Raw genomic sequence first — 57,671 nt, 5'->3', positions numbered from 1 at the left:
GCGGCTGGAAGCTTTCTGCCAGCGCGATGCCGGCCGCGCCATCGTAGGCGGTGCGCATGTCGTAGCCGAGGATATCGAGCGCCAGGGCCAGGCTTTCGGCGGCGTCGGCGCTGTCGTCGATCACCAGTACCTTGCCGTCGCGCGAACCGGCCTGCAGCTGGCGGCTCGTAGCGGCTGGCGCGGGGGCCGGCAGCGGCGTAGCTGGCAAGGGCAGGCGCAAGGTAAACGTGCTGCCCTGCCCCACGCCGTCGCTGTGCGCGCTGACGCTGCCGCCGTGCAATTCGGCCAGACCGCGCACCAGCGACAAGCCGATGCCCAGGCCGCCCTGGGAGCGCGACAGGGCTGGCTCCAGCTGCGAAAACATGTCGAATACGCGGGCCAGGTGTTCGGGCGCGATGCCGATGCCCGAGTCGCGCACGGTAATGAGCACATCGTTGCCGGAGCGGCCCACTGTCAACCAGATGGCGCCCTGGGACGGCGTGTATTTGGCGGCGTTGGTCAGCAGGTTGGCGATCATCTGGCCCAGGCGCGTGGCGTCGGCGTCTAGCCAGATGGCGCTCGGCCATTGTTCCACATGCAGGCGGTGGCCCGATTCGGCCACCAGGGTGGCCACGCTATGCAGCGCCGCTTCGACCACGGGCGCCAGTTCCACGCTGTGGCGGCGCAATTCCAGCCGTCCCCGCGTGATGCGCGACACTTCCATCAAGTCATCGACCAGATGCGTCATATGGCATAGCTGGCGCCCCAGCACGTCGCGCGCCCAGCTCAGCTTCGGGTCTTCCAGCTGCGCCAGTTTCAGCACTTCCAGCACGTTGCGCATGGGCGCCAAAGGATTGCGCAGCTCGTGCGCCAGGGTGGCCAGAAATTCATCCTTGCGCCGGTCCGCCACCGCCAGTTCTTCATTGAGCGCATGGGCCTTGCTGCGCGCCAGCTGCAACTGCTGCTCATATTTGCGCCGGTCGGTGGCGACAAACACGGCAATCTCGTCGTAGAACACGCCACCGTGCTCACGCCGCACGGCATTGAACAGCATAGGCACCGATTGCCCCTGGCGCTGCCGCATATCGAGCAAGACTTCCGAAGCCATGCCCTGCACCTGCATCAGCGGCGTCCAGTGGGTCTGGTGGAAGATGCGCCCGCCGATGGTCAGCAATTCCTGCAACTTCTTTTTACCCAGCAAGTCGATGGCGGTGTAGCCCAGCCAGCCGCAAAACGTGGCGTTGACCTTCAGGATGGTGCCATCCGTGGCGCACAGCAGCAAGCCGCACGCAGCGTGCTGGAACAGGCTGTCAGCATTGGGCAAGGATGGCATGGCGTCACGCATCATAGGCCCAGGCCGTCCAGGAAGGTGCGGATGGCACGGTAGCTGGTCTCGGGTGCGCTCATGTGCGGGCAATGCCCGGCATTCTCGATCACTTGCAAATGGCTGTGCGGCAACATCTCGCGCAGATAGCTGCCCACGGTCAGCGGCGCGATAAAGTCGTCATCGCATTGCACGATCAGCGCCGGCGTGACGTTGTGTGGCAAGTCAGCGCGGTGGTCGGCCAAAAAGGTGGTTTGCGCGAAATGGCGCGCGATATCGGGATCGGTGCGGCAAAAGCTGTTCGCCAGGTCTTGCCCCAGCCCGGGCCGCTCGGCCACGCCCATGATGGCCGGCCCCATGGTGGCTGCCCAGCCCAGGTAATTGCTGTCCATGGTGTTGAGCAAGTCATCGATGTCTTCGCGGCTGAAACCGCCCTTGTAGCCGGTGGAAGGGTCGTCGATATAGCAGGGCGACGGCGCCAGCATGACTTGCGCGCTGAACAGTTTCGGCTCGGCCAGGGTTGCCAGCAAGGTGCTCATGGCGCTGACGGAATGGCTGACGCAAATCACTGGGCCGTCGGCCACGGCTTTGACGATCTGGCGCAGGTCGCGCGCATACGCGTCGAGGCTGGCGTAGCTATCGAAGTCATAGGCACTGAGGTCCGATGCCCCGCTGCCGACCAGGTCAAACAGCACCGTGCGGTAGCGCACACGGAACAAAGGCTCCAGATAAGACCACATGGTCTGGTCGCAGCCGAAGCCATGCACAAATACGATCGTGGCTACAGCGCCCTGCTGCTGCGGGGTGGCGGGTGGCGCGGCCACCCGGACGTTGTTGCGGTCTTCAATACGCATGCTTGTTCCGCCTTGATTGTTTCCATGTGGAATCTACATTGGCATCTTAACATGCGCTATTTGCACTATGCCAGCCTCATCGCAATGTGGGATAAGCGACTGCCTGCGCCTCGCATTCCAGTTCCAGGATGCGGCAGTAATCCAGGTGCGGCCGGTGCTCGAAAGCACGAATGTGCAAGGCGCGCATCAGCTGGGCCAGGACCAGGTCCGGCTGCAGCAAAATCGTCCGCAATTGCGCCAGCAGTTCCGCCGGAACCTGCTGGCCGGCGATCATCGGCAAACCCGGCGACGACGCCGAATACTGCAAAACGGACAACCCTTCCAGCCAGGCCGGGTTTTCTTGCTGCAAGTAGGCGAAGGTGACGCAATCGACGGCGGCGATATCGGCCGCGCCCTCGCGCACCAGGCCCAGGCTGGCATAGTGGCTGCCTGACCAGATCACCTCGTCAAAGTAGCGCCCATCGACGGCCAGCGGGGCGACGGCGTGGCGCAAGACATTCATGCCGCTGTTGGAATGGCGGTCGTTGGCGGCGGCGGTCAAGCCGCGTGCGTCCTCCAGGCCGCGGATGGCCCCATTGCTGCGCACCACGATGGCGCTCGAGTAATCGCTGCCGTGGCAGCCAGGCATGGCGTAGCTGGGTGTGGCGATCAATTGCACCTGGCCTTGCAACTGCGTCATATACGGATAGCCGCACGTCTGGCCGAACAGCAGATCAGGCTGCTTCCAAAGATCAGGCAAGGCAGGATCACGCACCAGCTCGACCTGCCCACGCCAGCCGCCGCTGCGCAACGCATCGATCACGGCGTCGAGCAAGGCTTCATACGCCTCCCGCACAGACGGCGAGACGTTATACATGGGCAAGGCTACTTTCCAGTTCATCAGGCTACTCCGGCTCAGGCATATGCGGGTGGACAGGCGCGTCGATGGGGCTAAAGCCAAAACGGCGCATCAGCTCGCCATAACCGTTCACATGAAAACCGCCGCTGCGTGCAATATAGGCCGCGCGCCGGGCCTGATACACGCGTGGAATCAGATACCAGGGCAGCGAGGGGAAATCATGGTGCACCAGGTGCAGATTATTATTCAAAAACAGCAAGCGGAACACGGGCCCCGCTTCATTGATGACGATGCGCTGCTTGTGCTCTTCAGCCGGCCGGTGTTCATAATACGAGCGTATCTTGGCGATCGACTGGGCCGGATAGGAAATGGCCAGCAGATAATACAGTGGCGATACGCCAAAATAGCTGTCGATAGCCCACAGCATGGCGGCCAGCATGGCAAAGTGGATCAGCCACATCGGCACATAATGCCAGTTGCCCTTCAAGGGTTGGCGCACGACCTGGCTCCAGGCGCCGCTGATCGACAGCAACGGCCCGACCAGCATGCGGCCCCAGAAAGTCTTGTTGAGCCAGTGCAGCTTTTGCATGGGTTTACTCATGCCTGCCCACACGGCGGGCGACACATAATAGCTTTCCGTGTCCAGCGCCGGCATGGTCAGATGAAAATCCACGTGATGGCGCAAATGGCTGTCGCGGTACAGCTTGTACGGATACCAGACGGCCAGCGGCGCATAAGCGAACAGGCGGTTGAACCAGGGCCAGGGCGTGGGATGGCCGTGGATCAGCTCATGCTGCAGCGACATATACCAGGCGCACCACCAGATCATCAGCAAGGTGGCCGGCAGCGTGCCGAGCTGGCGCCAGAAAAACAGCGTGCCCAGCCAGCCCGCATGGATGGTCACAATCAATAGCCAGGTCGGCCATTCGGCCAGCCACAACCGGCGGCCCCGTTCGCTGGAAATATGCAGATGCTGCTCTTCGTCTATATATTCAGAGCCGGCCGCGTGTTGATAGGTTTGCAATGCCATGGTTTTTCCCGTGATGCCTTACAGCCTGATATCGAGTAGCGCTTCGATGCGGTGGATGCCGTCGTCGCCCTGTATGAGTTTGGTCGCCGCCTCGATATCGGGCGCCAGCATGCGGTCTTGCGTATAGGGAGCGACGTGTTCGCGCAGCAAGGCCAGCGCAGCCCGCGTGCCCGGCGCCAGGGATGCCAAGGGATAAAACTGCAAGGCTTGTCCAGCCGCCAGCAATTCCAGCGCCAGCACCCGTTCCACATTCGCGATCACCTGCAAGGTTTTCAGCGCCGATGGGGTGGCCAGACTCAGATGGTCTTCCTGCAAGGCCGAAGTCACATAGTTGTCCACCACCATGGGCTGCGACAGCACCTTGTTTTCGGCCACCAGCGAAGCGGCCACGTATTGCACGATCATCAGGCCGGAATTGACGCCGCTGTTTTCCACCAGGAATGCCGGCAAGCCGCTGACCAGGGGATTGACCAGGCGGTCGATGCGGCGTTCGGCCACGCCGCCCAGTTCGGCCAAGGCGATCCGCAATAAATCGGCGGCAAACGCCATCGACTGGCCATGCGGATGGGCTTGCGACACGACCCGGTAATCATCGGGCGTGCCCAGCACCAGTGGATTGTCGGTGGTCGAGGCCAGTTCGATATTAACCTGGCTAGAGACATGTTCGACCTGGTCGCGCGTGGCGCCATGGATGTGCGGCACGGCGCGCAAGCTGAGCGCATCCTGCGTGCGCACTCCTTGTGCTTTAGCCAGCACTTCGCTGCCGGCCAGCAAGGCACGCAGGTTGCGGCCCACGCGCTGCGACCCCGGATGCGGCTTTAACGCCAGCACTTCTGCATCAAACGCGGCCATCTGGCCGCGCAGCGCTTCAAAACTCATGGCGGCGACAATATCGGCCCACTTCTGCAGGCGCTCGGCATGAAACAAGGCCATGCTCAGCAAGCCCGTCACGCACGGCGTGCCATTGACCAGGCTCAAGCCATCCTTGGCTCCCGGCGTCAAAACTTGCAAGCCAGCGTCAGCCAGCGCCTGTTTCGCATCGACCACCTTGCCAGCCACGCGCACTTGCGACAAGCCCGCCAGCGGCAAGCCGATATGCGCCATATGCGTCAGGTAGCCGACAGAACCGCGCGCCGGCACCAGCGGCGTCAAGTGCAAATTGAGCAAGGCCAGCAAGCCATCGACCAGTTCCGGGCTGATGCCGGACTTGCCATGGCTGTAGTTGCTGATCTGGGCGCACATGATGGCGCGCACCAGCTCGTCCGGCATGGGTTCGCCCACGCCGCAGGCATGGCTTTTCAGGGTATTCAAGGATAAAGTCGCCAGCGAGGCCGGTTCCAGCACCTGTTCGCACAAGGCGCCCAGGCCCGTATTGATGCCGTAGGCGCGCACGCCATCGGCCACGATGCGCTCGACGATGCGCCGCGCATTATGCAAACGCTCATGCACCACCGGGCTCAAGGCCAGCGGCGCGCCGAGCGCCACACGCGCCACGGCGCGCCAGTCCAGCGCGGTTTCGTCCAACAAGACCATCGGGTTTTCCATTTTCATTGTGTTGATCCTTGACGCCAGGGCGTCAGACAGCGTTCCAGCACGCGCATCGAGTAATCGCAGGCGATCGCCAGCAAGGCCACGGCCAGCGCGCCTTCCATCACTTGCGTGGCATTGTTGACGGCCAGGCCAGAGACAATCGGCGTGCCCAGGCTGACGCCGCCCGCCATCGGCGCCAGCGACGCGGTGGCCACCGACAACACCAGGCTGGTGCGCACACCGGCCAGTATCGCCGGCAAGGCCAGCGGCAATTCCACGGTCCACAGCTGGCGCCAGGCGCCCATGCCTATGCCTTGCGCTGCTCGCTTGATATCGCCATCGACTTGCTGCAAGCCCGTCAGGGCGCCCTGCACCGTCGGCATCAAGCCATAGGCAAACAGGGCAAACATGATGGCTTGCGGGCCGAAGCCGAAGATGGGCGTAGCCAGGAACAGCACGGCCACGGGCGGCAAGGTCTGGCCGATGGTGGCGCCATTGGCGATGAGCGGAAGGAAAGTCTTGCCGGCGCTGCGCGTGGCCCAGATCGCCAGCGGCAAACCCAGCAGCAGCACGCCGGCCATGGCGACCGCCACGATCAGCACATGGCTTTGCGCCGCTTCCAGCAAGCTGATGCGTTCATACAGCACCGGCTGGCCAGGCTCGCCCAAAGGCGCCAGCAAAGCCTGCCACCAGCTTTCATGGCTGTACACCAGCCACAGCAAAGGCCAGCACAGCAAACCCAGTGCTTGACGGTTGAAGAAAGATTGACTCATGCCAGCGCCGCAAAGTCAGATAAGGACACATGGCCGACCGCCGCGCCGCTGGCGTCGACCACCACCAGCGCCGCCTGGCCGCCCAGCAACTTGCTGAGCGCACTGCGGGCGCTGCTCGCCTGCCCTACCCGCTCGGCGCCAGCCAGGCTGTGCTCTGGCGTGCCTGGGCGCATGAAGTCGCCCACGCTGTGGCGGCCCAGCCGTTTCAGTTCAGCTTCCTGGCCGATGAATTGCGCTGTGAAGGCGTCGGCCGGATGGCGCAGCATGGTGTCGGGATCGGCGTATTGCACTACCGCTCCATCGCGCATCAGACAAATCTTGTCGCCCAGGCGTATCGCTTCATCGATATCGTGCGTGACAAACACGATGGTCTTGCGCACGTCGCGCTGGATGCGCAGCAACTCTTCCTGCAATTGCTCGCGGGTGATCGGATCGACCGCACTGAACGGTTCATCCATCAGCAATACTGCCGGGTCGGCCGCCAGGGCGCGGGCGATGCCCACCCTTTGCTGCTGGCCGCCCGACAATTCTTTCGGGTAGCGCTTGCCGAATTTATGCGGATCGAGTTGCACCAGCGCCAGCATCTCGTCGGCGCGGCGCAAGCGCTTGGCCTTATCCCAACCGAGCAGATGGGGCACGACGGCCACGTTTTCACGTATCGTCAGGTGCGGGAACAGGCCCGCGCTCTGGATCACATAACCGATAGAGCGGCGCAGCAGCACGGGATCGATGTCCAGCGCGTCCTTGCCATCGATCAAGATCTGGCCGCCGCTCGGTTCTATCATGCGGTTGACCACGCGCAACAAGGTCGACTTGCCGCAACCTGACGGGCCGATCAGCACCACCAGCTTGCCGTGTTCGATTTCCAGGTTGACGCGGTTGAGCGCCACCACCTGCTCGTAATGTTTGTCGATCTGATTCAAACGTATCATGCTCGCCCTCCCCGTGGCGTCAAGGCCCAGGCCAGCGAGCGTGTGATGGCGTCGGCGGCAAACGCCAGCGTGACGACGGGCAAGGAACCCAGCAAGACCAGATCGGACACCGATTGTTCCGTGCCACGCAACAGGAAAAAGCCCAGGCCGCCCGCATTGACCAGCACCGCGACGGTAGAGAGGCCAATCAGCATCAGCAAGGCGCCGCGCAGCCCCTGCACCAGGAACGGTGCGGCAAGCGGCAATTCCACCCGCCAGAAAATTTGCCGCGCACTCATGCCCATGCCGCGCGCCGCTTCCAGGATGGCGGCCGGCACGCTGGTCAAACCCGTATGCGTTTGAATCACGATGGGCCAGATGCCGTACAGCACCAGCGCCACGATGGCAGGCGCCGCACCCAGGCCACGCAAACCCAGGTCAGCCAGAGTGGCCGACAAGTGCAGGCTGGCAATGAATTCGCCGCCATTGGCCAGCAGTTGATACACGGAGATGGCGAATACGGGCAACAGGATGAGCAGGCCCAGCGCAATGGTGAGACCATAGACCGTCAGCAATAAGGGATGATTCCAGCGTTTCAGCAGCAGCCAGCCCGCGCCCGCAAATACCAGCAACGCCAGGGCAAACAACAGCGCGCCGGCCAGCGTCACATGCCGTCCATAGGCAGACAGCAAGGGCAGCATCAAGCCGAACAAGGCAATCGAGGGCACGGTTTGCAAGAAACTCGTAACACTCAGCAACACGCCTTCCGCCGCCGGCTTGCGCACGGCCAGCAAGCCTATCGCTGCGCCCGCCAAAATGGCCAGCGGCAAGGTCGCGGCCACCAGCAACAGATGGCGTATGAATTCTTGCTGAAACACATCGGACACGGCCTGGTATTCCAGCACAATGCCCAGGTGCTGATAAGGCGCGGTGACTGCCAGCGCAGCCAGCACCAGCAAGGGCGCAGCCAGCCACCAGGGTGATTCTGACTGCAGCGCAAACAGGGCGATATAGATCGCGGCCAGGCTGCTCCAGGCGCCAGCAGCGATGCTGACGCGGGCAAATTCATTGTCCAAAGTTAAGTGTTGTGCGCCCCAGGTCAGGGCGGCAAGGCTGGCGCCGGCTGCCAGGCTCAGGCTGAAAGCCAGCGCCGCCTTGCGCAGCTTGCCCGGGACCAGCAAGGCGCTGAGCGCAAACAGCAGCCAGCCCCCTGCCACCACCCCACCCAAGGTTGCGTTGAGCGCCAGCAAGGAATAATCATCGCCCAGCGGCATTACGCGGTTCTGGCGCAGCACCACGAATGACCATTGCAGGGACAACAAGCCCAGCAGCGCTGCCAGCAAGGCAATGCTGCTGGGCCGCTTCGACAAGCCCGGCCAGCTGAGGCCGGACTTGCCAATCAAAGGCAAGCGAGGCAAGCGGATGGCCGTCGTCATTTCAGGAAACCCTTCTGCTTCAGATACTGTTCCGCCACCTTGGCGCCGGACTGGCCGCCGACCACGATCTTCGCGTTCAGGCGCGACAAGGTTGCTACGTCGAGCGTGGCAAAGATGGGATCGATGATGGCGGGGATGCGCGGATATTTCTTCAGGGCCGCACTGCGTATCGTCAACAAGGGTTGCGACACATCGACGGCGCCCGCGTTATCGGCCAGTGCCACCAATCCCAGCGCGGGCAACTGCCCATCGGTGGTGTAAGCCATGGCCGCATTGGCGCCGCTGGTGCCTTGCGCCGCCGCCGTTTCCGTCTGGGCCGTATTGCCGCCCGGCAGGATGATCAATTGCGCCGGCTTCAATTTGAAGCCATAGACTTTTTCAAACGCCTTCAAGCCATCGTCGCGGTCGACGAATTCCTGGCTGACCACCACCTTGAAAATCTTGCCGGCATTGATGTAGCGCGCCAGGTCAGCCAGGGTGGCCAGGTTTTCCGCCTTGGCCAGCTTTTGCGGGATGGCCAGGCCATAGCTGACGCTGGCTGGCGCCGGTTTCAGCCAGACGATCTGGTTTTGTTCCAGGTCCGCCTTGGCGCCAGCCGCGTAACCCCTGGCGCCATCCTTGAAAATGCCTGGCTCAAACTTGACGTTCTTGATCAGGTACGGCGCATTGCCGCTGTATTCGGGATAGACATCGATCTCCCCTTCCAGCAAGGCCTTGCGCACCACTTGCGTGGCGCCCGTGCCGCACTTTTCCTTCACCTTGATGCCGTTCGCCTCCAGCGCCAGCCTGACCATCGGGCATAACAGGGAAGCTTCGGTATCGATCTTGGAACCGATGGTGATGCCGGCATCCGCAGGAACGGCCAGGGCCGTTGCGCATGACAGGGCCATGGTGATCAACGCCAGCATCGGCTTGGCCCTACTTGCAATACTTGCCATATCAGTCTCCAAAAAAGTGCGGTACGCCTGGTCAATTAAAAACGCGCTTTCACGCGCAGGCCCACGGTGCGTGGTTGCGCCAGGAACAAGGTGTTGCCCGGCTGGATGGCGATCACATTGCTGGTCACGTCATTGATCTTGGTGCCGTTCGTCAAGTTGCTGCCAAACAGGCCAAACTCGTAGGCGCCCGTCTTGTAGGTCAGGGTGGCGTTGACCATGTTCGACGACGGGATCTCTTCGTAGCTGCCTTGCGCCTTGGCAAAGTTGGTGTAGGCATTGCCACGGTAGGCGTAGCTGGCCGAGACACCGACCTCATCCTTGCCATTCACGGGAATGCTGTAGCTGAGGGTGGCGTTGGCGGCAAAGCGCGGCGCATACGGCGTGCGGCTGCCGGCCGGGATGTTTTGCGCGGCGATACCGGTCACCACGGTTTCCTTGGCGTAAGCATCGTTATACGAAGCGCTCAGGCCAAACGTGGCGTGACGGCTCAGTTTGAAGGCCGTTTCCACTTCCACGCCCTGACTGCGGATCTTGCCTGCGTTCAAGGTGTAATAATAGGTGCACGGCAACTTGTTAAACACTTGCACATCGCTCCAGTCGATGCGGTAGACGCTGACATTGAAGGTCATGCGGCGATCCAGCAAAGTGTTTTTCGAGCCGAGCTCATAGTTCCACAGGCTGTCCGGTGCAAACGTGGACGGTGCGTGGACGCCGCAAAAATTGAAGGGCACGGGCTGGTTATTGCCGCCGTAGCGGAAACCCTTGCCGGCGCTGGCATACACCATATGGTCGGGGTCGACACGGTAGGCGGCGGCAAAGCGCGGGTTGGCGCCTTGCGACGTGGCGCTACTGGCGCTGGTTTCAGGGATGCCCACCGTGGTAGGCGTGGCGCCGACCAGGTTGCCGAACAGGCCAGAGAAACGCAGGTCGAAATCCTGGGTGCCGCGGAACAGACGCAAGCCAGCCGTCAGGTCCAGCTTGTCCCACACGGTGTACGTGCCTTCGGCAAACAGGGCCACCTGACGCGACTTGGTGTTTTGCAAGCCGGAGAAGAAATTGTCCGGGGTCAAGGCCAGTTCATTGGTTTGCGAGTTATAGCCAGGGAAATTGCGCGTGGCCGCAAAACGCGCATCGAAGCCGATGGTCGGTTCGTTTTGCACCACATTGCGCTTGCCGCTTTCCAAAAAGGCGCCCGCCGTCCATTTGAAGGGACCGGCATCTTTCGAGTTGAAACGGAATTCCTGCGCAAAATCAGTGACCTTGTTACCAATTTGATAGGCTGCCGCCATCAGCGGCAGCTGGCCGCCAAAAACAAAGGCGGTGGCCGGATACTGGGCCGACTGCTGATAGAAGGTATCGCGGTGTAAATATGACGTCGATGACACCAGTTGCACACGGCCGAAGTCATAATTCACGGCCAGGTTGTACAGTTGCAGATTGTCATTGCTGCTTTGCGGCAGCAAGGCGATGGTGGTAAATGGGGCCAGATCGGCATAGGCATCGTTCAAGCCTGCCTTCACGTTCGAGGCCGTGATGCTGGCGTCCACCGTCAAATCGCGCGAGGCTTTCAGGCGCAAGGCGGCGCGGCCCTGGTTGGTGGAAACCGCGTTGGTGGTGCTACCCGTCAAGGCATTCTTGATATAACCGGAATCGTTGCCCGTGTAGCCGGTCAGGCGCAAGCCCAGCACATCATCCTTCAAGGGGATGTTCACCATGCCGCGCAGATTGTGATTGTTGCCGCCGAATCCAGAGGTGCGCGAGCCCACCGCTTCGATCGACCCGAACAGGTCGTTGGTGTCGGGCTTTTGCGTAATCTGGCGCACCGCACCAGCCATCGCACCGGCGCCAAACAAAGTGCCTTGCGGGCCTTGCAGCACTTCGATGCGTTCCAGGTCCAGTACTTTCAAGTCAGGGTTGCCCGATTTCAAGGTCACCGGCATATCATCGACATACACGGCCACCAGCGACGCATCCTGGATTTCCGACGGCACGATGCCGCGCACCACCAGGCCACGCATGGTGATGTTGTTGACGCCAGGGCCTTGCGATTGCACGCTCATGGCCGGCACGGCGCTGGCGATATCGACCAAGTTGCCCAGGCCAAACTTGGCCAGGCTTTCCGGCTGCAAGACCGTAATGGCGGCCGGCACTTTCTGCACATCGACGGCGCCCGCCGAGCGCGTGGCCGTGACGTTGACTTGTTCTATGGTGTCGGACCCCGTATCGGGCGTGCTTTGCTGCTGAGCCTGCGCAGAGGCAATCACGCCAGCCGACAACACGGCCAGCGTGCCGTATCCAATCAAATGCTTACCCATCAGTACCCCTTGTTTGGTTTTTACTATTATTTTTAAGATGTTCTTACTTGCTATTTGTGCATGCGCCAGCGTTGTGTACTGCAATCAGATCGGGTGCCAGCATAAGAAGATGACGCGCCGCCAGCGGCGCCATTGAAGCCGGGCATCCAGGGCGAGATCATCGCCAGCACCTGACATGTGGGGAACTGCACTTCGGTAAAGGACAACACCACGGGGAAAAGTATATACAAGTTGAAAATGCCTGAATACGAAGAAAAATAAGCTTGTTTATATGAAATTTGTGAATTTAAAAGCATGTTGAAGTACCTTGAAAATCCAAGCCGCTTGCCAAAAAGACTGTTGGGGCGGAAAATGCGAACGATTCCCATTACTCCAAGCTAAGGCAGCGGCAACAAGCTGTTTTTGATAAAGGTTTGTACCGCATGCGCGCTTTCTGGACTGTCATCCACCGCTGGGCCGGCTTGACCGTCGCCCTCTTCCTGATCGTGGCCGGCCTGACGGGCGCCGTCACGTCCTGGGACCATGAACTCGATGAATGGCTGAACGCCGACATCATGGACACGCCGGGCCGCGGGCCGCTGCTGTCGCCCTTCGTGCTGGCAAAAAAAGCGCAAGCGGCCGACCCGAGGGTGGAAGTCAATTACATGACTTTGGGCCTGGAACCAGGCCATGCGGCGCAATTTCTGGTGCGCCCATTGACGGATGCGGCCACCGGCAAGCCCTATCTGCTCGACTACAACACGGTGTATGTGGACCCCGTCACGGGCCAGATCACGGGCACGCGCGACTCGACCGCGATTTCCTTGTCGCGCCGCAGCCTGATGCCCTTCTTGCGCCATTTGCATTACAGCCTGCACGTACCCGCTTTCTGGGGCACCGACCGCTGGGGTTACTGGCTGATGGGCACGGTCGCCCTGGTCTGGCTGCTTGACAGCCTGGTGGCGTTTTACCTGACCACCCCGCGCCGCCTGCGCGAACGGCCAGACGCACCGCGCCACCGCGACGCCGCCAACTGGTGGCAACGCTGGAAACCGTCATGGGTAGTGCGCTGGGCGGCAGGCGGCTACAAACTCAATTTCGACCTGCACCGTGCCGGCGGCCTGTGGGTGTGGGCCATCATCATCGTGGTGGCCTTCACCTCGTTTTCACTTAACCTCTACCGCGAAGTGTTTTACCCCGTCATGTCGCTGGTCTCGACAACCACGCCAGGCCCGTATGAAACGCAAAAACCTGCTCCGTATGGCACGTATATCAAGCCCGTCATCGGCTTTGAACAGGCGGCCAATATCGCCAGGCGTGAAGCCATGCAGCGCGGCATCACCTCGCCCCTGGGCGGCATCTATTACGGCGGCAACTACTCGTTTTACAATGTCTCGTTTTTTGATCCCGCCGACGAGTTTGGTTCGGCCGGCATGGGGCTATCCAACTTGTATATTGATGGCATGGATGGCAAGATCATCGGCCAGCATAAGCCCTGGGAAGGTACGGCGGCCGATGTTTTTGTGCAGCTACAGTTTCCCCTTCACTCGGGCCGCATACTGGGGTTGCCGGGGAGGATAATGATGTCCTTCATGGGACTGATGGTGGCGATGCTGTCAATAACCGGTATCGTAATCTGGGAGAGGAAAAGGCGGTCGCGCAGGTTGCAGGCGCATAAACTCAAATCTTTATAAAAAGTGCGGGCCTTAGTCGCGGGCCTGAGAAAACGGCCAGGGCTGCGTTGCTTGGGCTCGCCGTACATGCGTACTGTCTTCGCCCTGCGCGCCTTGCCCTGACCATTTTTCAGGCTCGCTGGGCCCGGGCAGCCTTTGCTGGGGTCTTGGACTTACTCAAACTTTATTTGGTAGCCTGCCTAGGAAGGGCAACTCTATTGGTACCACAAATATCCGAAGTCAATTTTCAGCGTAAACTAACCCCATATTTGGCACTTCTTCAATTGCTGATGCTAAGCAAGTCGAGAGAAATGCAGGCATACCCAAAATGGCAGATGTCACACACGCAGAGCTGGATGCAAAATTAGCGACCTCGTCTGCACGAGTGGAGCGCAGGTTCGAACTTATTGAAACGAGCGTGGATATGCGAGTAGAAGCCATCGATACGAAGTTGACGGCAGGGCTAAGCTCCATGGAGTTGCTACTCGCCCGTAAATTTGCCGAGTTCGACGCGACACTGCAAAAATCAACAGCCGATACCGTCAAGTGGGTGGCTGGTATTGTCATGGGGCTAGGCGTGATTGGAATTTCATTGATGACATTCCTCCTCAACAATGTTCCCCCTAAAACCCCTCCTCCCCCGCCAGCTCCCGTAGTTATCTACGCCCAGCCGGCTCAGGCGCCTGCGCCTCCTGTCACCCAGCCCTGATCAAAGCCCGCCGCGCGGGCTTTGCTACATCCATCTGCAGGCTTAGAAACTGAAAAATGCAGGCCTTTAATCGCGGGCCTGAGTGGTGAGCAAAAGAATCGGCCAGGGCTGCGTTGCTTGGGCTCGCCGTGGTGCGTACTGTCTTCGCCCGGCGCGCCTGGGTTTGACAACTCGCTGACCAATTTTCAGGCTCGCGGCCCGGGGAGCCTTTGCTGAAGGTTTGGGCCTAGTCGGATTTTACCTGGCAGCTTGCATCGGAAGAGCAACTTAGATTCTGCTAGTTGTCGAGTTCGTGTCTGAAATTTGCAGAACTGCCCCTACCATCCTACCTCCCTATGGTGATCATTACAGATTCGCAATAATGACAAAGTGTGAATATTCGTCCTACAATATTAATTATATTAGCAATGTTGACTATAGTAGTTAACTTTTTATTCTAATTTTTTTGAGCATTAATGCTAAGTATGAAATTTTTTGTAAGCCGCTTTGCATTACACTTGTTTGCGGCCAAGCTTTTGGAGAGTCACCACTGGGTAACGCTGCGAAACCGATCATGGTCGGACCTAAACTTAGCGGCCAAAAAGTGAATGCCTGCATAACTGCGAATGGCCCGTCGCCTGACGTCTGTGCGACACTCGCATTGCCAGTTCAATTCGGTAAAATTTCAGCAATATTTAAAACTACCGACGTAAAGAATTCAAACGTGTCCTGGATTGCTATTGCAGAAAAAGATTTACTATTTTGCGGCTTAAATTTCGCCAATAATAATCTTTGGTGTTCAGCAATAGTTGGTCTACGCAAGGCAGCTATAGACGCCCCGACTGCGCGTAACCAACGCATTGTCCAGGTGTTGGAGGATGCAAAGCCTGCATTGGCTAGTGCTGCACGACATGTTTCACGTCAGCTTGGCATTGGACTCGCTAAATCTCAGATGAAGACTATGTCTTTCGGCAACGGCTCTGGTGACGAAGACGAGGACCAAGGCCCAGGTGAGGCCAGCGGTAGTGGTGGATGCGATGAAGGGTGTGACGATATCCCATCCGTTGAAGTTTCCGGGAATATGGAAGGCGATATCGGCCCCGAAACACCGGCAGGCCCGGGTCCAACGGTTTCACCACCTGGCGCCGGTCCAAGCGAGAGTAAGGCTCGCGCCGCCTGTACATCCTCTGCTTATGTAGCTTGGTGGCTCGAAGACGCCGTTTGCAAAAGCATCAAAAATCCAGTCACACGTTCGCAGTGCAACGACTACAATATGCGCGAATACACTATTTCGCTGGATCTTTGCAGAGAGATCCCATAGTTTAAGCAAACCCTGCCTCATTTTTTCGGCAGGGTTTCTTATTTTTAAATTTAAAGGTGGTTTCATGTTCACAATTAAAGCAATTATAAAAGATGATGTAAATGTTCAGATAGATGGAAAAAATTTCACCAATCGCCACGAGATAGTAAATAAATTAAGTAATTTACTCAACACTTATCCTGGCGCAGCTCTGCATATTGAAGCAGATAGCAATACATACTTCAGGGCAATAGGCAATATAATTTATGCCTCGCAACAAGTTGGAGTTCCGAAAGAAAATATATCGATTACTACGCCAGAAGGCAATATTTTTAAATAATTACAGCACAAATAAAGGTCCAGGCAAAGTTCTGCCATTCCAACACAAGCTCATCCATCAAAAGTCCAAGCAGAGCAAAAGCGCGCCCCAGCCCAAGCCCCCAGCAAAGGCTGCCCGGGCCCGCGACTCAGGCCCGCATTTCAATTAAAAACACGCTCCAATCTTCATTATCCGTTTAGTAACGTACCTTACTCCCCCGCCCTCTCCCCGTAAAATAGCCAGTTAAGCATCACCCACCGACATCCATCCCACCATTAAGAAGGAGTTTTCGCCTATGGATCTCACTACCTTTCACTCACTGATGGGCGGCCCGCTGCGCTCTGCGCTGACCGTGCTGGTTTCCGCCTTATTAGTCACTGTGGTCGCCATCGGCGTGCACCGGGTCGGCCTCAGTTTGCTGACAAGACTGGCCAATGGCCGCCCATTCACTACCACTGTCACGCGCGTGGCGTTTCGTTCCAGCCAGCTGTGCGTGATCATTTTCGGTCTGCGCATGGTGTTGGCCGGCGCGCCGGACGATACGCCAGGCCTGGTTGCCATGTCGCACCTGGCCAATGTGGCGCTGATCGTCGGCCTGACCTGGCTGGCCATGCAGTGCATACAGTCACTGAGCATCACCATTTCTGAAATCAATCCGGTCGACGCGGTCGATAATATCCGGGCGCGCCGGCTGATCACGCAGGCCCGCGTGCTCACGCGCAGCGCGCATGCCGTGGTGGTCATGCTGGGGATTTCCTTTGTGCTGCTGACTTTGCCCGGTGCGCGCCAGATCGGCGCCAGCCTGCTGGCTTCGGCCGGTGTGGCGGGCCTGGTGGCCGGTATTGCGGCGCGTCCGGTGCTGGGCAACTTCATTGCCGGACTGCAAATTGCGTTTTCTCAACCGATCCGGATCGATGACGTGCTGATCGTCAATGGCGAGTGGGGCAAGGTCGAGGAAATCAAGGGCACTTATGTGGTGGTGCGCGTGTGGGACGAGCGCCGCCTGATCGTGCCGCTGCAATGGTTTATAGAAAATCCGTTCGAGAACTGGACCCACAGTTCCTCGATGCTGCACGGCACCGTGTTTCTGTGGCTGGACTTCAGCATCCCGCTCGAGCCGCTGCGCGCCGAACTCAAGCGCATCTGCGAAGCGGCGCCCCAGTGGGATGGGCGCGCCTGCACGGTGGTCGCGTTCGACGCTAATGAACGGGCGATGCGCGTGCGCTTCCTGGTCAGCGCAGAGAATTCGGACGAGGTGTTTGCCCTGCGCTACCTGGTGCGCGAACAGATGCTGGCGTTTATTACGGCCAATTATCCGCACGGCTTGCCGCGCGTGCGCGCCACGCATGATCCGATCAGCGTACAAGCTATGCAGGCAGAGAACGATAGCGCGCCGTCCATGCTGCACAAGGCTTGAAAACCTGTGGCGCGCTGCCGATCGCGGCGCACCGCTAGAATGAACCGCCTGTACTTCCCCGAGAAAGGCCGGCGTCCATGAGCATCACTGCCTGGTTCATCCTGATCGGCTGCCTGATGCTGGCGCGTGGCCTGGCCGCCACCAGCATTGCCCGCCTGCCATTTACTTCGGCGATGGCCTATCTGTGCGTGGGCCTGCTGCTGGGGCCCATGTTCCTGGGCCTGTTTTCCATCGATCTGATCCAACAGGCGCCGCTGCTGGAAACCTTGACGGAAGTGGCCGTCCTCATTTCCCTGTTCTCGGCCGGCGTGAAAATGCCGGTGCCGTTCAGCCTGGCACGCTGGCTGCCTTCGCTGCGCCTGGCCTGGCTGTCGATGGCCCTGTCCGTGGCGCTGGTAGCGGCTTTTTGCACCTTGGTACTGGGCATGCCGCTGGGCGCGGGCGTGCTGCTGGGGGCGATTCTGGCGCCTACCGACCCGGTGCTGGCCACCGATGTGCAGGTGCGGCGCGCCGGCGACAGCGACCATCTGCGCTTTACCCTCACCTGCGAAGCGGGCATGAACGATGGCACGGGTTTTCCTTTCGTGATGCTGGGACTGGGCCTGCTGGGCTTGCACGACCTGGGGAACAATGGCATCCGCTGGGTCTGGCACGACTTGCTGTGGGCCAGCGCGGCCGCCATCGGCCTGGGCATTGCCGGCGGCGCGCTGCTGGCCTGGCTGGGCTGGCAATTGCGCGGCAAGGACCCAAAACATGAGGTGCTGGACGACTTGGCGGGCCTGGGCCTGATCGCGCTGGTATATGGCCTGGCGGACTGGATGCAGGCCTGGGGCTTTCTGGCGGTGTTCTTTGCCGGCGTGGCCTTGCGCCAGACGGAACTGGTACTGGCCGGTGCCCCCAAGGACCGGCAAGGCTTGCTGCAGGCAGAGGAAGTGCATGCCAGTTCCGCCACCAAGCCCGCAGAGCCGGAAGCGCCTTTGACGGTCAGCGGCGAAGCGCTGGTCTTCAAGGAACATCTTGAGCGGCTGTCCGAACTGACCCTGGTGCTGCTGCTGGGCGGCGCCATCAGCGCGGCCGCCTGGAACTGGCGTTCCTGGGCCACGGGCTTGTTCCTGCTGCTGGTGGCGCGCCCCTGCAGCGTCATGCTCGGTTTGCTGGCGTCCGGCACCAGCCTGCGCCTGCGCGGCCTGGCCGCCTGGTTCGGCGTGCGCGGCATCGGCTCCGTGTACTACCTGTGCTACGCCATCCACCATGGCCTGCCGCCCGCGCTGGCGGGTGAACTGAGCAACATCACCATCGTCGTGGTGATGCTGTCGATCATCATGCATGGACTCAGCGTCAAGCCACTGCTGGACCGCTACTGGAGCAAGTAAATACGGCCTGACATTACGCATCTGCAACGTTCGCTCAAATTCGCGCCGTACTTGGGTAAAATGTTGCTAATATAGTCAATTATCGCCCTCGTGCAGGGCGGCTAACGCTATCCGGGAAAACAGGAAGTATATGAAACGTAGAAGCGTGCTGGGACTGGGCGTCTCGCTGGCCCTGCTGCAGGCCGGCTGCGCCAGCAATATCCAAAGCAGCGCCAATCTCGCTTGGGAAAAAGAATTCGACGCCTTCATGCTTGACGGCCTGGCGAAGACGGAAACGCCGGGCATGAGCGTGGCCGTGGTGCGCGGCGACAAGACCGTCTTTGCGCGCGGTTATGGCTGGGCCGATGTACAGGCGGACAAGAAGGTCGATGCGGACACGGTCTTTCATATCGCGTCGGCCAGCAAGCTCGTCACTGCCACGGCCATCATGATGCTGCTGGAACAAGGCGGATTCCAGCTCGACGACAAGGTCGCGGCCTATCTGGATTTTCCCCTGATGCATCCGAAGTTTCCTGACATACCGATTACCTTCCGCCATCTGCTGACGCATACTTCGGGCATTTCCGATACCGTGTATGAAAAAACCGGGGCGTTTGCCGTGCACGGCGATCCCCGCCTGCCGCTGCGCGACTTCCTGACCGGCTATCTGTCGCGCGGCGGCGCCTGGTATGACGCAGAGCTGTCGTTCGCCGCCCGGCCCGGCACGCAGTGGCGCTACAGCAATGTCGGCATCGCCTTGCTCGGTTATCTGGTGGGCCGTATCAAGCCCGATGGCCTGGACGCTTATACCCACTCCAAACTGTTCGAACCGCTGGAGATGGACAATACGGCCTGGAACCTGGCCAGCCTGCCGCGCAGCGCCACGCTTGCTCAGCCTTATGCCGACAAGGACCCGGGCCTGCAATTGCTGCAGCCCGTCGGTTATCCGGACTGGCCCGCCGGGCTGTTGCGCACCTCGGCGCATGACTTTGCGCGCTTCCTGACCATTTTCAGCAATGGCGGCAAGGTCGATGGCGAGCGCTATCTGCAGGAAAGCACCGTGCACACCTTTTTGGCGCCACAAGCGATGCCCATGTCCGCCGCCATGCTGGCCACCGACCCATCGCTGCGCCAGGCGCTGGTGTGGCAGTTGCGCGACCTTGATGGCACGGCCCTGGCTAGCTACAGCGGCAACGCCCCTGGCGCCGCCTCTATCGTTTGCCTCGACCAGGCCAGCAAGACTGCCGTACTGGCCTTCGCCAACATCAGCGCTGACCGCGAGTTTCGCAGCTACCAGAAAGAGGTGGTGAAACGGCTACTGACTTACGGAAACATTCCAGCCAGGACGTGAACCGGACTGGCCGCTATCTGGATCAGCATGCAACAGGGAGACAGTGATGGTAGTAGCAAATGCGCCTGCAAGAGCGCCAAAGGAAGCACCAGCATCACCAGCATCACCAACTTCAGCATCGCCCTCGGCGCCGGCCAGCGCCCGCAGCGCCGGCTTGCGCTATGTGGACGACCATCAGCCCGGCATCCAGCGCAAGGGTACGCCGGGCAAGTTTCATTATCTCGGCACCGATGGCGAGCGCGTGCGCGATGACAATATGCTGGCGCGCGTCGAGTCACTGGCGATACCGCCGGCCTGGACCGATGTATGGATATGCGCGCGCGCCAACGGGCATTTGCAGGCGACCGGCCACGATGCGCGGGGACGCAAGCAATACCTGTATCACACGCGCTGGCGCAAGCTGCGCGATGCCGCAAAGTATGAACATATGCTCAGCTTTGGCCATGCCCTGCCCGCCATCCGCCGCGCCGTCGATGCCGGCATGAAATTGCCGGGCCTGCCCCGCGAAAAACTGCTGGCCACCATCGTGCACTTGCTGGAATTGACGATGATGCGCATCGGTAATGAAGAATATGCGCGCAGCAACAAGTCCTTTGGCCTGACCACCTTGCGCACGCGCCACGTCAAGGTGGAAGGCAATACTGTGCAATTTCACTTTCGCGGCAAGAGCGGCGTGCATCACGATATCGAACTGAGCGACCGGCGCGTGGCGCGCATCATCGCCCGCAGCAACGAACTGCCGGGACAGGAACTGTTCCAGTATCTTGATGAAGACGGCCAGCGCCACGCCATCGATTCAGGCGACGTCAACGACTATCTGCGTGACATCACGGGCGAAGACTACACGGCCAAGGACTTCCGTACCTGGTCGGGCACCGTGCTGGCCGCGCTGGCCCTTGATGAATTCGAGAAAGTCGATTCCGAAGCGCAAGCCAAGAAAAACATCGTGCAAGCGATCGTATCGGTGGCCAAGAAACTGGGCAATACGCCCTCGATCTGCCGCAAATGCTATGTGCACCCGGCCGTGCTGGACGCTTATCTCGACGGTACCTTGCTGAAAGGCTTGCGCGCGCGGGCGAAACAGCAGCTGGAAGAAGACTTGCATGCGCTGTCGCCGGAAGAAGCGGCCGTGCTGGCCTTATTGCAACGGCGGCTACAAAACACTGGCTAATGGCTGTGCTCGGCAGCATCCGGGTCTTTCACCTGCAGCACACCTTCCACGCCCTCCAGTCGTTTCTGCAAGGCCAGCAATTGCACCGGCGTCACCCGCGAAAAGGTGATCACGATATCGTCGAGCTGCGGGGCGCTGTCTTTTTGACGGATCACGAATTGCTGCACCCGCGTGGTGCCGGCGCCCAGCGCTTCATGCAGCTTATCGAGTGACAGCGCGTCGCGCTCGGCGGTGATCAGCAGGTCGCGCTTTTGCCGGCTGCCCATGAAATGCTGCTCCAGTGGCTTGATGCCCGCCAAAATGATCAGGATGATGATGGTGGCCGCCACCGCCGGCGTGTACAGGCCACCGCCCACGGCCAGGCCGATGCCGGCCACCGACCAGACGCTGGCGGCCGTCGTCAGGCCGCGCACGATCTCGCCGCGCGCCAGGATCGCCCCGGCGCCCAGAAAACCAATGCCCGACACCACCTGCGCCGCCATCCGCGACGGGTCCAGCGTCACGCCATTACCCAGCACGCCGCTGAAACCATAGGCTGAAACGATCATGATCAGGGTCGATCCCACGCACACCAGCATATGCGTGCGCAGGCCCGCCACCCAGGCCAGCCGTTCGCGCTCATAGCCGATCACGCTGCCCAGCAAGGCGGAAAACACCAGCCGTCCTACCAATTCCCATTCTGTTGCCATTGTTGCTCCCTGATCTATGCCCACAAGCAAGCGGGCCACGATGGAATTTACCACGCCTGCCACTCGCTTTCCGTACCCAGCACTTGTTTGCGCTGGCTCAATCGTGCGCCCGCAGCGCGCTCCTATGCTGGTTGGTTCAAAAAAGAGGAATGGCCGGCGCCGCGCGGTAGCCGGCCTGATGCATGTATCCCGTCATATGCACCGCTATGCACCATGAGTGTCACGCCCAGCCGCGCTTGCATCTTGTTTTCAACTTTACTGTCACCTTCACCAAGGAGTCTGCAATGAACCAACAATCGCATCAAAACAACAGTCAACGCATCGTCTTTCACGATAGCATCCTCCCGCTCCCCGAACTGCCGGGACTGGCGCCCAACGGCTTGAAACTCAACCACGCAGGCCCAGGCAAGGATGACGCCCCCATGCTGCTCAGCTTTTCGTTTGCCTTGTCGGACGACAAACAGGCGGCGCTGGTCAAGGCTGTGGCCGAAGGACAGCGTATCCCGTATGCCGACCAGCTGAAGGATTTTGCCACCGACCGCGCCCAATGCCAGAAACTGACGCAATGGCTGGAGCAGCAAGGCTATACCATCGATCACGTGGCCAGCGACAACAGCACCGTGTTTGCCAAGGCCAGCGCGTCCGTGATCGAGCAAAGCCTGGGCGTCACCATGGTGCATGTCACCAAGAACGGCGTGACTTATCTTGCCGCACGCAATGCCCCCAGCCTGCCTGCGGATATCGGTGGACAGGTACAGGCGATCGGCGGCTTGCAGCCCTTTCGTCATGCCCGCAAGCACTCCCGGCGCATGCCCGCCATGAACCGCACCGATGCAGGCTACAAGGTCAATGTCAATGGCGTGCCTGCGCAGACCAGCAATATCGACTTCGCGCCGCCCTACCTGCCACATGAAATCCGGCAAGCCTACAACGCAGACGATGCTGCACTGACGGGCAAGGGACAGACCATCGCCATCCTGATCGATGCCGAACCGGATGACGCCGACCTGAACGCCTTCTGGCAGCGCAACAACATCACCGCGCCCAGCTCGCGGGTGTCCATCATCAACGTCAACAATACCGATCTGCCGCCGCCCGAAGGCGAGGAAACCCTGGATGTGGAATGGGCTGGCGGTATCGCCCAGGAAGCGGCGATCCGCGTCTATGCCACCGGTTCGCTGCAATTCACGGCGCTGGACCGGGGCCTGGACCGCATCCTGAACGACCTGGCCGACCAACCGGGCCTGCGCCAGTTGTCGATCAGCCTGGGGCTGGGCGAAAGCTATATGCAGCCAGCCGAATTGCGCACGCAAAACCTGAAATACCTGCGCCTGGCCGCCGCCGGCGTCAACGTTTTTGTCTCCAGCGGCGATGCAGGATCGAATCCGGACAATACAGGCCACGCCTCGAACGGCCCGCTGCAATCCGAATATCCCGCTTCCGACACCTATGTCATCGGCGTGGGCGGCACCACGCTCAAGCTGGCCGACAGCGGCACGGTCAACGATGAAACGGGCTGGCCCGACAGTGGTGGCGGCAAGAGCGCGTATTTCGGCGCGCCCTCGTGGCAAAGCGACCTGGGCGGCAAAGCCCGGCATCACCGCCTGGTGCCTGACGTGGCTCTGGCGGCCGACCCGAATACGGGCGCGCTGGTGATCCTGGGGGGGCGCGACATGCAATTTGGCGGTACCAGCTGGAGCGCCCCCGTCTGGGCGGCCTTCTGCGCCGGCATCAATGGCGCCCGGCTGGCGGCTGGCAAACAGGCGCTGACCTTCTTGCCGCCTTTGATGTACCCACTGCAAAAAACAGCATGCTTCCGCGATATCACGATCGGCAATAACGGCGCCTTCGACGCCGTCAAGGGCTACGATATGGTGACGGGTCTGGGCGTGCCCGACGTGAGCGAGCTGCTTCGCACACTGTCTCCGTAAGACGCTATCTGCTGTATTTTCAGCCTGCTTCTTAGCATACTATGTTTCATTGAAATCCTTACTTCTTGTAACAAACGGGACATACGGCAATTAAAAAAACTGTTCACACTAGTATTGCGCTGCGTAAATAATGCGTATGCTGATGGCTATCTGATGAGCTTGTACAGCGCTCCCGGTCCAACCATGGCCGGGAGCAATAGTCATGTCCGTGCTACCGACTATAAACAAGGCAGATTCTTCCCTATACCCAGAAAAAAGCGAGACAAGGACATATGCATAGCCAGGACAAAGCAACAGGCTTCCCTAAAACGGCCACGCCGGCCACCACCACCGCGCGGCCACTCACGCGCCAGGACTACAAGACACTGTCGCTGGCCGCCTTGGGCGGCGCACTGGAATTTTACGATTTCATCATCTTTGTCTTCTTTACCAACGTCATCGGCCAGCTCTTCTTTCCGCCCTCCACGCCGGACTGGCTGCGCCTGCTGCAAACCTTCGGCATTTTTGCCGCCGGCTACATCGTGCGTCCGCTGGGCGGCATCGTCATGGCCCACTTTGGCGACTTGCTGGGCCGCAAGCGCATGTTCACCATTTCCATCCTGCTGATGGCGGTACCCACTTTGCTGATGGGCATGCTGCCGACCTACGCCACCATCGGCATCGCCGCGCCCATCCTGCTGCTGTTGCTGCGCGTGCTGCAAGGCGCGGCGGTGGGCGGCGAAGTACCGGGCGCCTGGGTGTTTGTTGCCGAGCACGTGCCGGCACGGCGCATTGGTTACGCCTGCGGCACCCTGACGGCGGGCTTGACGGTAGGCATCATGCTCGGTTCGCTGGTCGCCACCGGCATCAACACGGCCTACACCCCAACCGAGGTGGCCGACTGGGCCTGGCGCTTGCCTTTCCTGCTGGGCGGCATCTTTGGCCTGGGCGCCATGTATCTGCGCCGCTGGCTGCATGAAACACCGATCTTTGTCGAACTGCAGCAACGCAAGGCCCTGGCCGCTGAAATGCCGCTCAAGACCGTGCTGCGTGAACATAAACACGCCGTCATCGTTTCCATACTGCTGACCTGGCTGCTGTCGGCCGCCATCGTGGTGGTGATCCTGATGACGCCGGCGCTGCTGCAAAAACTCTATCATTTCGATGCGCGCACGGCGCTGGAAGCCAACGTGGCAGCCACCATCGCGCTGGCCTTGGGTTGCATTGTGGCCGGCACCCTGGCTGACCGTTATGGCACGCGGCGTTTGATGTTCATCGGCAGTTTGCTGCTGGCCATCTGCACCTATTTCTTTTACACCACGCTGTCCACGCGTCCTGACTTGCTGCTGCCCCTGTATGCGCTGATGGGCCTGGCCGTGGGCGTGGTGGGCGCCGTGCCCTGTGCACTGGTGCAAGCCTTCCCCGCGCAAGTACGCTTTTCCGGCCTGTCGTTTTCCTACAATCTGTCGTATGCCGTGTTCGGCGGCCTGACGCCACTCACCGTCACCTTGCTGCTCAAGCAAAGTCCGCTGGCGCCCGCCTGGTATGTGATCGCCATCGCCGTGCTGGGCATGCTCACTGCCTTGTTTATCAAGAAAAGTCCGCAATAATCTGACTGGCGGGGTGGGGTTCGCGCCCCGCCCTGCGTCTCCATGGGAGTGTGTTCTATTCACTCTTTTGGAGATTCCCGCATGTCCCTCGTTTCAAGCGCCCGTCTTTCCTCTTCCCCCTCACCGACACCGCACGGAGCGTGCGCGTGAAGGACAGTTTCCGTAAAAGCATGTCCTGGCTACACACCTGGTGCGGCCTGTTCTGCGGCTGGGTGCTGTGCGCCATCTTCCTGACCGGCACGCTCAGCGTCTTCCGTGAACCGGTCACGCGCTGGATGCAGGCCAAACCGCTGTTGCCTGTGGTTGTGAACAGCAATGCCATGGAACAAGCCAGCGCCTACCTGGCCACAACAGCGCCGCATGCCTCATCCTGGCAAGTTGACTTGCCAGGCCGCCCAGGTGATGCGATGCAGCTGGCCTGGAAGGCAGACGATGGCTCCAGGCACAATGTGATCATGGATCCCGGCACCGGTAACGTGCTGGACCAGCCCTGGGGACGAGCAACCCAGGGCGGCCGGCATTTCATGGCTTTTCACTACATGCTGCATGGCGGCTTGCCCGGCTATTGGCTGGTCGGGTTCTTGTCCATGGGCATGCTGGTGGCGCTGGTCTCGGGCGTGGTGGTGCATAAACGCATCTTCAAGGACTTTTTCACCTTCCGCCCCGGCAAGGGCCAGCGCTCCTGGCTCGATGCGCACAACGCCACCGCCGTGCTGTCGCTGCCGTTTTTGTTCATGATCGTCTACACGGGTTTGTCGGTGTTCTATGTCAGCTACATGCCCTGGCCGATGGAAGCAACCTATGGCGGCAAGGATGCCTACGAACAATATCAAACGGAACTGGCGCTGAGACCGCCGCCGCTGGCGCCAGCACTTCCCAGCGGACTAGCGGCCGCCCTGCCCGACCTGGCCGCCCTGCAGGTGCGCGCCACCAGCCTGATGGAGCGCCCGGCGCAAAGCATGACTTTGGACTTGCCCGGCGATGCGCACCAGCGCGTGCGCTTCGACGCGCGCAGCACGCAGGGCGATGCATCAAGCGACTTGCTGAACCATCCGCGCAAGGTGGTTTTCGATGGCGCCACCGGCGCGGTGCTGCAGCTGGAGGGCACGCAGCATGATGCAGCTTACGCCGGCAAGTTCAGCCACGAAGCAATGGAGCAGTTGCACTTGGCCCATTTCGGCGGCTGGGCAGTGAAATGGCTGTACTTCGTGGGTGGCTTGATGGGTACCGCCATGATGGCCACGGGCACTATCTTGTTTTGCGTCAAGCGCCGCAAGAAAAGCGAGATGGAATTCGGCGCCGCCACGGCCAACGTCTACCGCGTGGTCGAAGCGTGCAACGTGGCCGCCCTGGCCGGCACGGCACTGGCTTGCATCGTGTATTTCTACGCCAACCGATTATTGCCCGAAGCGTGGGATGGACGCGCACTGTGGGAAGTGCGCGCCTTTTTGCTGACCTGGCTGGCCAGCCTGCTGCATGCCGTGATCCGCACCTTCACGAACAGTCCGCGACTGGCCTGGCTCGATCAATTATGGACTACCGCCCTGCTCTGCCTGGCCTTGCCGCTGCTGAACTGGGCCACCACCGGCCAGCATCTGGGCCGGTACCTGGTCAACGGCGATGGCCAGAGCGCTGCCGTGGAATTAACCGCGATGGCGTTTAGTCTCGCCTTTGCCTGCATGGCCAGGCAGGTAGCCAACACCGTGCAAGCCGTGCCCGTCAGGAAGGCAAGTCGCCCAGTTCCAGCTCGCTGAACCCCGCCCTGCGCCGCGCCTCCAGGTTGAACGGGCCGCGCAGGGTAGGCGCTTCATAGCGGACCGCCAGCTCCGCATAGGTGGCGCGCAACTCCAGGCCACGCTGCTCGCACAGATAACCATACCAGCGGTTGCCGATTTCCACATGGCCCACTTCATCGCGCAGGATGATGTCGAGGATGGCAGCGGCCGCCATGTCGCCCGCCTGCGCCAGCTTGGCGCGCAGCGGCGGAATCGCATCCAGCCCCCGCGCTTCCAGGGTGCGCGGCACCAGCGCCATGCGCGCCAGCACATCGCCGCGCGTCTTGTCGACCATTTCCCACAGGCTGTCATGCGCCGGATAATCGCCATAGCCATGGCCCAGCACCTGCAAGTGGGCCACCAGCATCGCAAAATGCGTCGCCTCTTCCTTCGCCACCCGCAGCCAGTCCGTATAGTACTCAGCCGGCAAACCGGGAAACCGCCACAGCGCATCGAGCGCCAGGTTCATGGCATTGAACTCGATATGCGCCAGCGCATGCACCAGCATCGCCCGCCCCTCCTGCGTCACCATGGACCGCCGCCCCACCAGCCGTGGCGGCACCAGCTCCGGCCGCTCAGGACGGCCAGGCACCGGTCCTTGCGGCGCTAGCGGCGCCGTTGGATCAAGGCTAAGTTTGGCCTGCGCCATCGCCGACACCATCGCTATCTTGGTCGCCGGATCCGCCTCCACCAGACAAGCCAGCGCATAGGCGCGCAATTCCTGCGGGGTGACAGAGGTCGATAGGGATGGCGGGTGGTGCATGGGAGTCCTTGGGGCGCGATTTTTAGTGAGGGGCGCAGTGTAGCAAATTCGGGGCCACATCAGTCAGCAGGATACACATTCTCAAACTCTTTTAAGCGCCTCCCAAACAATCCCCTCTTCATATCCGCTTTTAAAGACAATCAGCATTATCTATCTGAGTAATTTAGCACAGACTGGCAGTATTTTCCCTTGCTATTAACAATAACGCAACAAGCAGAATACTCAACAGCATTCGTCTTATTTTTCACTATTCTTTAATTTCTTAAAAAATACTATCCATTGAAAATTTCACACAGAAAATGCCCTTGACTCATTACAAATTTATGCGTTACCCTTCAAAAAACTACTTCAGAAAAAACAATGTTAAAAAGCAATCTTTTACAAAACACACTTTTAGAATTGGAAGAAAAAGAAGAGTTTATCTGTGGCGAATGTATAGCCGAGCCATTTTTGAATGCAAATAAAATAGAATCATTATATTCCTCTCGCTTGTGTATTGGATGTAAAAAAAGTGTGGATCAAGCATTTTCCACCTCTAATATTGCGAAGTATTGCAGAGCAAATCTCGAAAAGTATTTCGAGATCGATGTAGGAATTTATCAAGGATACGAACTTACTTTGAAAGACGTCTTATACAAGGCTCTCTTTTGTAAAAATCATACTGCCTTAACATCGATTATTAAATTGTTAGAAATCACATCTGACAATGAGGATCAGGAAGATCAAAATCACTTTTACTCCATTGGCCAGGAATATCAACGAAAAAGTTCTCTTTTTGAAGATGAAGAACACGAGCAATGCTATGTTTTGAGAGAGTGGAATAATGTCGCTAATCAGCTTAACCATGACCGTAGATTCTTCAATAAAAAAGCTTTCAATCTTTTTGATAATATTATCTACGAAGCTCTAGCGGCTGAAGATTTAGATGTCCCGAAACTGCGACCTGTGATAAAAACGGTGCCATCTGGTTTCGATTTTTTCCGTTCACGAATCGCAAAAAACTATAAAGAGCGAATGTCATTTTGTGAAAATCAAGAGAGTAATTTGGGTGCACCACCTAGAGAGATTGCTGCCAACAATAGAATGAGCGCAGCCGGAATACCACACTTATATCTTTCAGCCGACGCTAAAACATGCATTGCTGAGGTTCGGCCCTCAATTGGTGATGAAGTCGTGATTGGAAAATTTAGGTCTACGAAGGAATTAAAAATATTTGACCTAACTGCTCTTTCCGGAAGATTAAAGCACAGTCCATTAAGTTTTTTCGATTCATCATACGAAAAACGTTATATTCTACGTCTATTATTATCGCATTTACATATTGAAATAGGTCGACCAGCAAAATTACACGACACTGACTATTTGATGACGCAAGCCCTTGCGGAATATATACGTTTTGACTGCAATGAGAAGTTTGACGGTATCGCTTTTAAATCAGTACAAAATTCAGACGGAGTAAACTACATGTTATTTGACTGCAGCACTCAAGAAGAGAGAAATCACATTGACTGGAAGGCAAAATTTGATGTTGAAATAGTAAAATCCGATGTGGGAATTATCAGCATTAATACAATATCATACGGATATTAAATAAACCAATCCCAACTTAAGAGAAACAATCTCAACGAAATTCAATTAAGCTAGTTTACCCGAAAAAATAGTTTTAATTATCTTCTCTTTATTTTCAAAATTCATACTTTTCGGCGTGTCAAAAAACAATTTCACATATATGGAAATTTAAAAATCCATGACTGAAAGTGAATTGTAGTCGAGAAGTAGAGCTATATAAATGTACAGTGAGCATCGCGGGCCGAAAATCACGACACGCAGTAAGTTTTGATAGACGTTCTAAAGCGGATAAAGAGAAAACAGGGTCAGCTCTGCAATTCAAAAATAAACTATTTCTTAGCGTACACCTACAGTAGCTCGACCTCCAGTATATGCCGCAACCTGTTCCTAACTACACGCCGATAACCCATGCTATGATGAGCCGTTTTGGATACCTTTCTCGGGTGTTTATAGCGCTGGTGAGTACCAGCAGAAAAAAATGCCACCGCACCAGTCGCCGCCGGGAAAATATCTATAGCGCTTGCCTGATCTCCGTGATGGGGTACCACGACAGCCTTGTACGCTCCTGAATGCAAGGTGTTGATCGCCAAATTCAGATCGTTATTCATACGCGAATACTTCCCTCACTGCACAAGTAGCGGCATCGCGGGCGATATAATGACGCGACACCTATCCCTCAATATAAAAGCAGGATGTTCTTGAACTCCCTCCACCCCGAACGCAAATCCACCCTGATCGGCATGACCGCCATCCTGATGTGGAGCGCTTCCCTCGGTCTGTTTCGCAGCATTTCTGAAATCTTTGGCCCGGTGGGCGGTGCGGCCTTGATTTTTAGCGCGAGCGGACTGATAGCGTCGGCGGTGCTGGGCTTGCCGAATGTGCGCAGGATGCGGCCCATGTATCTGCTAGGTTGCGGCGCGCTGTTTGTTGCTTACGAGATTGCGCTGGCCTTGTCGGTGGGCCTGGCCCATGACCGCCATCAGGCGCTGGAACTGGGCATGATCAATTATCTGTGGCCCAGCCTGACGGTTTTGCTGGCCATCTTGACGCGCAGCCAGCGCGGGTCATGGCTGCTGCTGCCCGCCATCGCCCTGTGTTTTAGCGGCATCGTCTGGGTGATGAAGGGGGATGGCGTGTTGTCGGCCCCGCTTATGTGGAGCAATGTGCTCGGCAACCCGGTCGCTTATGGCCTGGCCTTCGGCGCGGCGTTTCTCTGGGCTAGCTATTCGGTGATGACGCGCCGTTACGGCCAGGGCGCAAATGGCGTGCCGCTTTTCCTGCTGGCGACTGCCGTGGTGTTGTGGATCAAATATGCTGTCAGCGATGCACCGGCCCTGCACATGAGCTATGCCGGGCTGGCGCAGGTGCTGCTGCTGGGCGCGCTGACGGCAACCGCGTATTCATGCTGGAATTTCGGCATCCAGCACGGCAGCCTGACGGTGCTGGCTACCACGTCCTATTTCACGCCGGTGCTGTCGGCCACGCTGACCAGTTTATGGCTGGGCATTACACCGGGGCGCTCCCTGCTGTATGGGGTCGCCATGGTGACGGCGGGTTCCTTGCTGTGTCTGTGGGCGACACGCCAGAAGAGCTAGCTTTCCTGCGTTTGCCCCATCAACCATTTCACCAGCGCCTGCACCCGCGCCGGCAAGGGAGTCCTCGCCGCATGCACCAGGTAATACGCTTGCGAACTGGCCAAACTGAAACCGCCGAAGGGCAGCACCAGTTGCCCACTGTCCAGCCACGGCTGCACCAGCTGGCGGCGGCCCATGGCGATGCCCGCGTGGTGGATAGCCGCTAACGCGCACAGGTCGGCGCGGTCGAAGCGCAGGCTGCGGGTGGGTAATGTTACTGCCGGGCTTAGCGCGGCTGCCCATGATTGCCATTCAGCATCCGGCGCGCAGGCGGGCCAAGCGAGGGTGTCGTGCAGTATGGTCGCGTTTTTCAGGTTTGCCGGCGTGCCCTGCAAGCCATGCTCGCGCGCATAGGCTGGACTACAGACGGGCGCGAGCCATTCATCCATCAGGTGCTGTGCGGCAAGTCCAGGAAAGGTTCCGTCGCCATAATGGATCGCCAGGTCGACCTGGCCAGCGCGGAAATCGACTTGTTCATTGCCCACCCTCAGGTCGAGGCTGATGTCCGGGTACAGGGCGGTAAAGCTGGCCAGGCGCGGCACCAGCCAGCACTGCGCAATCGAGGGGCGCGCATGAATGGTGATATTGCCGGCCAGAGCATCGCCACCGTGGATCGCCGCATGCAGGCTGTCCCAGCCTTGTTGAAGGGCGGCGTAGATGCGCTGACCATCGGCGGTCAGCCTGACCTGGCGCGTCAGGCGCTCGAAGAGTAGCAAACCCAGGCTGTCTTCCAGGCGGGCGATGCGGTGGCTGACGGCGCTGGGCGTCAGGGACAATTCCTGCGCAGCCAGGGCGAAGCTGGCGTGGCGCGCCGCAACCAAAAAGGTATGCAGGTTGGCGAACTGGCTGGCCGTCAGCGGGGCGCCGGCGACCATCAGCCCTGCTCCAGCAGCGCCTTGCCACGCGCTACATAAGCATCCATCTCGGCGGCGGGCACCATGCTGCCGCCCGTGCCCCAGACCAGGTGCGTGGCTTGCTGCAAACGCTGCGGCGTCAAACCGACGCGCTGCTGATAATCGTGCGCCTCCAGCACGTGAGCAATGCCTGCAAAACCGGCCACGGCGGATGGTTCCAGACGCCAGCCTTCGGTTTGTTCCAGCATAGCCAGCAAGCGGTACAGTGTTTCATCGCTGACCGTGACATAGCCATCGATCAAACGCTGCATGGCGCGGCCCACGAAACCGGAAGGCCGGCCCACGGCCAGGCCATCGGCGGCCGTTACATTGTCGATGCCGATATCCTGCACGCTGATGCCTTCATGCAAGCCAGTATGTACGCCCAGCAACATGCAGGGCGAGTGGGTCGGTTCGACAAATACGCAGTGCACGGCATCGCCAAAGGCCAGCTTCAAGCCGAAGGCTACGCCGCCAGGGCCGCCGCCCACGCCGCAGGGCAGGTAGACGAATAGTGGATGATCGGCGTCGACGATCACGCCGGCTGCGTCGAACTGGCGTTTCAAACGCTCGCCCGCCACCGCGTAACCGAGGAACAGATCGTGCGAGTTTTCATCATCGACAAAGTGGCAGCTGGGGTCGCCCTGCGCCTGCTTGCGCCCTGCTTCCACCGCCACGCTATAGTCCAGCGCGTATTCCACCACCGTCACGCCATGGGCGCGCAACTTGTCTTTCTTCCACTGCCGCGCATCGGACGACATATGCACGCTGGCCCGAAAACCCAGTTGGGCGCTCATGATGCCAATAGACAAGCCCAGGTTGCCGGTCGAGCCCACGGCGATGGCATGCTGGCCAAAGAAAGCCTTCAAGGCATCGCTGGCCAGCAGGCTGTAGTCATCGCCTTTTTTAAGCAAGCCCGCATCCAAAGCCAAGGTTTCCGCATGCTTCAGCACTTCATAGATGCCGCCACGCGCCTTGATCGAGCCGGAAATCGGCAGATGGCTATCCTGCTTGAGCCAGATTTTGCCAGACGCCACTTTCAGCGCTGCCTGCATGGCGGGCAGCGGCACGATGGGCGACTCGATGATGCCAGCGCTGGCCTGTGTTTCAGGAAACACTTTGGCCAGATAAGGCGCAAAGCGGGCCAGGCGGGCGCTGGCGTCGTCCACGTCATCCTGCGTCAATCCCACATCGCCTAGCGCTTCGGCAGACGGTGCGATGGCGGGATTGAACCAGCCCAAGGGCTGCAAGGCTGTCAAGGCGTTGATCAGGGGGAAGTCGGCGCGCAAGACGCTTATAAAGTGGGGGGATAGCATGGATACCTCGTTATCTCGTCAAAAGCAGCCATGATTAGACAACATCAGGCGCCGCCTGGCAAAGGATGCTTGCTCAGGCGACAGATGAAGAGGGTTCAACTACCCGCTAAAACTTCAGTTGCAAGCCCACTTCAATCGAGCGCCCCTCGGCCGGCAAGGCTTGCAGCGCACCGCCATTGGCTTGCAGGCCAGACAGGTAAACGCCGCCCAGCGGATCGGCATAAGCGCGGTTGAACAGGTTGCTGACGCCAAAGTTCAGGCTCGCCATCTTGTTGACGGCCACGCTGCTGCGCAGGTTGACCAGTGCGTAGCCGCCCGTGAGAGGTTCCAGCCGGCGCGCATCGACGTCATCCTTGCGGCTCACCACCTTGGCTACGATGCGGTTGCGCCAGGCGCCTACCGCTTGCTCGACGGCAAACAAGGCGTTGAGCGGCATCATGCGGTACAGATCGCCGCCCTCGCTGCGCTTGCCGCGCGTGTAGGCGGCGTTGCCGGTAGCCGTGAAGCGGCCCCAGCGCGTGCTGTTGGCCAGGGGCAATTGCCAGGACAGGTTGGCGCCGTAAAGATGGGCGTCATGATTGGCGAACTGCAAGAGATTGCCTTTGGCGCCCATTTGCATATACGGATTAAAACTCCCCAGCACATCGACATCGATGTAATTGTTGACCTTGCTGTAATACGGGTTGACCCGCACAAACCACCCAGCGTCACCGCCGCCATGCCAGTCGGCCGTGAAAGCCGCCGTGTACGCCGTTTCCGGCTTCAAGCCCAGATTACCCACATAGCCATTGCCATCGCCAAACCAGTTGGTCATGGTCATCGCCATCGTGCCCCGGCCCCAGGAGTAGCGTTCGTACAAATTCGGCGAGCGCGTCTTGCGGGCCAGCGCGAATTCATAGCTGCTGTTCGCGTCCGCCTCGAAGCGCGCCTGCGCCGTGGCGTCGATATTCGTGTCGCGGCGATTGTGGTCGCGCGCATTGAAGGCCTTGGCCGCTGCCGTGTCCGCCATATTCATCATATTGTCGCCATACGATTGCACCTGGCCGGTATCCATGCGCACGGATTCGCCGCGCAAGCCGACGATGCTGGTCCAGCGCGCATCGTGGCGCGTTTCCAGTTCGCCGAACAGCACGGTGCGGTCGCGCTTGCCGTTGTTGATATTGATGTAGGTCTGCGGCCCCATCATCATCGAGCCGGGCACGGCCGGCCAATAGTCGTCGAGGCGAAAACCGTGGTATTCCTGGCCCAGGCGCAATTCGCCCGTGCTGGTGGGAAAACTGGCTTGCAGCGCATAGCCGGTATTGCGGCCATGCGTGAGCATCGGCATGGTGCCGGGCCGCTCGCTGCTGAAAAAGCCCATTTCATGGTCGGTCTGCTGCCAGTAGGCGCGCGCGTCAAGCACACCCCAGCCAAACTGCCCCTTGTAAGCGAGGTTGGCGAACTGGCCGTGGTTATCCGTCATGTCCATATATTGATTCGGAAAACCCTGGTAAGGAATATGCTGCACGCCAGCGCGCAAGGTCACTTGCTGCCCTTCCCCACGGGCCGCCAGCACGATGGCCTGGTTGATGCTTTCGACCATGCTGCCCAGCACCTTGTTGCCATGGCCATCGTCGTAACTCTGGCCGCGCGTGTAGGCGCCGCTGTAGCCTATGCTGAACTTGTCGGTGGCGGCCGATGCGGTAGCGCTGGTCGATACGCTGTTGTTGACGCTGCGGCCAGCCACGGCAAGGCTGCCTTCGGTGCGCAATGGCCCGCCTGCTTGCGCAAACACGGGCGCGGCGGACTGTACTTCGATGGTGCCGCCGATATTGTCGCCGCCGGCGCTGACGGGCGTCACGCCGGCGAGCAGGCTGATGCGCTGCACCTGCTGCGGGTCGATATAAGACAAGGGCGCATTCATATGGTTGGCGCAAGCCGAGGTGATTTCCATGCCGTCGATGCGTATTTTGAGGCGGTCATCGGCAAAGCCATTGACCATCGGCAAGCCGGACACGCCGCCACCGGCCGCCACGCTGTAGCCCGGCGTGCGCGACAACATCTGCGCCGTATCGGCGGCGGGACGGTAGCTGTCGCTAATCGCCGTGACGATGACCTTCATCTCGGGCGGGACAGAGAAAGCGTTGGTATTCGTTTGCGCCACGGCGGGCATGGCGATGGCGCATGCCATCAAAATGGGGAGAGATTTCATATTGCTGCTTTCAGATTCGTATAGGCGAGACGAACGGCTACCAGCGCACAAGGCGTGCGCAGGGCAGCAGTTCAAGCGAAGGGAATTCAGAAAGCGGCAGGCGGGCCGCGCGGCTGGACCGGCGTCCAGGCAAACAGCGGTGTAATCGATTGGTAAAACAGCACGGGCAGCAAGCCCGTGATCAGCTCGCCCGAGGCCAGCACCAGGGTGGTCGGCGTGATGGCCAGAGTGGCGACATGCATGCTGCAGCATGGGCAGTCGCCCATGCTCATCGGCGACTTTTGCGGCCCATCAGGCGCTTGCGCACTGAACTTCAGCGGCACCATCGTCAAGCCGCCGGCCACCGAGCAAATCTCCATGCTGGGCACGGCATCGCCACGGGCCACCGTCAGCGCACGCGAGATGGTTGGCGCGAGCGCCGCCATCAGGATAGCGAGACAGGCGATCCACAAGACGATGACGGCTTTGCTTTTACGGACGAACATGGCGGCATTATAACGTTGCCAAGCCAAATACATAAGCCGGGGTCAGACCCCGCGCGCCTAGTGTCCGACTTATCGGGCTGCGTCTATCGCGGGGTCTGACTCCAGTTATTGAATTACAAGCCATTCAGCTTTTGCTGCTCAAGCTGCAAATCATGCTCGCTAAGCGGCAGATACCCTTCTTCGCTATCCTGCTGCGCATTGATGATGGCCTGGCCTTGCGGCGACAGGGCCAGTTGCAGATAGGCTTTGACCAAAGGGTCGAGCGGCTTGCCTGGCGCGCGGTTGACGTAGAACTGCACCGGCATCGACAGCGGATACAGTCCGGCGCGCACATAGGCCTTGTCGGGGCCATAGTATGGCGCACCGGCCTTGGCCGCCAGCGGCAGCACGCGCACCTGCTCGGACGTCGCGCTGGCGTTCACCCAGCCCAGCACGGCGATGCCGTAGCGGTCGGCCGCCACTGCCTGGATCACGGCTTCGCGCGTGGCCAGCGCTTCATAGCTGGCCGCAAACGGGCGCTTCTTGAAACGCGCCTGGCGCAGGCCGGTGGCGAAACCGCCATCGTCGCGCAAGCCATACACGTGGATGCGGCGCGCTCCCCAGCCATCCTTCAAGCCCAGTTGCGACCATAGCTGAATGTCGCCGGCAGCGGCGCCGGAAGTCAACACCTGGCCCACCTGCGCCATCGTCAAGCCGGCCAGCGGATTATCGCGGTGCACATACACGGCCGGCGGCGTTTTCGCCGGAGGACGCGGGCCGTGGCCGTTGTAGCCGATACGGATCGGCGTGGCGTCGTAGCCATACACCTGGCGGAAGGCCGCCTGGTCGCCGGGCCACATATCGCGCGTGAGCGGCGCAAACGCGGTGGCGCCAGCGGTCAGCGCAGGCATGCCGGCCGACGAGCCTTCCATGCGCAAGCTGAAACGCACGGCGGGATACTGGCGCGTAAACAAGGCGTTCAATTGCCGTATCACTTCTTCCAGTCCATCATTGCCGACGATGGCCACCGTGCCGTCGCGGTTCACATACGGTTGCGCGGGGTCGGCCTGCAAGGGTGCGGCGGAGGTGCTGGCGGCAATCATCAGCCCCGCCAGGAGAGTACTCAAGCGTATCAGCGTCATTTCAACTTCTCCATCTCAGCCTGCGCCTGCGCAGCCGTCAGCGGCAGATAGCCATTCGGCTGCGCGGCGATAATCGCCTGCCCTTCGCGCGACAGCACCAGGCGCAGGTATTCCTTGGCCAGCGGGTCGAGCGGCTGGCCAGGCACGCGGCGCACATATAAATACACATAGCGGCCAAAGGGATAACGGCCGGACACCACTTCTTCATCGGCGCCCGTGGTCACCGATCCATCCTTGCTCACGATGGCCAGCTGGCGCAATTGCGGATTGCGCACGCCCAGCGCAGCCACGCCAACGCCGGCCGGGTCTTGCGCGATGCGGCCCGTGATGGCTTCCGTATTGCCCAATTCTTCATGATTGACGGCCAGGGCGCGGCCCTGGAACAGCTCGCGCTGCAGATAATCGCCAAAACCCGTGTAGGCGGCCGTGCCGTAAGGGTGGATCACGCGGTCGCGCCACTCCTCTTTCAAGCCCAGCTGCCCCCAGCGCTTGAAATCGCCACCGGCGTTACCGGTCGAGAGTATCTGCGACACTTGCGCCGCCGTCAGCTGCGTCAATGGGTTGGCCACATTGACATACACGGCCAGCGAAGTGGCCAGGTGCTGCTCGGGCGTGGCTGCCGTGTGCGCAATGCGGATGGCCAGCGCATCGCCGCCGACAATTTTACGGTAAGGCACGCTCTCGATGGGATTGATGGCGCGGCCCATGGCGCCAAACAGTATCTTGTCATACATCAGCAAAGGCACGGCGCTGCTGGTGCCCTTGCCATCAAAACCCAGTTTCACACCCGGATGCGTGGCCATGAACAGCGCATTGAAGCGGCTGACGATGAACGCCACGTGTTCGGCGCCGCCCAGCATGGCCACGCCCGTCTTGCGATCGACATAGCCCGCCGTGGCCGGCGCCGTCACCGGCTGCGGCACGTAGGCGGGCAAGGCTGCATCGAGCGCCGGCGCGGCCATCGCCATGTCAGCCAGCATCAGCGGGGACGCAACGACAACGGTCAGCAGCGCGCGCATTACAGATCAACCTTCACGCTGAGCTTGATGGAACGCGGCGCGCCCGACGCCAGACGGGTGCCGGCGCCAGCCCAGTAAAACTTGTCGGCCAGATTTTCCACGTTCAGCTGCCAGGTCACGTCTTTATTGGCCAGGCGGCTGGCGTAGCGCGCACCGGCGCTGAACAGGGTCACGCCGCCCAAAAAGGCCTGGTTCAAATCGTTGACGGGACGGGCGCTGTAATAATAGGCGCCGCCATTGACCGACAAGCCGGGCACGGCGTCGAAGGCGTAGGACAAAAAGGCGCTGCCCGTGCGTTTCGAGGCGTTTTCCGGCGCCTTGCCGTTGTACAGGGCGTTGATATGTTCAAAGCTCGGGTCCAGGAACTGGGCCGAAGTCTGCCACGACAGCTGGCGCGTCAGCTTGCCCTGGGTCGACAATTCCAGGCCACGGTAATGCTGCTCGCCGTCCGAGGTGTAGATATTGCTGGTGTTGGTGTAGTAACCGGGGCGGCTGATATCGAACAAGGCAGCCGACACCAGGGTGCCGGTCGGCGCCATCCAGCGCGCACCCAGTTCTTTTTGCTTGCTGACGCCCGGCGCCAGCTTGACGTTCTGGTTGGCGGTGCCGGTCGGCGCCGTTGAGCCCTCTTCCAGGCCGCGCGACGTCGATGCGTAGAAGGACATGGCCGGCGTCAGCTTGTAGACCAGCGAGACCATGGGCGTGGTCTTGCTGACGTCATAATGATTCGTGCCCTGGTCGCTCTGGTAGCTGGAATGGCGCACACCGATCACGCTTTCCCATTGTGGCGACAATACCAGGCGGTCGAGCGCATACAGGCCCGTGTCGCGCGTGTCCAGCGCGGCCGTGGTCGGGTTGGCCGGCACGGCGCCGAATACCACCTTGGTGATCGGTGCCGGGTTGTACAGGTTTTGCGAGGCGATCGTATAGTTTTGCTGGTAGATCGGGGTTTGCGATTTATCCGTGCGCGAAGCGCCCAGGGTCAGTTCATGGCGAATGAAACCCGTGCTGAAATTGCCGGCCAGTTCGGCGCGCAGCAAATCGGACGCCATCACGGCATTCTGGATATTGCCCGTGATGCTGCCGGCGCCCGTGTTCACGGCGGCGGGATTGGTCAGCCGGAAAATCGACAGGCGGCGGTCGCGCGCCGTTTCCGAATGGCCGCCTTCGACCGTCAAGGCCCAGTTGTCGCTCAGGGCGTAATCGGCGCGCAGCTGCGCATTCTTGGTTTGCGCTTCAAAGTTGGACCAGTCCGGGCCGATCAAACGGCTGGGGTCAACCGCATGCGGCAAGGTGATCACGCCATTGACGGCGGTCGGCAAGTTGATGCCAGCCTGCTCGGTCACCTTGCGGCGGTCGTATTCCAGGTCGGCCTTCAACAGCAGGCGGTTGGTCACGCGCCAGTCCAGCGCGGCCGACAAAAAGCTGCGGTTGCCATTGCCCACATTATCCATATACGAGCCCAGGGTGCCGCCCGCCGCATTGATGCGCACGCCGAATTGCTGCTCTTGACCAAAACGGCGGCCCACGTCGATATTGGCCACTACGCTGCCACGGTCGCCCACCGTCAGGCCCACGCTGGTGACAGGTTTGCTGCCGGCGCGCTTGGTCACAAAATTGACCACGCCCGCCGGCGAGCTGAAGCCGTAATACAGGGCCGAGGCGCCTTTCAGCACTTCCACGCGCTCCTTGTCTTCCATGGGTACTTGCGAGAAGTTCATGATGGGCAGGGAACCGTTCAAACGATAGTTCGTGCGGTTTTCCACGGCGATGCCGCGTATCACCAGCTGATCCCAGGTTTCGCCGCCGTTCTGCTGGCGCGTGACGCCGGCCGTATTGCGCACCGCATCGTACAAGCCGCTCACGCCCTGCAGTTCCAGCAGTTCGCGCGTGATCACGTTGACAGTCGATGGCACGTCCATGATGCTGGAGCCACGGAAGCTGCCCGCCTCGGTGGTGGTCGGCACCAGGCCTTGCGCGCGGGCGCCCGTCACCTGCACCGCCTGCATGACTTTTTCATCGCCGGCCGTCAGGTCGTCCTGGCCATTCCCGCTATCGGCGGCAAAGGCAGAGGTGGAGGCAAAGGCCAGCGACAAGGCGGCGACGAGGGGAAGCAACTGGATGGCGGGGGAAACGGCACGCATGGAGGCAAGACTTTCTACAAAAAGAATAGCAGCGAGGCTGAAGATAGCCCGCATCATATCCGTAACGAGAATCATTCGCAAGAAAAAGTGAATTTTGGTGAGTTTTGAATCAGGAAAATTCACGCTTCCACCATGTTTTTTCAGCATGGACCTTGGCACGGGAGCACGCTTCAATTTTGCAGGCTCAGCGACAAAAAGGCATACTGCCAGTTAAGACGCGTACGACGTCTATTACTGAATGCTGGATACTGAAGGTTGATCGTGAAAAAAACAGAAAACAAAAGCGTGCAGCCGACAAAGTTTCGCTGGAAACGCTGGCAACGCTGGAGCGTGGGCACTGCCTGCGTGCTGGGCGCCTATAGCGCGGCAGGCTTCTGGCTGGTGCCGCATCTTATCAAGAGCCAATACCCCAAATTTGCAGCGCAAACACTGGCCCGCCAGGCCAGCATAGGCGAGGTGCGCTTCAATCCCTTTACCTTGCGCCTGGAAGCGCATGACATCGCCTTGAAGGAAGCAGCCGGCGCCCAGGGCGCGCCGCTGCTCGACATCCAGGCGCTGATCGTGCAGCTGGAATGGAAATCCATCGTGCGCCGCGCCTGGAGCCTGGCGGAAATCCGCATCACGGCGCCGCAAGCGCATTTCACCATCACGCCGGACGGCAAGTTCAACCTGGCCGAATTGCTCGACACCTGGAACCGCCGCCCGCATGAACCGTCGGACGGCAGCATGCCGCGCCTGGTCATCGCCCATTTCGCGCTGGAACAGGGCAAGGTCGCCTGGCAAGACCAGAAGGCCGGTTATGCCGACAACTTCACGCCGATCAACTTCGCGCTGGACAATATCTCCACCCTGCCCGACGCCAACGGCAGCTACACCTTCAGCGCCGATGCGGCGCGCGGCGGCAAGCTGCACTGGCGCGGCACGGCGTCCGTGACGCCGATCCGTGGCGAAGGCGAACTGGTCCTGACGGACGCTTCGCTGCCCGGCCTGGCCGCCTACCTGAAAGCCTACACGCGCGCCGAGGTCACAAGCGGCACCCTGTCGGCCCGCTTGCCCTACGCCTTTTCCTACGCGGACGGCAAGCTGGAAGCGGGCATCAAGGGCGCCGGACTGGCCTTGCGCGACCTGGCCCTGGTGCGCGACGGCAAGGGCGAGCCATTTACCACCTTGCAAACCCTGGCCGTTACCGGTGTCAACGCCGACCTGGCGCGCCAGAGCGTGAGCGTGGACAAGATCGGCTTCGACGGTGGCAAGGTGGCCATACACCGCGACGCCAAAGGCGAGATCGACCTGGCGAATCTGATGGTGGCAGGCACTGCCAAGCCGGTTGCCGAGACCACAAAACCCGCCCAACCCAGTTCCGGCAGGTGGAAAGTCGATCTGAAACAGCTGGCGCTGAGCAATGTGGACGTCAATGCCATCGACGACACCGTCAAGCCGGCATTGGCCTTGAGCGCCAAACAGCTGCAATTGCAGCTGCAACTGCAACTACAGCAAGCGCCGGCAGGCACGCAGATCGTGATCGACGGCGCCCGCTTCGGCCTGGCCGACCTGGCCATGCAGCGCGGAACGCAAACGCCATTCAAGCTGGCCCAGCTGGGCTTTGAAGATGGCAAGATCGACCTGGCCGCGCACACCGTGCACCTGGGTTCTGTGACGGCTAGCGGCGCGCAAATCGACCTGACGCGCAACCACAAGGGGCAGTTTGCCATCGCGCAAAACCTGCCCGTGTTTGCGTCAAGCAAGACTGCAGCGGCGGAAGCTACACCATCGGCCGCTTGGGCCACCACGGTCGGCAAGATAGAGCTGAGCAAGTTCGGCGCCCTGTACAACGATCCCGGCACCGGCCTCAAGGGGCAATTGCAAGATGCGCACCTGAGCCTGACGGACGCCAGCAACGACTTGAAACAAGCCCTGCCCTTTGAACTGGGGGTGGGCTTGCGCGAAGGCGGTTTATTGACGGCGCACGGCAAGTTCGTGCCCGGCACGGCCGCGCTCGATGCGCAGCTGAACCTGAAACAGCTGACGCTGCGGCCCGTGCAACCCTTGCTGGCCCAATATCTGAAACTGAAGCTGGCTGGCGGCACCCTATCGGGCAGCGGCCGGCTGACGACCGGTGGCGGCGCAAAGAAGGCGCCCACCGTGCGTTATGTCGGTGGCGTGGATATCGCCGGCCTGGTCTTGAATGAAGTCGATGGCAAGCGTTTCGCTTCCTGGAAAAGCGTGCGGACCGACAAGCTGACGGCCAGCGTGGGCCCCAATTTCCTCGATATCCCGGAATTGCGCATCGTCGAACCGAACGCCCAGCTGATCATTGAAAACGACCGCAGCCTGAACGCCCAGCGCCTGCTGGTCAAGCAGCCCGAGCCTGCACCGTCAGCCGCAGCCGCGCCAACGGCAGCCACGCCAACGGCAGACGCCAGCTTCCCCGTGCGCGTGCGCCGGGTGCGCCTGCAAAACGCCAAGCTGGACTTTGCCGACCTGAGCTTGCGTCCCCAGTTCGGCGCCAAGATTTATGAGCTCAACGGCATCGTCACGGGCTTGTCGACCAAGCGCGATGCGCGCAGCCAGATCGAACTCGACGGCCGCATCGATGAATTCGGCCTGGCCCGGGTGCGCGGCCAGCTCAACCCGTTTGCGCCCACCGACAACACGGACTTGAGCGTCATCTTCAAGAACGTGGACATGGTCTCGGCCTCGCCCTACACCATGAAGTTTGCCGGCTACAAGGTGGCCGAAGGCAAGATGTCGCTGGACTTGCAATACAAGGTGCGCAACCGCCAGCTCGACGGCACCAACCAGATCGTGCTCGACAAGCTGACCCTGGGCGAACGCATCGACAGCCCCGACGCGCTGAAGCTGCCACTGACATTGGCGCTGGCCATCCTGAAAGATTCGGACGGCCGCATCGACCTGGGCTTGCCGGTGTCGGGCGACATGAGCGACCCGCAATTCAGCTACGGCGCGCTGATCTGGAAAGCCATCGGCAATGTGCTGACGAAAATCGTCACGGCGCCCTTCCGCGCACTGGGCAGCTTGCTCGGGATCAATAGCGACAAGCTTGAAGCCGTGGACTTCGACGCGGGCAGCGCCGTGCTGCTGCCGCCCGAGCGCGAAAAACTCAAGCAGGTGGCGCAAATCCTGGCCAAACGCGAACAGCTGAAACTGGCCGTGCCGGCCCAGTACAGCGACAGCGATGCGGCCGCCCTGCGCGAACAAGCCGTACGCCTGGCCGTGACGAACAAGGCTGGCATCAAGCTCGAAGCGGGCGAAGCGCCGGGTCCGCTGAACCTGGGCGAACGCAAGATACGGGGCGCCCTGCGCGATCTATATGCAGAACGCTTCGGCAAGGCGGAACTGGACAAGCAGAAAAAAGCAGCCGAGGTGGCAATACCGACGGCGGCGCCAGCAGCAGCCAGCGCATCTGCTTCAGCTTCAGCTTCGGCAGCAGCGGAAAAAATCCCCGTCTGGCAACGCCTGGGCAAACTGATCGAAGGCGAACCGCAAGTGGCCGACACGGGTGCCTTCTACCATGGCTTGCGCGCGCAGCTGGAGCAAAAGCAGGCATTGCCCGCCGACGCGCTGACCAAGCTGGGCAACGCGCGCAGCGCCGCCATCCTCGCCGCCCTGCAGCAAGATGGCACGCCAGCGGCCAGGGTCAGCGCCGGTGCGCCGGAAAAAACCGACGCCACGCCAGGCAAACCGGTAGGCTTGAAACTGGGGCTGGCGGCGCAGTAATCAGCGTGGAATCAATCAGGCGGGCGGCCTTGCAATGGGGCGGCCCGCCATCATGAGCGCCAAATAAACTTGCCAGAAAGAGTTGCCAAGATTTATAGTCGCACGGGCCTGACGCGCTGCCATGTGGCCGCCTGCGGGAATCTGGAGAAATGATTTATGCGACTTGCCGGCACCCTTGCACTACTGCTCTGCCTGACCTCAACTTCCTACGCCGCAGACACGCCAGCGACCCCAAAGCCGCTGGCAGAACCATCCATATGCAAAGCTGTCTGCGTTTCGGCCCGCAAGGATTGCCGCTCTGAAGCGCAGAGCGACACTGAAAACGATAGCAGCCCCTTGCTATCAATGAAGCAAGACCGCAATCCCTACGCAAAAACAGCACAGGATATGAATCCGCCGGCGCAACAACAGCGCCTCAGCGAAGCCGAAGCCTTCCGCGCCCGCCGCGCCGAACGCCTGCAAGCGTGCGAAACGCCGTATCGCAGTTGCACAAGGGCTTGTGGTTGATTGTCAAAAAAAATCAAAAAAGTGCCATGATAGATATCAAAACAGGAACAGTGAGTTTCAACAATTTGAAACTTCACTCATTCACATCAATCTTGTCATTAGCGTCTACGATAAAAATAAAACCCCATGATTTTGGCTTAAGTAATACAACTGTTTCTTTGGGAATACATTTTTCTGGCAAGCAGGCCTGGGGAGTTGGCGTAGTATTTTCTGGTGTTAAGTTATTGCAAATATGGCTACAATTTCTTGACGAAAAAGATGCATCTGAAAATATCTGGACTATGGGAAATGAGCGGGAGCGAAAGAACTTTCACGATGCTTATTTAAAAGAAATGGTCATGGGACGATATAAGAAACGTTCAAATGCAGATTTATATAGTGAATTCTCTTGGGGAAATATTTCTTCAATATTAGATGTTCGCGGAGTTCAGGCACTTATTTTGATTGAATATATCTGATTTTTCAGATTAATTTTGAGAATACTCCCACACCTCGACACTTCGAATCATTTAAATTCGATATCTAGTCTGTAAAATACTGCTGATACGATGACTATCACCATCTAAGCAAAAGCAAGTAGCGTTAAATTCATCTCGAATACCAGCCTCAACTATTTTTTGGCTGGTATTTTTCACCATCAAATCCGCTCACATCAAACTCAAACACGGGGGCGCCCTGATGGTAAATGTCGATGGATATACGCACCCTTTTCGCCTTTTTCAGTTTCGCTACAAACTTATCGTAATTGCGCAAGAAGATGGTTTCCGAGCTATTATCGGCAGCTCCGACTGCAGGATAATTGACAGCCTTTTCATCATCAAATCTCACCAATACCGTGCAATCCTGATAAGAATGACAGAGTATTTGCCCTTTTCGTATCGAAAACATCACATCTCTCCCTTGCCGCTTTCCTGAGCGCAGCGTCAAGGTGGCATTCTGCTCGCCGCTATACGGAAAGGAAAAATTAACCGAGTTCGTACTGTAGACATGGGCGTAATAAGTGGTGGCGCCATCCATCTTGTCTTCGCTGGCATCGTAATGCCATTGCTTACCTGTCGGCGCTGCCTCGGCAACGGCCGTACTACTTGCCACGGCGGCAGAGGACGCAGAGGCAGTTACGGATGAAGATGGATTTTTCGCCTTTTCAAGCGCCAGTTCAGCTTCTAGCGATGCAATTTTCTTTTTCGCCTCATCCAATTCCGCATTGGAAGCAGAGGGAGAGCAAGCACTCAGGGAAAGTAAAACGGCAGCGATTGCCGAGCTAGTTATCATCTTCATTGTCGTCAGCCAAGTAATTGTCAAGTATGAAATTTTCGGCTGAAGTCTAACAAATGTCATTCTCACAAGCAATGTAAACTGATGTCCTGACTCACTCAAAAGCTATCGCGATAGTGATACGGAATCGCACTAAAAACTTGCAAACGTGCGAAGTGCCGTATCGTAATTGGACCAGAGCTTGTGCTGTGGCTCACCAATCTCTATTTCGTTGCTCAGCGCTGCAACGGCGCCAGATAAATCCCCGGCTGGTCCGACAGGCCCCGCTTGACCTTCCGGGTGATGTCGTCTGCCAGCACTTCCTTGGCGCCAGCTTGCACGCCGTCCAGAATTTGCCCAGCGACATCGCCGGCGCTGACCTTGACAACGTCAAATCCTTTGGTCAGGTCGGTATCCATAAAGCCCACGTGTACGCCGACCAACTGTGTGCCTTGCGGAATCAAATCGTTGCGCAGGCCGTTGGTCAGGCTCCAGGCTGCAGCCTTCGACATCGCATACGGGCCCATCTGGCCGGAGTTGGTCCAGCTGGCAATCGATAATATGTTGACAATCGCGCCGCCACCATTCTTGCCCAGCGCCGGTGCGAAGGCTTTGGCTGCACGCAGCGGGCCATAGACGTTCGCTTCGAATATTTCACGTGTCACTTCGATGCTGTCCTCATCGAGAAAGCCGACCAGCTTGGCGATGCCGGCGTTGTTGATCAGCAATGTCGTATCAGCGCACTGGGCGGCAGCAGCCGTGATGTCGCCCGGCTTGGTGACGTCGAACTGGACTGGAATGACGCCGGGCAGATTGAGGCTATTCACATCGCGCACGCCGGCGTAGATCTTGGCTGCGCCGCGCGCCTGCAATTGCTTGACCAGTTCCAGGCCCAGGCCGCGATTGGCGCCGCTGACGAAGGCGACCGAATTCTTGATATCCATGCTGAGTCCTCTGAATGTGTGGAAAGTAAAAATAGAATGCAAAAAAAACAACAGCTGGCCGCTGCCCCATAGCTGTTTTCACGATGAAATCCACTTTAATCCTATTACTTTCAGTTTGCAAGTAACTTTTTAGTCCGTCACAATCAGCGAGTCATTGAACATGGACGCTGGAAAACTATTTCCTTTCAGGGTGCAGTCATCAGCGCTGCTGCAGCCGTTCAGCCGCTGAAAAGCCCTCCTCCATCAGCGCAAGGAAGGCTGCGCTCGCTTTGTTTGCCGAGTCCTTGCGCTTGACCAGCCGTATCGCTTCTTCACGTGCGAGGCGTACGGTCAGCACGATCATGCCGGCCATCAAGCGCGTGGATGCGTCAGGATTTGCGCCGCCCAGCTCGATGGCGAGTTCCTCGGCCGCCTCGTCCGCGAGTTCGCGCAGTCGGGCTTTGAGAGCCGGGCTGGCCTCGACAAGCACCCACCAGTCGACCGCCTGGCTGCTGACGTGGCACATGGCATGCTTCTGCTGATGCATTTCCTGCACCAGCGCACGCAGCGCGGCCAGCGGCGCTTGTCCGGCTGGCCTGCTGCGTAAAGCCCGCCGAAACGGTAGCAACTTGAGGTCGTCCTCGCGGTCAAGTATCAGTTCTTCCTTGCGCGCGAAGTAATTGAAGATCGTCATCTTCGATACCTGCGCGGCGACGGCGATCTCGTCGACTGTCACGGCATCGTATCCCCGTTCAAAGAAAAGCGCGGTCGCCACATCGGAGATCCGCTGCCGGGTTTCCTTCTTTTTGTTCTCTCTCAGTTGTGCCATGGCTACTTTTTCCTGGTGTGATTGCAACAAACATCATGTCATAAAATTATACCGGGTATAAAATTTCTTGCATTATTTTTATATCGAGTACAAAATTCTAGGCATGCGCTACACCACGGGCGCCGACAATCAAAGGAGTAGCGCATGGGCACTTTCAATGGCAAAAAAGTCCTGATCTCGGGCGCCAGCTTCGCCGGACTCTCGTGCGCGTACTGGATGCGCCAGCTTGGCTACGAGGTCACCATTGTGGAGACCGCACCCAGGCTGCGCACCGGTGGCACGGCGGTCAATATCGGCGGGAACACGATAGAGATCGTCAGGCGCATGGGCATCTTCGAGCAGATACGGGCAAATCGCCTGCAGTTGCGCCAGTTCGATTTCAAGAACGCGGATGACCAGACCGAACGCAGCATGGTGCTGCGGGTAGACGGAGAGCCGGCGCCGGAAGATGACTACGAGATCGAACGCGATGTGCTGATGCACATTTTGCTCGACGCAGTGCGCGATGATTGCGAGATCCTGTTCGACGACAGGATTGTGGCGCTGCACGAGTCGGAGCTGGTCGATGTCAGCTTCAAACAGGGACGCCGGGCGGCATACGACCTGGTGCTCGGCTGCGATGGCATGCATTCGCGCGTACGCAAGCTCTGCTTTGGTGCAGAGGCCCAGCACATGCAGTTCCTTCAGCAATATTTTTCGATATCCATCGTGGACAAGCTGCTCATCGAGCGTGACACGGCGCAAATGTTTAACCTGCCAGGCAAGATGGTGATGCTCAATGCCTACAAGAACAAAACCGACATCATCTTCGGCTTCGTGTCCGACCATGAGATTGCCTACGATTACCGCGATGAAGCGCAGCAGCGCGGCATTATTGCCGGCGAGTTCGAAGGCGCCGGCTGGAGAACGGCAGAAATGCTGCGTGAAATGGATGGCGCGAGCAACTTTTACTTCGACAAGCTGTGCCAGATCCGCATGCCGTCATGGTCCAGCGGCCGGGTGGTGCTGGTGGGCGACGCGGCCTATTGCGCCTCGCCCGCTTCCGGCAAAGGAGGCTCGCTTGCCATCGATGGCGCCGCCGCCCTGGCGGACGCCATGCGTTCTGCGGCAGGCGATTACGCACTCGCCTTCCACCGGTATGAGGAAAATTTCCGCCCCTACATCGACGAAGTGCAGACCGATGCCGTGCGTGTGGGACTGGAGATGCTGATTCCCCGCACCGAAGAGGCGATCCGCGTACGCAACGCAAAGACGGACGCCGGGTTTTAGAGTTCAGAAGGCTTAGATTCCGGCATCACACTCACCCTGAAACTATCGCGATACTGATACGGCGTCACGCCAAATCGTTGGGAAAACACCAGGCGCATGCGGGCGGCGCTGCCGAAACCGCAGCGGTAGGCGATGGTTTTCAGCGGCAACTCGCTGCCTTCGAGCAAGTTGCGCGCGGCGTCGATGCGGGCGCGCAGCACGAATTCGGCTGGCGTGAGCTGCATGTCCTTGACGAACACGCGGGCGAAATTGCGGGCGCTCATGCCGGCGATATCGGCCAGACGCTCGACCGACAACGGCTCGGCCAGATGCGCCATCACATGGCGCTGGATCACGGTGGCCAGCGCATCGGGTTGCGCCTGGGCATCAAGATAGGGACTGAATTGCGATTGCCCGCCCTGCCGCTGGACCACCACCAGCAAACGCTTGGCCACCGACAGGGCAACCGATGAACCATGGTCTTCCGCCACCAGCGCCAGCGCCAGGTCGATGCCGGCCGTCACGCCCGCCGAGGTCAGCAATCCCCCATCGCGCACATGGATGCGGTCGTGTTCGACCTGCGCCAGCGGAAATTGTTCACTCAGCCGTGCCGCATCGCTCCAGTGCGTGGTGGCGCGCTTGCCGTCGAGCAACCCGGCCCGGCCCAGCAAAAAAGCGCCGGTGCAGATGGAGCCGTAACGGGGCACGCTGCTCGCCACTTGCCGCAGCCAGGCGGACAGGGCCGGGTTTTCCTGTTCCTGCACCAGTTGCGGGCCGCCCGCCACCAGCACGATATCGTAATCACTACCCGCCTGGTCCAGGCTGAAGTCAAAACCCAGCTGCTGGCCATTCGAGGCGCGGACCGGCGATGGCTGTGTGCCGACCGTGAACAGGCGATAGCCCTCGCCCTCGCCCACGTAATCATTGGCTTCGGCAAACACATCCATCGGCCCCGATACATCGAGCGACTGTACGCCGGGAAAGATGAGCAGCGCGACGGTTTTCATGCGGGAGCTGGCACTGGCGCCAGCGGAAAGTATGCGCCCCTGGCCAGCAAGCGTATCGAGCCAAGCGCAACATATAGCACCAGCAGCAAGGTAGCGACAAAGACGATGGCAGCCACGGCTTCCAGCAGGCCATTCGGATGGCGTTTCACCATCAGCATCAAGCCCTGGCCCAGGGTCGCGAGGCCGAACGTGTAGGCCCAGTAGCCGGGCGCAAAGTCTTGCCGGGCCAGCCAGCGCGAGGCGAACAGCAGACCGGCGAAGATGAACAAGGCGTAGCCAGCCAGTGCATAGGTGATCGCAGGGTTGGCTTCGCTACCGGCCAGTACCTGGTACGCCACCAGCGCGACCACCGGTGGCGCGCTGTAGATGCCCATGAAGTTGCGCGTTTTTTCTGCCAGGCCACCCGTCATCAACTGGTGCGTGATGCTTGAATCCATGATGAGCCAGGAAATCGCACCCACGCCAAACAACATCCAGCCGTAATCCGTGTAGCCAAACACGCCAGCCGCCAGCGCATTGACCAGCACGCTGGCCGTGTACGGCAGAAACAAAGGCGGGACGATCTGCGCGGCATCGCGCTGGCCGCTCCAGTGCGCGGCCAGCCGCCAGGCGCCGTACAGCAGATTGGCGGCGGAGCCAAGCCAGAAGCATAGTTTCGCGGCGGCCGGCGCGTACGGCAGCAGCGCCAGCGCGATCAGGATGATGGATTCAGGGATCAGGGCCAAAAAGGCCGACTGTACCGGGTCGCGCACTTCAGCCACTGCCGCTGCCCGCTGCACCAGCCATTTGCGTGCATACATGACGATAAAAAGAAGGAATGAAGCGATGGCCAGCAGCTCGAACAGCTCGCCCATCAACGGCGGCAGGGACCAGAGTTCGCGGGCAAAGCGCCAGGCATTGCCCGTTTCGGCCAGGCCCAGGGTGAGTGCAAAGAAAGATACGGGTAATATTTTCAGTGAGAGTTGCGGTAAGCGCTTCATGTTGGGGATTCAATGTGAGAACAATGTATCCAGTGTAGTCGTTTCACTGTCTGGCTTGAAGCGCACAAATGGATCGAATCCTGCCAAATTGGCGCTGAATCCGGCAAAACGCCAGCCCGCAATCAGCCGGGCCGGCGTGCTAGCCAATTAGAGGCAGCAGTCCAGACTAGCCTTGAAATAAGAGAAGCTGGTCAGGATGCTGTTGCGCACGCCCTCGATCTCCTCCTTGCTGGGCTCGTGCCCCAGCAAAGTGGCGACGATGTCCAGCGCTTCCCAGGGATGGGCATCGTCGTAATGGGCGTGCAGTTGCAGCCAGCGCATGGCTTTCTTCCGTGATCCTTCAGGAAAGCTTTGCTCGTAGTCCGGCTTGCTGCACACCAGGGTCGCCCAGTCGCCCGTCACGCCTTCGATGGCGTAATTGGTGGCGGCCATGGCGGACGCCAGCGCGTGGGAACTGCTGCTGCTCCAGCACCAGTGGCTCAGTGCAAAAGCGGCAGGCGGGCCTTCGGCGCGCAGCAACTTGCTTTTCGAGACATCGTGCATGCCGGCCCAGTCGACCCAGTAATCGGCATGATTCTGCTCGACACGGATATTGCGCGTCAGATAGCGGCGCGCCATATCTTCCCCTTCCGAACGGCCAAAACGTGCCTTGAGCAAATTCATCGCCATATACTGCGGGAATTGCTCGACCACTGGCCAGCCGTTGACAAAGAATGCCGCGAACTCGCGCGCGCCCAGTTTGGCGTCGCGCATGCCGGTAAAGACTTGATGTCCAGCCACCAGCGCCCGTGCAGACGCTGTCTCGGTCAATACCTGCTGCAACCAGACTGGATAGCTTTCGGCTTCCTTCAAGGCACCACGCCTCTTGAATTCACTGCTCATTCTCAGCTCCTCTCGTTCATAACAAGCCTGTCCCTCCAGGATTGCCCGGTTAAAACATGCCGCTACACGATACTCATGGGAGCGCAACGCATGCCTGCATCATCAAAAAGCAGCGAGCGCCATGGCAAGAATTGACGGGCAAAGACGCCCCTGCCGGCAGAACGCCGAGGTTCCACAACAAATAAAACAAGCGGACTCGGCAGGTAAAAATACTAGCAGCGCCCAAGGGGCCACACACTATCGAAAAGTCACGACAGGGAAATTAAAGGAGGATAAGAGAGGATGTGTGATGATTGAAGAAGGATGAAAGAGGAAAGAACAAATAAGCCATCTCCCCCCTACCGATTGCAATCAAGCAAGGTCCATCGTGGCGGCTACCTGATAGACTGATCGTCCATCGCCGGCCAGAGAACGGCTTGAGCCACGATCACGCTTTCCCCGTTAAACGTCGCCGAGGGCGAGCCGTAAAGCACATAGCCTAGCGCAAGCGCTTCGCTGACGCGGCGGCAAAATTTTGCATCGTCAGGTCCAGTGAGTAATCGGTAGACCGGCAAATCGTCTGGTGGTGTTTTCATGGTTTTCTTTCGCTTGTTGAAACGGCTGTTTCTGGCCGAATACGCTACCGCCTTCATCTGCGCTGCGCAAGCGCATGGCTAGACGGTCTCGCCATCATAAGGCATAGCCGCGCCTATCGGGACAGTCTGTTAAACATGCAAGATTCTGTAACGCACTGCAAGCTATCCGGATCGCCGTGCTAACTTGTAAGCACTGTCAATTACCTCGATGTGATGGAGTGCGAAAATGGCTAACAATAAAAAAACGACATCAGTGTTACTCGGCGCTTCCGTTTGCGTCGCACTGTTGTCACTGACCGCTTGCGACAAAAAACCCGATGCCGCCGCACCTGCTGCGCCGTCGCAAGCGGCTCCTGCCTATGTTCCGCCCACCGCCGACCAGCTTTACCAGCTGGTCGGGCCGATTGCCCTGTTCCCGGACAAGCTGGTGGCGCAAGTGCTGGCAGCGTCAAGCTATCCCGACCAGGTCACCGCCGCCGACAACTGGCTGGCACAAAACAAGAACTTGAAAGGCAAGCCGCTGCAGGACGCCGCCAATCAGCAGCCCTGGGATGTCAGCGTCAAGGGCTTGACCCAGTTCCCTGGCGTGCTGGACCAGATGGCGCACAATATCCCCTGGACGTCGGCGCTGGGCGACGCCTATGTCAACGATCCAACCGATGTCATGAATGCGATCCAGGTGATGCGCCAGCGGGCAGCCGCCAGCGGCAACCTGAAGAGCAACAAGCAGCAGCGCATCGCCACGGCGCCACGCGTGCAGGCAGCGCCGCCGGCCGGCTATGCGCCACCGCCAAACGAGCCGGCCTACTACACTGGCCCTGAAATGGTGCCGCCACCGCCAGAAACGATCGTGATCGAGCCGGCCGATTCGGCTGTGGTCTACGTGCCGGCCTATAATCCGGCCGTCGTCTACGGCCAGCCGATGCCGGTCTATCCAGGCTATTCCTACGCACCGCCACCGGCCTACTATCCGCCAGGTGACGTCGTCACCGCAGGCGTGCTGACCTTCGGCCTGGGGATCGCCGTCGGCGCCTTGATCGAAACGCACCACTGGGGCTGGAATTCCTGGGGCATGCACTGGGGTGGCGGTGGTGGTGGCGGCAACTGGAATGGCGGCGGTCCGAACGGCTGGCATCGGCCGGCGGTGGTGTACAACAACAATACCTATGTGTCGCGTTCCACCACGATCGTCAATCGCGTCACCAACAATTACAACAACACTGTCATCAACAACAATACGCGTAATCATTTCGCTGCCCCTAACCCTGCCCAGCCGGGCGCAGGTCCCGCCAATTTCAACGCGGCCCGTCCGAATTTTGCCGCGCCAGCCAATCCGCAGCCATTGCATCCGGGTCCGAATGGCGGATCGTTTGCAACCATGCCCAGAGGCAATCACGGACCGGCAGACTTCAGCAACATGACACGGCCGAATTTTGCTGCGCCAGGCAGCCAGCAACAAGGGCATCCGGGTCCGAATGCGTTTGCCGCAAACCCAGGGGGCAATCACGGACCAGCGGACTTGAACAACATGGCAAGGCCGAATTTCGGCAGGAATTTTGCTGCCGGCGGCCCGCCGACGGCAGCCAGCAGCAATCAGCTGCTGCGGCCAGGATCACAACATGCCATGCAGAATCAGGCCCGGCCTGAAGCCGCAGCGCAACGCCCCGGTGGCGGCGAGCCTGTCCAGCATGGCCGGCCGATGGCTCAGCTGGAGCAGAATGCCTTGAACCATGGGCCGGCAGCGCAGCACAATCCTGAGGTTGCACGTCCGCCGGCAAACCCGAACCAGCATGCCTTCGGCGGCAATCAGCAAACGGCAAGGCAGCAGCAGCCTCAGCCATCGCCTGCGCCGCAACATGTGCAGAACCAGCCGCATCAGCAATTCGACAGGCCTAACGGCGGCCAGCAGTTCCATCAGGAAATGAACCGGCCCGCTCCGGAAATGCGCCGGGAGCAAGCGCCAGCGCGGGCGGAACCGCGGCCAGAACCGCGGCCACAAGCACAGCACCAGCCGCAAGCTCACCCGCAAAACCAGCACCATGAAGCTGATCATCATCCCAAAGAGCGGGAAGAAAAGCGCAACTAAGCGCACTGTTGCGGCTTGAAAGCACTGCGGCACGGCCAGACTGGCCGTGCCGCAGATTGACTTGCGCCATCTTGCATAGGGCCTTACTTGCCTTTCACCGCCTCATCAGGCAAGGCAAACGCGACCAGACTATCGCCCATCTTGGTGCCCAGCGAACCGTGGCCACCGGCCATGACGACCACGTACTGGCGGCCGGTCTTGTCGGAGATATAGCTCATCGGCGTAGCTTGTCCGCCAGCCGGCAAGCGGGCTTTCCAGACTACTTTGCCGTTGCGCACATCGTAGCCACGGATGTAATAGTCGAGCGTGCTGCTGAGGAATGCCACGCCGCCGCCGGTGGTGCTCATGCCACCCAGGCTGGGCACGCCCAGCGGCAGCGGAATCGGCACGGGGGCGCTATCCATGGTGGTGCCGTTCTTGTGCATCCAGATTTTTTTCATGGTGCGCAAGTCGACGGCGGCCACATAACCCCATGGCGGCGCCTGGCAAGGGAAACCCAGCGGCGACAGGAAAGGCTTGATTTCCACGGCAAATGGCGTGCCTGTCTGCGGCTGCAAGCCCATTTCCGTGCCCGAACCGCCCTTCACGTCCGCCTGATCGCGCGGCACCAGCCGTTCCAGGAAACCCATGTAGTCCGGGTTCACGATCAGCAACTGGCGCACCGGATCGACGGTCGCCCCGCCCCACTCGAAGATGCCCAGCGGACCAGGCGAAATGATGGCGCCCTTGATCTTGCCACTGGCCGCCGTCTGCGGCGTGAACGGACCTTCATAGCGATGCGAGCGGAACGTGATGCGGCAGGCCAGCTGATCGAATGGCGTGGTGCCCCACATATCCGTCTCGCTGATATGTTTTTCAGGCAAGAAGGTCAGCTCGGAAAATGGCTGGGTGGGCGACAGCCGGTCGCCGGCGGATGGATTGGTATTGGGCACGGGTTTTTCGGGCGCAGGCACCACCAGGCTGCCGTCGCGGCGGTCGATCACGTAAATATCACCGCGCTTGGTGGTCGCCACCACGGAGGGCACGCGGCCTTTGGGCGTATCGATATCGACCAGGGTCGGCTGGCCGCCGATGTCCATGTCCCAGATATCGTGGTGCACGGTCTGGTAGACCCAGCGCACCTTGCCGGTGGCCAGGTCCAGCGCAACGATGGCACTATTGTATTTCTCACCGTGCGGATTGCGGTTGCCGCCCCAGGTATCGGGCGTTTCATTGCCCATCGGAACATACACCATGCCCAGCTTTTCATCGATGCTGGACACGCCCCAGGAATTGGGTGAATTATTCGTGTAGGTCTTGCCGTCGGCAATCGGCTCCGTGTCGTCGGGATTGGACGCATCCCAGTTCCACACCAGCTTGCCGGTGACGGGATCGTAGCCACGGATCACGCCCGATGGCTCGTCGGTAGAATCGTTGTCCGTCACGCTGGCGGCCATCACCACGATCTTTTGCGACACGGCCGGCGGCGAGGTCGGCATCAAGAAGCCCCGCTTTTTCATGCCCATGCCGTGGTACAGGCCGATCACGCCATTTTCGCCAAAGCTTTTGCACGATTCGCCCGTGTCGGCATTGACGGCGATCAGGGTGGCATCCATGGTGGGCGCCAGGATGCGGCGCGGGCATTCCATGGTTGCCGCTTCGGGCGCCGGATCATTCTTGGCGCGGCCCGCGTTGACGTCCCAATAGGCCACGCCACGGCAGATCATGTGCTGGTAAGTTTTGGCATCGCGGTTGATCTTGGGATCGTGGCGCCACACTTCCTTGCCCGAGTCCGGGTCCAGCGCAATCACGATATTGTGCGGAGTGCACAGGTAGAGCAAGCCGTTGACCTTCAGCGGCGTGACTTCATTGGCGATTTCACCCGGGTCGTTCGGCCCCTTGAAGTCGCCCGTGTGATACACCCAGGCCTGTTTCAGCTGCGATGCATTGGCCGGTGTGATCTGGTTCGCTGGCGAATAGCGGTCGCCATAACCGGAGCGGCCATACGCGGACCAGTCGTTATGCGCCACGCCAGGCGCGAAATCGCCTTGCGGCGCGGCGGCCATGTTTTCATCCGGCACCTCACCATGCAAGGTGGTGTAATCCTGGAACAGGGCAAACACGCCCACGGCCAGGGTGGCGCCGACGGCGACCAGCAGGGCTGTCTTGCCTGCTTCGCGCTTTTTCGTATAACTGGGGTCAGGCGTGCCCAGGCGCCGGTCGACAAACGGCAGCAGCAGCCAGACAGCGGCGACAAACCAGATATCGAGGCGCGGCAGCAATTGCCACCAGTCGAACTTGACTTCGACCACGGACCACACCAGCGTGACAAGTAGCAAGAAAGCCAGGAAAGCCTGCACGCTGCGCCTGCCCTTGAGCACCAGCGCGCCCGCGATCAGCAAGCCTATGCCGGCCAGCACGTAATACCAGGAACCGCCGAGATAAACGAGCCAGGCCCCGCCGCCGGCTAGCGCCAGTCCCAACAGGATAAAAACAACGCCGGTAATGAGCAACAACGGTCCCGGCCGGGAGTGAGTAGTCATGATGCTCCTTTGCGATGAAAATTCGGCGGCGCGCGTGGCGCCGGACTGGCGAGAACTGCTGCCAACTAGTCAATTGCATTTTTTCACCAATTTACGAATCGCGGCACACGGCAGGATGCTTGTTTTTACAGCATCGTTTTCAACCCCACACCACTACCACTGCTGGACTCGCGCTCCCGGCATCTGTGCTGCCAAGCCGGATAAAAGAACAGACTTCCAGTCTGCTGTTTGCCATCCCGCCAGCGTGGCGATACGGCCACAAGCTTCACGACAGCCTTGCCATGCAGGCAAGCGATTCATTATAATTGAGAATAATTCTCATTTATATACTCCTGATCCATGTCCGCTGCAGCGCCCTCGCCCCAGTCCATCGCCACCCTGTATAACGACCATCACGGTTGGCTGCAGGGCTGGCTGCGCCGCAAGCTCGGCGATGCCAGCCAGGCTGCGGACCTGGCGCACGACACCTATGTGCGCTTGCTGCAGTCACGGCGCAGCGCAGCGATCGGCGAGCAGCCGCGCGCCTTTCTGACGCATATCGCCAAGGGCTTGCTGGTCGACCACTGGCGTCGGCAAGAGGTGGAACGGGCCTACCTCGACACCATAGCCCTTCTGCCCGAGCCGCTGGCGCCCTCGCCGGAAACGCGGCTGATGGTGCTGGAAACACTGCTCCGCATCGACGCCATGCTGCGCTCCTTGCCGGAGCAGACGCGTGAAATTTTCCTGATGGCGCAGCTCGACGAACTGACTTACCAGCAGATCGCCGAACGCCAGCAACTGTCGCTGGCCACCATCAAGCGCCATATGCGCAAGGGTTTTCTGG

General features: G+C 59.7%; 46 protein-coding genes (2 of these 46 cut by a window edge). 18 read left to right on the top strand and 28 right to left on the bottom strand.

The features are described from left to right. The 11 genes from HDE72_RS19350 to HDE72_RS19300 all read right to left on the bottom strand — a co-directional run. Positions 1–1,327 carry the 5' portion of a hybrid sensor histidine kinase/response regulator gene (locus HDE72_RS19350; protein ID WP_260176805.1) on the bottom strand. The gene continues 230 nt to the left of window position 1, outside the view, so the window shows 1,327 of its 1,557 coding nt (coding positions 1–1,327); its start codon is at positions 1,325–1,327; its stop codon lies beyond the left edge, outside the window. After that, positions 1,324–2,157 (bottom strand): alpha/beta fold hydrolase, encoded by an 834-nt coding sequence (locus HDE72_RS19345; RefSeq protein ID WP_183744003.1) that lies wholly within the window; start codon positions 2,155–2,157, stop codon positions 1,324–1,326. Before HDE72_RS19345 ends, HDE72_RS19350 begins: the two co-directional genes overlap by 4 nt. A 76-nt stretch (positions 2,158–2,233) precedes the next feature. Next, positions 2,234–3,037 carry a phosphate/phosphite/phosphonate ABC transporter substrate-binding protein gene (locus tag HDE72_RS19340; RefSeq protein WP_183744000.1) on the bottom strand — a complete coding sequence of 268 codons (804 nt, stop codon included), beginning with the start codon at positions 3,035–3,037 and terminating at the stop codon, positions 2,234–2,236. 4 nt (positions 3,038–3,041) lie between these two features. Next, positions 3,042–4,025, bottom strand: coding sequence for a fatty acid desaturase (locus HDE72_RS19335; RefSeq protein ID WP_183743996.1), 984 nt, complete (start codon positions 4,023–4,025; stop codon positions 3,042–3,044). 18 nt (positions 4,026–4,043) lie between these two features. Continuing rightward, positions 4,044–5,576: an HAL/PAL/TAL family ammonia-lyase gene (locus tag HDE72_RS19330; RefSeq protein WP_183743993.1), complete on the bottom strand. Its 1,533-nt coding sequence runs from the start codon at positions 5,574–5,576 to the stop codon at positions 4,044–4,046. Then, positions 5,573–6,328, bottom strand: coding sequence for an ABC transporter permease (locus HDE72_RS19325; protein WP_183743990.1), 756 nt, complete (start codon positions 6,326–6,328; stop codon positions 5,573–5,575). Before HDE72_RS19325 ends, HDE72_RS19330 begins: the two co-directional genes overlap by 4 nt. Beyond that, the gene (locus tag HDE72_RS19320; RefSeq protein ID WP_183743987.1) at positions 6,325–7,260 is read right to left on the bottom strand and encodes an ABC transporter ATP-binding protein; all 936 of its coding nucleotides are present in this window, start codon (positions 7,258–7,260) and stop codon (positions 6,325–6,327) included. Before HDE72_RS19320 ends, HDE72_RS19325 begins: the two co-directional genes overlap by 4 nt. Further along, positions 7,257–8,675 carry an ABC transporter permease gene (locus HDE72_RS19315; protein ID WP_183743984.1) on the bottom strand — a complete coding sequence of 473 codons (1,419 nt, stop codon included), beginning with the start codon at positions 8,673–8,675 and terminating at the stop codon, positions 7,257–7,259. The genes HDE72_RS19320 and HDE72_RS19315 overlap by 4 nt, the downstream gene beginning before the upstream one ends. Continuing rightward, entirely contained in the window at positions 8,672–9,613 is a 942-nt protein-coding gene (locus HDE72_RS19310; protein ID WP_221291322.1) for a glycine betaine ABC transporter substrate-binding protein, read from the bottom strand. The genes HDE72_RS19315 and HDE72_RS19310 overlap by 4 nt, the downstream gene beginning before the upstream one ends. A 35-nt stretch (positions 9,614–9,648) precedes the next feature. After that, a complete protein-coding gene (locus tag HDE72_RS19305; protein WP_183743982.1) occupies positions 9,649–11,928 on the bottom strand; it encodes a TonB-dependent receptor in 2,280 nt (759 codons plus the stop codon). Between the two features lie 50 nt (positions 11,929–11,978). After that, on the bottom strand, positions 11,979–12,296 hold the full coding sequence (locus HDE72_RS19300) for a hypothetical protein (protein WP_183743979.1): 318 nt from the start codon (positions 12,294–12,296) through the stop codon (positions 11,979–11,981). 54 nt (positions 12,297–12,350) lie between these two features. Here HDE72_RS19300 and HDE72_RS19295 point away from each other — a divergent pair, with 54 nt between their 5' ends. The 8 genes from HDE72_RS19295 (at position 12,351) to HDE72_RS19260 (ending at position 21,178) form a co-directional block, all read left to right on the top strand. Next, positions 12,351–13,601 carry a PepSY-associated TM helix domain-containing protein gene (locus HDE72_RS19295; RefSeq protein ID WP_183743977.1) on the top strand — a complete coding sequence of 417 codons (1,251 nt, stop codon included), beginning with the start codon at positions 12,351–12,353 and terminating at the stop codon, positions 13,599–13,601. Between the two features lie 307 nt (positions 13,602–13,908). Further along, positions 13,909–14,289 (top strand): hypothetical protein, encoded by a 381-nt coding sequence (locus HDE72_RS19290; RefSeq protein ID WP_183743975.1) that lies wholly within the window; start codon positions 13,909–13,911, stop codon positions 14,287–14,289. 553 nt (positions 14,290–14,842) lie between these two features. After that, the gene (locus HDE72_RS19285; protein WP_183743951.1) at positions 14,843–15,589 is read left to right on the top strand and encodes a hypothetical protein; all 747 of its coding nucleotides are present in this window, start codon (positions 14,843–14,845) and stop codon (positions 15,587–15,589) included. A 64-nt stretch (positions 15,590–15,653) separates the two neighbouring features. After that, on the top strand, positions 15,654–15,908 hold the full coding sequence (locus tag HDE72_RS19280; protein ID WP_183743948.1) for a biopolymer transporter ExbD: 255 nt from the start codon (positions 15,654–15,656) through the stop codon (positions 15,906–15,908). 274 nt (positions 15,909–16,182) lie between these two features. Beyond that, complete coding sequence (locus tag HDE72_RS19275) at positions 16,183–17,304, top strand: mechanosensitive ion channel family protein (RefSeq protein ID WP_183743946.1); 1,122 nt, start codon at positions 16,183–16,185, stop codon at positions 17,302–17,304. A 77-nt stretch (positions 17,305–17,381) separates the two neighbouring features. Beyond that, positions 17,382–18,677 carry a cation:proton antiporter gene (locus HDE72_RS19270; protein ID WP_183743943.1) on the top strand — a complete coding sequence of 432 codons (1,296 nt, stop codon included), beginning with the start codon at positions 17,382–17,384 and terminating at the stop codon, positions 18,675–18,677. 130 nt (positions 18,678–18,807) lie between these two features. Continuing rightward, entirely contained in the window at positions 18,808–20,007 is a 1,200-nt protein-coding gene (locus HDE72_RS19265) for a serine hydrolase domain-containing protein (protein WP_183743940.1), read from the top strand. Between the two features lie 46 nt (positions 20,008–20,053). After that, on the top strand, positions 20,054–21,178 hold the full coding sequence (locus tag HDE72_RS19260; RefSeq protein ID WP_183743937.1) for a DNA topoisomerase IB: 1,125 nt from the start codon (positions 20,054–20,056) through the stop codon (positions 21,176–21,178). On the opposite strand, the gene HDE72_RS19255 is transcribed toward HDE72_RS19260, so the two are convergent. Continuing rightward, positions 21,175–21,867 carry an MgtC/SapB family protein gene (locus HDE72_RS19255; protein WP_183743933.1) on the bottom strand — a complete coding sequence of 231 codons (693 nt, stop codon included), beginning with the start codon at positions 21,865–21,867 and terminating at the stop codon, positions 21,175–21,177. The two genes, HDE72_RS19260 and HDE72_RS19255, sit on opposite strands and share 4 nt — an antisense overlap. Positions 21,868–22,151: 284 nt before the next feature. Between HDE72_RS19255 and HDE72_RS19250 the strand changes: the two genes are divergently transcribed. The 3 genes from HDE72_RS19250 to HDE72_RS19240 all read left to right on the top strand — a co-directional run bounded on the left by HDE72_RS19250 (position 22,152) and on the right by HDE72_RS19240 (position 27,141). Then, complete coding sequence (locus tag HDE72_RS19250) at positions 22,152–23,798, top strand: S53 family peptidase (protein WP_183743931.1); 1,647 nt, start codon at positions 22,152–22,154, stop codon at positions 23,796–23,798. A gap of 272 nt (positions 23,799–24,070) precedes the next feature. Further along, positions 24,071–25,387 (top strand): MFS transporter, encoded by a 1,317-nt coding sequence (locus HDE72_RS19245; protein ID WP_183743929.1) that lies wholly within the window; start codon positions 24,071–24,073, stop codon positions 25,385–25,387. A 170-nt stretch (positions 25,388–25,557) separates the two neighbouring features. Further along, on the top strand, positions 25,558–27,141 hold the full coding sequence (locus HDE72_RS19240) for a PepSY-associated TM helix domain-containing protein (RefSeq protein ID WP_221291321.1): 1,584 nt from the start codon (positions 25,558–25,560) through the stop codon (positions 27,139–27,141). On the opposite strand, the gene HDE72_RS19235 is transcribed toward HDE72_RS19240, so the two are convergent. After that, complete coding sequence (locus HDE72_RS19235; RefSeq protein ID WP_183743926.1) at positions 27,107–27,925, bottom strand: ferritin-like domain-containing protein; 819 nt, start codon at positions 27,923–27,925, stop codon at positions 27,107–27,109. The genes HDE72_RS19240 and HDE72_RS19235 overlap by 35 nt on opposite strands. A 360-nt stretch (positions 27,926–28,285) precedes the next feature. On the opposite strand from HDE72_RS19235, the gene HDE72_RS19230 reads away from it, so the two are divergent. Further along, positions 28,286–29,515, top strand: coding sequence for an RES family NAD+ phosphorylase (locus HDE72_RS19230; protein ID WP_183743924.1), 1,230 nt, complete (start codon positions 28,286–28,288; stop codon positions 29,513–29,515). A 677-nt stretch (positions 29,516–30,192) separates the two neighbouring features. Beyond that, complete coding sequence (yddG, locus tag HDE72_RS19225) at positions 30,193–31,089, top strand: aromatic amino acid DMT transporter YddG (RefSeq protein WP_260176804.1); 897 nt, start codon at positions 30,193–30,195, stop codon at positions 31,087–31,089. Here yddG and dsdC read toward each other — a convergent pair. From dsdC to HDE72_RS19190, 7 genes are all read right to left on the bottom strand, one after another. Beyond that, on the bottom strand, positions 31,086–32,003 hold the full coding sequence (gene dsdC, locus HDE72_RS19220; RefSeq protein ID WP_183743920.1) for a DNA-binding transcriptional regulator DsdC: 918 nt from the start codon (positions 32,001–32,003) through the stop codon (positions 31,086–31,088). The genes yddG and dsdC overlap by 4 nt on opposite strands. Beyond that, the gene (locus HDE72_RS19215) at positions 32,003–33,337 is read right to left on the bottom strand and encodes a D-serine ammonia-lyase (RefSeq protein ID WP_183743918.1); all 1,335 of its coding nucleotides are present in this window, start codon (positions 33,335–33,337) and stop codon (positions 32,003–32,005) included. Before HDE72_RS19215 ends, dsdC begins: the two co-directional genes overlap by 1 nt. Positions 33,338–33,443: 106 nt before the next feature. Beyond that, positions 33,444–35,528, bottom strand: a complete 2,085-nt coding sequence (locus HDE72_RS19210; RefSeq protein WP_183743916.1) for a TonB-dependent receptor — start codon at positions 35,526–35,528, stop codon at positions 33,444–33,446. Positions 35,529–35,614: 86 nt separating this feature from the next. Next, entirely contained in the window at positions 35,615–36,013 is a 399-nt protein-coding gene (locus HDE72_RS19205) for a DUF2946 domain-containing protein (protein WP_183743914.1), read from the bottom strand. 113 nt (positions 36,014–36,126) lie between these two features. Beyond that, positions 36,127–37,134 (bottom strand): PstS family phosphate ABC transporter substrate-binding protein, encoded by a 1,008-nt coding sequence (locus HDE72_RS19200; protein ID WP_183743912.1) that lies wholly within the window; start codon positions 37,132–37,134, stop codon positions 36,127–36,129. Next, entirely contained in the window at positions 37,131–38,153 is a 1,023-nt protein-coding gene (locus HDE72_RS19195; protein WP_183743910.1) for a PstS family phosphate ABC transporter substrate-binding protein, read from the bottom strand. The genes HDE72_RS19200 and HDE72_RS19195 overlap by 4 nt, the downstream gene beginning before the upstream one ends. Beyond that, a complete protein-coding gene (locus tag HDE72_RS19190; RefSeq protein WP_183743908.1) occupies positions 38,153–40,297 on the bottom strand; it encodes a TonB-dependent siderophore receptor in 2,145 nt (714 codons plus the stop codon). The genes HDE72_RS19195 and HDE72_RS19190 overlap by 1 nt, the downstream gene beginning before the upstream one ends. 261 nt (positions 40,298–40,558) lie before the next feature. Between HDE72_RS19190 and HDE72_RS19185 the strand changes: the two genes are divergently transcribed. Both HDE72_RS19185 and HDE72_RS19180 read left to right on the top strand, forming a co-directional pair. Then, positions 40,559–44,035, top strand: a complete 3,477-nt coding sequence (locus HDE72_RS19185; RefSeq protein WP_311735255.1) for a DUF748 domain-containing protein — start codon at positions 40,559–40,561, stop codon at positions 44,033–44,035. Between the two features lie 533 nt (positions 44,036–44,568). Continuing rightward, positions 44,569–45,000, top strand: a complete 432-nt coding sequence (locus HDE72_RS19180) for a hypothetical protein (protein ID WP_183743906.1) — start codon at positions 44,569–44,571, stop codon at positions 44,998–45,000. 148 nt (positions 45,001–45,148) lie between these two features. Here HDE72_RS19180 and HDE72_RS19175 read toward each other — a convergent pair whose 3' ends face one another. The 3 genes from HDE72_RS19175 to HDE72_RS19165 all read right to left on the bottom strand — a co-directional run bounded on the left by HDE72_RS19175 (position 45,149) and on the right by HDE72_RS19165 (position 47,548). Then, positions 45,149–45,820, bottom strand: a complete 672-nt coding sequence (locus HDE72_RS19175) for a hypothetical protein (protein ID WP_183743904.1) — start codon at positions 45,818–45,820, stop codon at positions 45,149–45,151. 212 nt (positions 45,821–46,032) lie between these two features. Beyond that, positions 46,033–46,740, bottom strand: a complete 708-nt coding sequence (locus HDE72_RS19170; protein ID WP_183743902.1) for an SDR family oxidoreductase — start codon at positions 46,738–46,740, stop codon at positions 46,033–46,035. A 199-nt stretch (positions 46,741–46,939) separates the two neighbouring features. Further along, a complete protein-coding gene (locus HDE72_RS19165; RefSeq protein ID WP_183743900.1) occupies positions 46,940–47,548 on the bottom strand; it encodes a TetR/AcrR family transcriptional regulator in 609 nt (202 codons plus the stop codon). 144 nt (positions 47,549–47,692) lie between these two features. Between HDE72_RS19165 and HDE72_RS19160 the strand changes: the two genes are divergently transcribed. Further along, entirely contained in the window at positions 47,693–48,817 is a 1,125-nt protein-coding gene (locus HDE72_RS19160) for an FAD-dependent monooxygenase (RefSeq protein WP_183743899.1), read from the top strand. Here the strand turns inward: HDE72_RS19160 and HDE72_RS19155 are convergent. The 4 genes from HDE72_RS19155 to HDE72_RS19140 all read right to left on the bottom strand — a co-directional run bounded on the left by HDE72_RS19155 (position 48,814) and on the right by HDE72_RS19140 (position 52,240). Continuing rightward, positions 48,814–49,803: a GlxA family transcriptional regulator gene (locus tag HDE72_RS19155; RefSeq protein ID WP_183743897.1), complete on the bottom strand. Its 990-nt coding sequence runs from the start codon at positions 49,801–49,803 to the stop codon at positions 48,814–48,816. The genes HDE72_RS19160 and HDE72_RS19155 overlap by 4 nt on opposite strands. Beyond that, positions 49,800–50,783, bottom strand: coding sequence for an SLAC1 family transporter (locus HDE72_RS19150; protein WP_183743895.1), 984 nt, complete (start codon positions 50,781–50,783; stop codon positions 49,800–49,802). Before HDE72_RS19150 ends, HDE72_RS19155 begins: the two co-directional genes overlap by 4 nt. A gap of 147 nt (positions 50,784–50,930) precedes the next feature. Continuing rightward, the gene (locus HDE72_RS19145; protein ID WP_183743894.1) at positions 50,931–51,665 is read right to left on the bottom strand and encodes an iron-containing redox enzyme family protein; all 735 of its coding nucleotides are present in this window, start codon (positions 51,663–51,665) and stop codon (positions 50,931–50,933) included. A gap of 374 nt (positions 51,666–52,039) precedes the next feature. Next, positions 52,040–52,240 (bottom strand): DUF1737 domain-containing protein, encoded by a 201-nt coding sequence (locus HDE72_RS19140; RefSeq protein WP_183743892.1) that lies wholly within the window; start codon positions 52,238–52,240, stop codon positions 52,040–52,042. Between the two features lie 226 nt (positions 52,241–52,466). On the opposite strand from HDE72_RS19140, the gene HDE72_RS19135 reads away from it, so the two are divergent. Continuing rightward, positions 52,467–54,326: a DUF3300 domain-containing protein gene (locus HDE72_RS19135; protein WP_221291319.1), complete on the top strand. Its 1,860-nt coding sequence runs from the start codon at positions 52,467–52,469 to the stop codon at positions 54,324–54,326. An 83-nt stretch (positions 54,327–54,409) separates the two neighbouring features. Here HDE72_RS19135 and HDE72_RS19130 read toward each other — a convergent pair whose 3' ends face one another. Further along, the gene (locus tag HDE72_RS19130; protein WP_183743891.1) at positions 54,410–56,848 is read right to left on the bottom strand and encodes a membrane-bound PQQ-dependent dehydrogenase, glucose/quinate/shikimate family; all 2,439 of its coding nucleotides are present in this window, start codon (positions 56,846–56,848) and stop codon (positions 54,410–54,412) included. A 339-nt stretch (positions 56,849–57,187) separates the two neighbouring features. Here HDE72_RS19130 and HDE72_RS19125 point away from each other — a divergent pair, with 339 nt between their 5' ends. Next, positions 57,188–57,671, top strand: the 5' portion of a protein-coding gene (locus tag HDE72_RS19125) for a sigma-70 family RNA polymerase sigma factor (protein ID WP_183743889.1). 20 nt of this gene lie beyond the right edge of the window; only the first 484 of its 504 coding nucleotides appear in the window; the start codon lies at positions 57,188–57,190; the stop codon falls past the right edge of the window.

It is taken from the genome of Janthinobacterium saanense (assembly GCF_014200675.1).
GTDB lineage: Bacteria > Pseudomonadota > Gammaproteobacteria > Burkholderiales > Burkholderiaceae_D > Janthinobacterium.
The sequence above is the reverse complement of the archived record's forward strand: the minus strand, read 5'-3'. Positions and strand labels throughout refer to the sequence as shown.

Coding starts and splice junctions, on each gene's coding strand:
- HDE72_RS19230 (WP_183743924.1), top strand. CDS start 28,286: ATGTTAAAAAGCAATCTTTTACAAAACACACTTTTAGAATTGGAAGAA.
- HDE72_RS19255 (WP_183743933.1), bottom strand. CDS start 21,867: ATGGCAACAGAATGGGAATTGGTAGGACGGCTGGTGTTTTCCGCCTTG.
- HDE72_RS19205 (WP_183743914.1), bottom strand. CDS start 36,013: ATGTTCGTCCGTAAAAGCAAAGCCGTCATCGTCTTGTGGATCGCCTGT.
- HDE72_RS19330 (WP_183743993.1), bottom strand. CDS start 5,576: ATGAAAATGGAAAACCCGATGGTCTTGTTGGACGAAACCGCGCTGGAC.
- HDE72_RS19325 (WP_183743990.1), bottom strand. CDS start 6,328: ATGAGTCAATCTTTCTTCAACCGTCAAGCACTGGGTTTGCTGTGCTGG.
- HDE72_RS19200 (WP_183743912.1), bottom strand. CDS start 37,134: ATGACGCTGATACGCTTGAGTACTCTCCTGGCGGGGCTGATGATTGCC.
- HDE72_RS19160 (WP_183743899.1), top strand. CDS start 47,693: ATGGGCACTTTCAATGGCAAAAAAGTCCTGATCTCGGGCGCCAGCTTC.
- HDE72_RS19155 (WP_183743897.1), bottom strand. CDS start 49,803: ATGAAAACCGTCGCGCTGCTCATCTTTCCCGGCGTACAGTCGCTCGAT.
- HDE72_RS19315 (WP_183743984.1), bottom strand. CDS start 8,675: ATGACGACGGCCATCCGCTTGCCTCGCTTGCCTTTGATTGGCAAGTCC.
- HDE72_RS19190 (WP_183743908.1), bottom strand. CDS start 40,297: ATGCGTGCCGTTTCCCCCGCCATCCAGTTGCTTCCCCTCGTCGCCGCC.
- HDE72_RS19285 (WP_183743951.1), top strand. CDS start 14,843: ATGGTCGGACCTAAACTTAGCGGCCAAAAAGTGAATGCCTGCATAACT.
- HDE72_RS19180 (WP_183743906.1), top strand. CDS start 44,569: ATGATAGATATCAAAACAGGAACAGTGAGTTTCAACAATTTGAAACTT.
- HDE72_RS19305 (WP_183743982.1), bottom strand. CDS start 11,928: ATGGGTAAGCATTTGATTGGATACGGCACGCTGGCCGTGTTGTCGGCT.
- HDE72_RS19150 (WP_183743895.1), bottom strand. CDS start 50,783: ATGAAGCGCTTACCGCAACTCTCACTGAAAATATTACCCGTATCTTTC.
- HDE72_RS19170 (WP_183743902.1), bottom strand. CDS start 46,740: ATGGATATCAAGAATTCGGTCGCCTTCGTCAGCGGCGCCAATCGCGGC.
- HDE72_RS19140 (WP_183743892.1), bottom strand. CDS start 52,240: ATGAAAACACCACCAGACGATTTGCCGGTCTACCGATTACTCACTGGA.
- HDE72_RS19240 (WP_221291321.1), top strand. CDS start 25,558: ATGTCCTGGCTACACACCTGGTGCGGCCTGTTCTGCGGCTGGGTGCTG.
- HDE72_RS19295 (WP_183743977.1), top strand. CDS start 12,351: ATGCGCGCTTTCTGGACTGTCATCCACCGCTGGGCCGGCTTGACCGTC.
- HDE72_RS19145 (WP_183743894.1), bottom strand. CDS start 51,665: ATGAGCAGTGAATTCAAGAGGCGTGGTGCCTTGAAGGAAGCCGAAAGC.
- HDE72_RS19245 (WP_183743929.1), top strand. CDS start 24,071: ATGCATAGCCAGGACAAAGCAACAGGCTTCCCTAAAACGGCCACGCCG.
- HDE72_RS19130 (WP_183743891.1), bottom strand. CDS start 56,848: ATGACTACTCACTCCCGGCCGGGACCGTTGTTGCTCATTACCGGCGTT.
- HDE72_RS19340 (WP_183744000.1), bottom strand. CDS start 3,037: ATGAACTGGAAAGTAGCCTTGCCCATGTATAACGTCTCGCCGTCTGTG.
- HDE72_RS19300 (WP_183743979.1), bottom strand. CDS start 12,296: ATGGGAATCGTTCGCATTTTCCGCCCCAACAGTCTTTTTGGCAAGCGG.
- HDE72_RS19165 (WP_183743900.1), bottom strand. CDS start 47,548: ATGGCACAACTGAGAGAGAACAAAAAGAAGGAAACCCGGCAGCGGATC.
- HDE72_RS19250 (WP_183743931.1), top strand. CDS start 22,152: ATGAACCAACAATCGCATCAAAACAACAGTCAACGCATCGTCTTTCAC.
- HDE72_RS19320 (WP_183743987.1), bottom strand. CDS start 7,260: ATGATACGTTTGAATCAGATCGACAAACATTACGAGCAGGTGGTGGCG.
- HDE72_RS19345 (WP_183744003.1), bottom strand. CDS start 2,157: ATGCGTATTGAAGACCGCAACAACGTCCGGGTGGCCGCGCCACCCGCC.
- HDE72_RS19210 (WP_183743916.1), bottom strand. CDS start 35,528: ATGAAATCTCTCCCCATTTTGATGGCATGCGCCATCGCCATGCCCGCC.
- HDE72_RS19290 (WP_183743975.1), top strand. CDS start 13,909: ATGGCAGATGTCACACACGCAGAGCTGGATGCAAAATTAGCGACCTCG.
- HDE72_RS19175 (WP_183743904.1), bottom strand. CDS start 45,820: ATGAAGATGATAACTAGCTCGGCAATCGCTGCCGTTTTACTTTCCCTG.
- dsdC (WP_183743920.1), bottom strand. CDS start 32,003: ATGGTCGCCGGCGCCCCGCTGACGGCCAGCCAGTTCGCCAACCTGCAT.
- HDE72_RS19135 (WP_221291319.1), top strand. CDS start 52,467: ATGGCTAACAATAAAAAAACGACATCAGTGTTACTCGGCGCTTCCGTT.
- HDE72_RS19335 (WP_183743996.1), bottom strand. CDS start 4,025: ATGGCATTGCAAACCTATCAACACGCGGCCGGCTCTGAATATATAGAC.
- HDE72_RS19195 (WP_183743910.1), bottom strand. CDS start 38,153: ATGCGCGCGCTGCTGACCGTTGTCGTTGCGTCCCCGCTGATGCTGGCT.
- HDE72_RS19260 (WP_183743937.1), top strand. CDS start 20,054: ATGGTAGTAGCAAATGCGCCTGCAAGAGCGCCAAAGGAAGCACCAGCA.
- HDE72_RS19275 (WP_183743946.1), top strand. CDS start 16,183: ATGGATCTCACTACCTTTCACTCACTGATGGGCGGCCCGCTGCGCTCT.
- HDE72_RS19270 (WP_183743943.1), top strand. CDS start 17,382: ATGAGCATCACTGCCTGGTTCATCCTGATCGGCTGCCTGATGCTGGCG.
- HDE72_RS19310 (WP_221291322.1), bottom strand. CDS start 9,613: ATGGCAAGTATTGCAAGTAGGGCCAAGCCGATGCTGGCGTTGATCACC.
- HDE72_RS19280 (WP_183743948.1), top strand. CDS start 15,654: ATGTTCACAATTAAAGCAATTATAAAAGATGATGTAAATGTTCAGATA.
- HDE72_RS19215 (WP_183743918.1), bottom strand. CDS start 33,337: ATGCTATCCCCCCACTTTATAAGCGTCTTGCGCGCCGACTTCCCCCTG.
- HDE72_RS19265 (WP_183743940.1), top strand. CDS start 18,808: ATGAAACGTAGAAGCGTGCTGGGACTGGGCGTCTCGCTGGCCCTGCTG.
- HDE72_RS19235 (WP_183743926.1), bottom strand. CDS start 27,925: ATGCACCACCCGCCATCCCTATCGACCTCTGTCACCCCGCAGGAATTG.